Raw genomic sequence first — 57,671 nt, 5'->3', positions numbered from 1 at the left:
CCGGTCTGGCCATCGTGACCCGAACTTTGACCTCTTGGATGGTCACTCTTTCTATGTCCACGCGGGTAAGATGAAAAAAGACCCGTATCTGTTCAGTCTGCAGTCGCGGTTCGTGACGCAGAACGGTCGGGGTGGGGAAATTGAGCATATTATTCCCATTCCTTATCCTGTGATCTCCCTGCCGCGTGTGTTGCCGTCGACACAATCGCTTGTGTTCACGGGGGAACCAACGACGGAACGGAATCACCTGCGAGGCATTGAGCCGTTGGGACACCGTTGGGCAGAGTACTTTATTGATCCAAGTAAATTGACCGGTAAAGGTCCTTACACCGCTAAGGTCATGCTGAAGTCGCAACCCATTCCAGCCAATATCGTCATCGCCATTCAAGATGTCGGTTTTGATTACGGATACAGTGCTGCGGAGTTAGGTGCCAAATTGATTGGTGGCGTCATGACGCTTTGGTCAAAAGAATTAACGTTTAACGTTGATAATGCAAAAAGCGCGTTGTTGAAGGTTAAATAGTTAAAATTTTTAACAAGCGAATTGTTTGGTTCGCATGAAAGTTTAAGAAGGGGGGAATTCGCGAATGAAGTGCGTGCATGAGCGAAAAGACCAGTCGGTTTCATTTGTTAAAGGCGCTATTCTTGCGGCTGCCTTAAGTTTAGGGGCTGCGTCTACGGCGTTCGCTGGCGGAGGATCTGGTAAAAGCCCAAGCGTAGATGGGGCTCCCGATTTTTTCCCAGAGTCAAATACAAGTACGAAAGGCTTAAGAAGCCTGTTCCCCCTTGGAGACAGATTTGAGGTAATCAAACTCTCAACGGAAAAAACACCGTTTCAAGGTGTCGGGGAAATTCCGGCTCGGCCTAAGCTGGCGATTGAACTTGGTGATCCATTTTTAGATACCGGTAATTTGGGTGCTGGATTTGAAATTGGAACTGGTGCCGTTTGGCAACCGCGCCTCTGGGCGTTCATGATCTATCGGACAGCTCTTCAGCATTTCAACAACCGGGCGACGAATAATCAGTCCGAATGGGCGAACAGACTTGATCTATTTGCGAACCTGCAATTGACCGGAACGGAGAAACTTGTATTCGGTATTCGGCCTTTGGATGCAAACAGATTTGGAAAATTTACACGGCAAACTTTTGATGGCCGTGATGAAGGTTTTACGACCGCGCTAAATTTTGATGTTACGACGTTCTTCTTTGAAGGTGATTTTGGAAGCCTGTTCCCGAATGCTGACATAATGGGTACGAAGCCAATTGATTGGGGTTTCACAATCGGTCGCCAGGTCATCAACTTCCAAGAAGGCATCATGATCAACGATACGCTGGACGCGGTTGGTGTCGTTCGAAACAACATTATTTCTATTCCAGGTGTTTCTGGAATGCGCTTGAGCTTTTTGTATGCTTGGGATTCGCTGGATCGCCCGCTTGGGGATTCTGGCGTAGACGCGTCTCTATACGGAATATTCGGCTCCGCAGATACTTACAATACTACGTATAATTTTGATATGGCCTATGCGTATGAGGATAACGATGGTACCGGGGATCAGTTGAATCTCGGATTGGCAGCCATTCAACGCGTTGGCAATTGGTCAACGGCGCTCCGTGCAAACCTTTCGATCGCGCCTGGTGACAACAGTCGGGGGGTAGCTGATGGGTTGCTATTATCTACTGAACTTTCAACGACAGTGCCTGGATCAGATGATATTTTCTACCTCAATCCATTTGTGAGTTTTGGGCAATACAGCCAGTTAGGGCGCGAACCTATTTCTGGAGGCCCTCTCGGCTCCCTAGGAATCATGTTTGCATCGCCAAATATGGGAGCTTATGGCGCAGAAATTAGCCCCTTTACGGATGACAACATTGGTTTTGCAACTGGATACCAGGCATTTTGGGATCATACACGTCGCAATATGATCTTAGAATTGGCAGGCCGCCTTAATTACAACGACCATGAAGATGCGCGGAATTCGGTTGGCATTGGTGTTCAATTGCAACAGGCAATTGGATCTCACTTCCAAGTTCAAGCTGAGTCATTCTACGCATTTCGTACAGGTGGTACTAATAATTCAGGCGTGCGTCTTGAACTCCAGGTTGTCTATTAAGAAATTAACGAGGTTATGTTCGTACTGGTGGATGCTGTCAAAATTTAGACAAAAAGATAGGTCAGTCTTCGCCCAATTATAAAACAAATAACGTCTGGTAAATTGATGACAGGGCTCGTATCTCCAATCGTTATCCAGTTCGTCGGCTTCGTTATTGTTGCCGCCGTTGTTACCCAGGTCTTCCTGATGGTGATCCATTCAGTAAGACGGCTTGAGCATGAGAAAGCTCGACATGATATTCAGTTGGATTTACTAAGAGCACGGGTCCAAACGACGATGGCGCAAGCCGGTGTTGAACGAGACCGGTCCGAGCTATCGTGGAACGGCTTTAGAAAATTTGAAATTCAGAAGAAGGTTCCAGAAGCCCCCGGGGTTCATTCGTTTTATCTGGTCCCTCACGATGGTAAAAAGTTACCGCCTTTCCAGCCTGGTCAGTATCTAACATTTCAACTTAGATTGCCTGATGAACAGAAACCTCTCGTCCGGTGTTATTCGTTATCAGATTCACCCTTAGACCCGGACCACTATCGGGTTTCCATCAAGAAAGTCCCGCCACCGAGAGACAAACCCGAACTTTCACCCGGTCGGTCTTCGACTTTCTTTAATGAGATCCTGAAAGAGGGCGATATTCTCGATGTAAAGGCGCCGAGTGGGCATTTTTACATGGATATGAATAAAACGACCCCTGTCGTCCTCATTGGGGGTGGCATTGGGATCACGCCCGTTATGAGCATGATCAACTCGATCGTCGAATCCGGCGTAAAGCGGGAAGCCTATTTCTTCCTAGGTCTTCGCAATAAAGCCGAACATATGATGAAAGAACATTTGGAACGTTTGGAGCGGGAAAACGAAAATATCCATTTGCACATTTGTTACAGCAACCCTGACGATGACGATATCGAAGGCACAGATTATCAGCATGCGGAGCGAGTCAGCGTAGATTTGTTCAAGCGTGTTCTTCCCTCGAGTAATTTTGATTACTACATGTGTGGCCCGCCGCCCATGATGTCATCCGTAACAACGGATCTAAAGGAATGGGGCGTTCCTGATTCGAGTGTGCATTTTGAAGCCTTTGGCCCGGCCAGTGTTAAGCCGAAAAAGAAAGCAGAAGCTAAACCTGCCGATGCCAACGCGCCGGAAATCAACGTCGAATTCGCCATGTCCGGAAAAACTTTGAAATGGGACGGCAGTGCGGAATCAATCTTGGACTTTGCTGAAGACAACGGCATTAATATGGAATCTGGGTGCCGCGCGGGCAATTGTGGTACCTGTATCACAGCGGTAAAATCCGGCGATGTTTCCTACAGCATCGAGCCCGGTTCGGCCCCTGAAGAAGGGTCCTGTCTGACATGTATCTGTGTTCCAAAAGAGAACTTAGTGTTGGACGCCTAAAAAATTGCGCTAAATTCAGGACAATGGTTGGAAAATCCATCCATTTTCCTTAGACTAAAAAAAACAACGGTTGCATCCCCGGCGCGAAAAGACCACGGGGAGACCAGTATCAATAAGGGAGGTCAAAAATGAAATTCCAAGGAAACGTTCGTCGATCAATTCGGGTTTTGAGCTTACTCGTGTTTTCTTTCTGCTTTGGCCTTGCGGTGCTTGGAGGTTCCAGCACGTCGCAGGCTGCTGCAAAACTGAGGCTTGATCCCGGATCAGTAAAGGGGCCCGATGCCTGTGGTGAGTGCCATAAAACGTCCATCCAAAAATGGAAAGCAACGCACCACGCAACCAGCTTTAAAACGTTGCCGCGTAAGAAATCTGCCAAAAAAATTGCGAAGGCAATGGGGCTGAAACGGATTAAGGCAGGAAGTGATTGCTTAACATGTCACTTCACTTCGGCAAAAAAAGGTAAGCGGGTTAAGCCAATCGCTGGCATCACATGTGAATCGTGTCACGGCGCCGGTAAGGATTGGATTGATGTTCACAGCGAATTCGGTGGCAAAGGCGTTACGGCTGCAACTGAGAAGCCCGAACATAAAGTATCACGTTATAAGAAGTCTGAGGCAGCCGGCATGATCCGTCCGTCTCGACTGTATGACGTTGCTCAAAATTGCTATAGCTGCCACACGGTTCCCAATGAAAAATTGGTCAACGTCGGTGGACATCCGGCGGGTAGTAAATTTGATCTCGTTGCTTGGAGCCAAGGCGAAGTTCGTCACAATGTTTGGTACTCTAAAGCTAACAACGAAGCTTCCAAAAACCGCAAACGGATGATGTATGTCGTCGGTATGGCGTTGGACCTTGAATACGCTCTTCGGGGCGTTGCAAAGGCCACGCAAAAGGCACGCTTTGCCGTTGCAATGGCCACACGGGCGTCTGCTGCGCGAAAAGTGATGGAGAAAATTGCTGGTGCTGTCGCAGCGCCTGAACTCAAGGCCATTCTCGCCGCTGCTAATAGCGCTGGCTTAAAACTGAATAACGAAGGTCCGCTAACCAAAGCGGCTGATGGCGTTCAGAAAGCCGCACGTGCATTTTCGGCGAAGTACGATGGTAGCAAAATGGCCGCGATCGATGCCATGATCCCAACCAAGTATATGGGCGAGGCTATACCATAAGGGGATTGAAGGGCGGTAAAGCAGGAACGGGATAATGGCGGGAGCAACGAGGATACAGCGTCCGCAGCGCTGGGATAATCCGTTTAGTCCCGACATGGGCAATGCTGTTGTTGACAGGATTCTGGATGCGCAGCCATTCGTCAATATGGATGCGGCAAAGTTTCCAGAATCCGCCTCGCTTCACGATATAATCCAAAATGACACTTGCTTGAATACATATCAGCGGGGCGACATTGTTGTGCGCGTCGGTGATTATGGGACATCAGCTTTTCTGGTGATCTCCGGCCAGGTACGTGTTGTCCTTCCACCTGGATTGCCAGCCTCCGTATTGGGTCAAGAAGAAGACGAAGAAAAAAGCTTTTGGGGTGCGTTTTCCCAGCTTTGGGACAATTCCAAGCTGCCAGAATCGCGAGACATTTCCCGTTATGAAAAGGGAGCAGCAAGTTCGTCAACTAAAGACACCGGTACAAATATCTTCTTACAAGGCGTCCCGCAGGTTCTGGATGAAGACAGGACGGTCTTGTTGGGACCTGGCGAAATGTTTGGCGAGATTGCCGCATTGGCGCGGTCTCCTCGAATGACGACCATTTATGCGGATGGCGATGCCGAGGTTCTTGAAATTCGACGGCAAGGCATTCGCGATATCCGCCGTCGGATCGATGAATTTCGGGAGCATATTGATAAACTTTACCGTGAACGAAGCCTTAAGACCCATATTCAACAAACCCCCGTGTTCAGGCACCTGAGCGACGATATTATCGACAAAATTGCTGAAAAGACCTTGTTTGAGACGTTTGGCGATTTCGATTGGCACACGTCTTATAAGCGGTTCGTTACGCAGCCTTCTGCCGAAAGATTGGCGAAGGAACCAATTATTGCCCGCGAGGGGGATTACCCTGATGGGTTGATGATGCTTCGCTCAGGCTTTGCGCGTGTCAGTTCAGAAGTCAATCACGGTCACCAGACGTTGCGCTACATTGGTCGAGGGGCCATTCACGGGTTTGAAGAGATCGTTCACAACTGGCGTAATGATGAACCCGTGGGCCTACAAAATACCATTCGTTCAGTGGGATACACAGACATCCTTAGGGTGCCAACCTCTATTATCGAAGAATTTGTTCTACCGACCATTCCGGAAGACCGCTTGCCAAAGTCTTTTGGTCCCAGTGATGGTGGTGCAAGCCAACCAATTGTGAGCGGTGTTCACCCAGATTCTGTTGGCTCATACAGTATTGAGACGTCCATTAATACCGGGCTTCTGGAATTTCTTGTCGACAATCGTTACATCAACGGCACGGCGACAATGTTGATCGATTTGGACCGCTGCGTGCGCTGTGATTCTTGTGTCGAGGCCTGTACCGTTGGCCATAACAACAATCCCCGATTTAACCGCCATGGTCGCCGACTTGGTAACTTCATGGTCGCCAATGCCTGTATGCATTGTGCTGATCCAGTTTGCATGCTGGGCTGTCCGACCGGTGCTATTCACCGAAGTGCCCTTGGTGGGCAGGTCGTTATCAATGATGATTCGTGTATTGGCTGTACCACGTGTGCGAATAATTGCCCGTACGATAACATCCGGATGGTCGAAATTCGCGACGACAAAGGCGACTTTATTCTGGATGAAGCTGCCGGGACGACAGTTATGAAAGCCACCAAGTGTGACTTGTGCTTGGATCAACCCGGCGGTCCGGCGTGTCAGCGCGCCTGTCCGCATGATGCTTTGATACGAATGAATATGCGCCACCGTGGGACCTTGTCCCGTTGGTTGAACCGATAGGATTCCGATCGTGACGTTTACCGCGCGCCGTAACCGAAATATTTTAATTACCCTGCTGGTTGGGGCGGTGTTGCTTACGACGACGTCAGTCTACGATGTATCCTTATATCAAGGGCCATTTCTGACAGGCTGGTTGCTACTGACGAGCATGCTGTTGCTGAGCCTATATGGGGTGCGTAAGAAACTCACCATGCTGTCTACGATTGGACGCAGTGCGGCCTGGGTTCAATTCCATGTCTATTTGGGCTATTTGTGCATTGGTCTCTTCATCATTCATATTGGATTTAGGGTGCCAGATGGTTGGCTGGAAATAATGTTAGCCTTGCTGTTTGTTTTGGTGGCTGGCAGTGGGGTCCTTGGGATCGTTATATCCCGTGGCCTGCCCCGCCAATTAACCCGCAAGGGTGAAGAGGTGATTTTCGAACGTATCCCTCAATTTATCAGAGACCTTCGAATGGATGCAGAGAACCTTGTGGTCAATTCTGTAACTGAAACAAATTCAACAACGATCCATGATTTTTATGCCTCTAATCTTCGGGCCTATTTTGAACGCCCGCGTCACACTTTGGATCACATAACCGGTTCTACCCATGGCCTGTTCACCTTGTTGACCGAATTCGACAACATGCAGCGCTATTTGAATGATAAGGAAAAAGAGTTCTCCAACCAATTGCGTGATCTTGTTGTTAAGAAGGACGAGCTTGACTTTCATCATGCGCTCCAGGGGCTGCTCAAAGGGTGGTTGTTTGTCCATGTGCCCCTGATTTACAGCTTGCTGTTGGTCGCTGTGGTTCATTTGGTCCTCGTTTATGCATTTAGCGGGGGAATGTAATGGCTCGAACTCTGCAAGAACGGGACTATAAGAACAGTAAGTACGTCCGACCGAACCAGCCGTGGGTCTGCGGATGGGCGTCGGAAGGACACCCCTGCGAAGTCGGACCTGATGGTAGGGGAAGGTGTCGCGCGACGGCTGAATGTCGCCCGGTCATGATTGGTGATCGTTTTGTTTGCACACGTTCAGAATTGCAGGGTGGCAAATGTTCCGATGGTCCATTGCCGGACGGCAGTTGCTGTACAAAAATTGTTAAATGCCACCCGGTGCGAAGCTGGCGCGCAAAACGCAAAGCCATGGGGTATTGGCTGACCGCGTTGACTGTGGGGATCATCCTCTTGTTTGTTGGCGGTGTGAACCCGGCATCCTTCGTTGATCCTGGCCCGCTGACGTTCCAACACAGCCAAGTTAAGGATTGCGCTGGTTGTCATACTGCATTTAAGGATGGAGCCTCTTCGTGGCCGCACAAGGCATTTGCTGAGTCTTCTGAATCCGTAGACAGCAAGCTGTGTGTTGGGTGCCATCAGTTTGGTACGGATAGTTTTGCTCCGCATAGTATAAGCAAGACGCAACTGGCCAGTTTATCGAAGTCAGCTGCCCCTGCTTCTTCTAACAGCATGCCGTGGATTCCGAAATTGGCGTCTGTCACCATGAAGCCAAATGCGGATGGGGCTGAATTATTCTGCATGACCTGTCACCAGGAACATCATGGCGCCGGTAGTGACCTCAAAAAGATGTCTAACCAGCGGTGCCAAGCATGCCATACCTCGGCTTTTAAAAACCTCTCAAACGGCCATCCAAGTTTTGGCAAATATCCGTATGAAAGACGGACTCGTATCCAGTTCGATCACACAAGTCATATCGGCAATCATTTTGTTGAAAAGAAATACAAAGCCATTGCGCCCACGGAATGTAAGACATGCCATGAGCCCGATATCATGGGCGATAGCATGAGTGTGGTCGGTTTTGAAAAACCATGCGCCGCTTGTCACCTGGATCAAATTCAAGGAGAAGGCAGGGCGACAGCTAAGGGAATTGCGATCTTTGCTGTTCCGGGGCTCGATGTCGCCACCTTGCGTGAAAAAAATGTTGGGATTGGCCAATGGCCAGAGGACCCTGATGGTGGTTCTACACCATTTATGGAATTCCTATTGGCGGGGAATTCTGATTACAAGGCGGCTAAAAAAACCTTGGGTGACATCGACTTTATGGACCTTGGAGAAGCAACTAAGCCGCAACTCAAGGCAATCGAAAATTATGCTTGGGCGATTAAGGGGCTGTTGTTTGATTTAGCAACCGAGGGTGTGCCAGCATTCGGGAAAATGTTGGAAGCCTCTATGGGGCGGAAACTTTCGAATACCGAATTAGGGCTTCTGACCGGATTGATCCAGCCAGATGCTGTGTTGGGAGCCCAGCGTGCTTGGTTCCCCAAACTTTTTGCTGATGTCACAAAACACCGCGACGGAGAGGTCGTTCCCGTGCCGGCGGAAGAGGACTCTCCGACAGGCGGATCTGGAAAGGACGACATTTTGGTTGCCGCGAAGGACGACATTCTAAGTGGTGGAAAAGATGACATCTTAAGCGGCAAGAAAGATGATATCCTAAGCGGTGGAAAAGATGACATCTTAAGTGGCAAGAAGGATGACATCTTAAGCGGTGGAAAAGATGACATCCTAAGTGGCAAGAAGGATGACATCTTAAGCGGTGGAAAAGATGACATCCTAAGTGGCAAGAAGGATGACATCTTAAGTGGTGGTAAAGACGATATTCTGAGTGGCGGAAAGAAAGACGATATTCTTGGTGGAAAGAAAGAGGATATTCTTGGCGGCGGCAAGCAAGAAGACATCCTCGGCGGCGGGAAAAAGGAAGATATTCTCGGCGGCGGTAAGCAGGAAGATATCTTAGGCGGCAGTGCCCCAAAAGAAGGGGAATCAAAGGCAGCAAAGGCTGAAAAAGAAGAAGAACCTGATGTTGAAATCGCACCTGGCGAAGAATGGGCCTCTGCAGGGGGATGGTATCGGGACGAATTCACTCTTCGTTATCGTCCGGCGGGTCATGCCGACACCATGATGCGGTCTTGGTTGGACGCAGCAGGCGGGGCGGCGTCTATGGAAGCCAAAGAAAGTGCCGGCCAAATTCTCTCGGCATTAACGAAAAAAGGCGCTCCTGGTTTGTGTGTCAAATGCCATAGCGTAGACGAGGAATCGTCAGGAAAATTCGTATTTAACTGGAAGGGCCATACGCCAAAGTCGAACAGCCACACCTTTACCAAGTATTCTCATACGGCGCATTTCAGTCTGCTGGATGAAAAAGGCTGCTTGGACTGCCATACGCTGAATAAAAAAGCTAAATACAAAGCCTCGTTTAAGGACCGTAACCCTAAATCATTCGAAGGTAATTTTAATGCGATCAAACGTGAAACCTGTGCAGCGTGCCATACGCAAGACCAAGCTGGCAGCGATTGTTTGATTTGCCACAATTATCACGTTGGTAAATTTGGTCCGGCGTTGACGAGTACGCCCATGGCTGAAGGCATGAAGTGATCTAAACCAAACTATGTGTTATATAGATTAGCGTACATGATTCGTGCGTTCGAACCGTCATAATTGGCGGAAAACAAGTGTGAGCGGCAGGTATGGCGAAAAGAAGTCGTAAAGAAGAAGAGCCGAAAACCGGCGTCGGTATGATTATTAAACTGGTTTCCGTTCTTATGTTCGCGGTCGGGGTGTGGTATTTCGTCGTTTATCTACCGGCACAAAAGAAATCTGTTCAAACGTCCGAAGAGTTACAAGGGCAGGTTGTCGGCGAAACGGGTCAAAAAAAGAATGTTGCCGGCCCCGCTGGGGAAAAAGCGCCGGTACCTGAGGCGGAGTTTGGAAAATTCAAGGCATTCTCTTTTGCGCCTCATGAGCAGTATGAACGCGGAGAAATTCTCGTTGTCGACCCCCCGAAGAAATTCGTCTCGATCATTCGTCGCTTAAATTTCACGGTAATAGAGAAAGTTGAGCTTGGGCAACTGGGTATATTGGTTTATCGCTTGCGAACACCTGCGGGTATGACGCTCGCCGACGCCAGGAAAGTACTGGCATCTGCCATTCCAAACCTTAACACCGAAGCCAATCATTTATTTGAGGCACAAGCCGGATACAAAATTAAAAAAACCCATCCCCGTGCAGCAATTGGTTGGAAGGCGGCAACAGCAACCTGTGGTCGAGGTATTCGCATCGGCATGATCGATAGCGCGGTCGACATCTCTCATCCGGCTCTAAAAGGCCAAAGGGTTACGTTTAAATCTTTTCATACCAAGGGCAGGGGACCTGGCCCGGCGACTCATGGCACAGCTGTCGCCAGTATTTTAGTTGGAAAACCTCAATGGGGAGGACTGCTTCCCGGGGCGCAGTTGTTCGCGGGCAATATGTTCGAGGAAAAACGTACGGGTAAGGTCGTTGGCAGCGCCATTGGCCTGCTAAAATCCATCGATTGGCTGGTGAAAGAAAAAGTCCATGTCATTAACCTCAGTGTCGCTGGCGGAGATAACAAAGTCATTCGGCTGGCGTTGAAGAAAAGCCAAGCCAAGGGCATTAACATGGTCGCGGCTGCTGGAAATTGGGGGAAAAAGGGTAGGCCGGCCTATCCTGCTGCTTACGGAAATGTACTGGCCATCACCGCGTTGCGTGGAAATAAATCAGTTTATTCCCATGCCAATCAAGGTTCGTATATAGACTTCGCAGCCCCTGGAGTAAAAATCTGGACCGCTGTGCCGGGAGGGGGGAAATACCAATCCGGTACATCATTCGCGTCTCCCTATATCGCTGTCTTTGTCGCACTATTAACAGCCGGGGGATCCGCCTCATCTACGGACGATATACGTAATGTATTAAAGCGAAAAATAATCGATTTGGGGAGCAAGGGTAAAGATTCTGTCTTCGGGTACGGTTTTGTTAATCTCGAACCCAAATGTCGCTAACTTTTAATTCCTAATTGATGTTTTTCATCCTCTCTAAGGTTTTTTGGTTTGTTGCCAACCCTGCAAATTTTTTACTGATACTTCTCTGCATCGGTGTCGTGCTGATGTTTACTTGGTCGCATAAATGGGGCCGGCGGATCGTTGCTATGGTCGCAGCCATATGGCTGGTTCTCGCGGTTCTGCCGATTGGAACGTGGATGTTTTTGCCGCTTGAGAACAGATTTCCGATCGTCACTCATCTGCCCAAAAAAGTGGATGGTATTATTGCATTAGGGGGTGTGGTTAATCAGTTTGTGACCAAGACTCGGGGGCAAGTCGCTGTTGGCGCCGCCGCTGAACGCCTGATTGAATTTGCAGTCTTAGTTAAACGTTACCCAAACGCGAAAGCCGTATATAGCACTGGCTCAGGAAGCCTTATGCGTCAGGACATCAAGGAAGCCGATGTGGTGGGGCCATTAATGAAAAAACTAGGGCTAGATCCTTCCAAAATTATTTTTGAAAATCAGTCTCGAAACACCCATGAAAACGCCATCCTTTCAAAAGAGTTGGCAAAACCTGAGCCCGGTGAGACTTGGGTTCTCATAACCTCCGCCTTTCATATGCCACGATCTGTTGGTGTATTTCGAAAAGCTGGCTGGACCATTATTCCTTATCCGGTAGATTATTACCTGAAGGGTAATACCCCGGATATACTTAATTTCAACCCAGGCGGCGCATTAGGGCGGTTTAGTACGGCGCTACACGAATGGATCGGACTTTTGGTTTATCGTCTCACCGATAGATCAAACGAGATATTTCCGGGCGAAGGAGGGGTGGGTAAGCAAAAATGATCCAGTTTATTTTTACGATCATTCTTACAGCGTTGATTTTTCAGGGTTCAGCAGCCGCTCAGTCTGACTTGACGGAGAGCTTTAACCGCTGGCTCGTGGAATTCCGTGCTGAAGCCTTATCACTGGGCATTAGCCGACGGACCGTAGATCGGGCCCTCACGGGATTGACACCCAATCCTCGGATTATAAAACTCGACCGAAAGCAGCCAGAATTTACCCAGACGGTTTGGGGATACCTTGATAAACGGGTGACCAAGCGCCGAATTGAGCGGGCGCAAAAGCTTTTACAGCAACATCGCGACCTTCTGGAAAAAGTTCAGCTGCGCTATGGCGTACAGCCCCGGTTTTTAGTCGCATTCTGGGGATTGGAGACCAATTTCGGGGATTATACCGGAAAACTCTCTGTTGTTCGGTCTTTGGCGACCCTCGCCTTTGATCCGCGTCGCAAAGGATATTTTCGGAAAGAACTGATTGCGGTCCTCAGAATTATTGATCAAGGCGATATGACTGCTGATGTACAGGGGTCTTGGGCTGGTGCCATGGGGCAGAGCCAGTTCATGCCATCGACCTTCCAACGTTATGCCGTTGATCTGGACGGAGATGGTCGCCGGAATCTTTGGACGAGCCTCGCTGATGTATTTGGATCGTCAGCGAATTTTTTATCATCCGTCGGGTGGCGGAAGGACCGAACGTGGGGACGTGAAGTCATCCTGCCCAAGGGTTTTAGTGTTGAACTTTCGGGGCTCCATACCCGGAAGCCATTGTCCGAGTGGCAGAATATGGGTGTTCGCAAAGCGGGTGGAGGTAATTTGCCAACTGTTGATATAGAGGCATCATTGCTTCTGCCCGCAGGATACCTTGGCCCGGCATTTTTGGTTTATACCAATTACCGCAAAATTATGATTTGGAACCGATCCATCAACTACGCTCTGGCGGTTGGGTATCTTTCTGACCGGATCGCGGGGTATGGGAAGATCAAGGCAAAGCGGTCCCCAGACCTGGCACCCTTGTCTCGAAACCAAGTGCTGGAAATTCAGCGTGCCCTCAATGCGAGAGGCTTTTCAGTCGGCCCGCCTGATGGTGTCATTGGGCCGATTTCCAGATCAGCGATTAAATCATTTCAAAAATCAGCCAATTTGCCTGCGGACGGATTTGCATCTCACGCACTTTTGAAGGCCTTAAGGCGCTAAACTGTGAATAATAAACCAGGAATATGTTAGGTGCAGTCCTTGCTCCGTGTTGGGTACGGCGGTTACACTACTAAATGTTCGGTTGGTTTTAGGGGGTGCTACAAGATCATGGGGTTCTACCGGTATTTTCGCGTTTGTACGATCATCGTTGCGTCGCTCGCAATGGTCGCGTGCGCTGAAACGCGTCTGGTCGTTCACACCGCAAAACGTATTTCGCAATCATTCGATGAGCCAAAGAAACCCCAAGATAAGAAGGCCAAACACAGTGGTATTTATAAAATAGGTAAGCCGTACCAAATTCAGGGTGTCTGGTATTACCCCGAGGTCAATTATCAGTACGATGAGACCGGTATCGCATCTTGGTATGGGCCTAAATTTCACGCCAAAAAGACAGCCAACGGCGAAGTTTTCAATATGAACGAACTGTCGGCGGCTCACCGTACGTTGCCGCTGCCAAGCGCTGTTCGGGTCACCAATTTAGATAATGGGCGCTCTCTTGTGCTTCGAGTGAATGACCGGGGACCTTTTGCCCATGGCCGAATCATAGACATTTCCAGGCGCGGCTCCCAAATCTTAGGGTTCTTTAAACAGGGAACAGCGCGGGTTCGGGTTCAGATTATGGCACCTGAGAGCCGTGCCCTTGCGGCAGCGATGGAACGTGGTCCAGGTAAGAAAGTAGATACGCCTATTACGGTTGCAAAATTACCGAAGCCTTCTGTCACGGCTCAATCATTGGCACCACCTCCGGGTGCTGCGGTTTCTCCGGCCAGTCAAACCGCCGAAGTAAATGGAGTGCGCCGCCCAGAAACGGTACCTGTTTATCAGCAAAAAGTTGTTGATTCCGGATGGCGCCCAAAACCTGAAAGTGCCGGACAAAATCAAGTTAAACGGACGAATATGTATGTTCAGGCGGGTTCTTACGCCAAGTTTGTTAACGCCAACCGGGTCCGCGCTCGCCTCAGCAGCTTGGGACCCGTAAAGATCAATTCAGTGTTGATTGGTGGTGTTGATTATTTTCGAGTGCGTGTGGGGCCGGTGAACAGCGTTGAAGAAGCGGATGACTATTTAGACGATGTCCTTCGGGCTGGATACAACGATGCCAAAATAGTCATTGACTGTCTTGCCCCTGGGGCTAAACCTGCCCCAAAGAAGCCTGATTCAAGGTCTAGTAGAATTCCCGTTTCCTGCTAAATTAATTTGAGGCGGGTAATTACTAATAGGGCGGAGCGAACGTGCAGTTAACGTATAAGAATTCAAAAGTATTGGGACGGGGGTTGGTGTTTGGAGCTTTTACGCTTTTCGCACTGGCCTCTGCAATAGGTCCTGCCCAGGCGGTTGAAACGATTGCGCGCGAAGCGGTTCTGATCGAAGTCTCAACCGGGAAAGTTTTGTTCGAAAAAAATGCCGACCGGCCGATGCCGCCTGCGTCGATGAGCAAAATGATGACGATCTATATGCTGTTCGAACGCCTGCGCGATGGTCGTTTAAGCCTGGAAGACACCTTCAGGGTTAGCAAAAATGCCTGGCGCAAAGGTGGTGCCAGCAGCGGCAGTTCGACAATGTTCCTACTGCCAGGAAAACGCGTTAAGGTCGAAGACATTATTCGGGGGATCATCATCCAGTCCGGCAACGATGCCTGTATTGTAATCGCCGAGGGTCTTTCCGGCTCAGAAGAAGCATTTGCCGTGGAAATGACCGCCCGTGGCAAGGAAATGGGGATGACCAACTCGACCTTTAGAAATGCGACAGGGTGGCCCCATCCAGAACACTTAACAACCGCTAGGGATTTGGCAATTTTATCCCAGAAATTGATTAAGGATTTTCCAGAATACTACCGTTACTTCTCGGAAAAATCATTTACTTACAACGGTATAAAACAAAATAATCGAAACCCACTCCTCTACAAAGACATGGGGTCTGATGGTCTGAAGACGGGCCACACTAAGGAGTCTGGCTATGGATTGGCGGCCTCTGTAGAACGTCGAGACCGGCGCCTTATTTTGGTTATTAATGGGCTTCCCAGCAGAAAGGCACGCTCCCGCGAACCAGAGCGGATTATTGAATGGGGTTTCCGGGAGTTTGAAAACTACAAGCTGTTTAAGGCGGGGGACGTGGTCGAGACTGCCGGTGTCTGGTTGGGACAGAAGTCGACGGTTCCTCTCATTATTGAGAAAGAACTGGTGCTGACAATGCCACGTAAATCCCGGCGCCAAATGAAAGTGACGGTTTCCTATGAAGGTCCTTTGCCAGCTCCAATTAAGACCGGTGACGTCGTTGCAAGCTTAAAGGTAAGCGCGCCTGGAACAAAAGATTTGATGATGCCGCTGACTGCCGGCGGGGACGTCGGGCGTCTTGGGCTCGTCGGTAGACTAGGTGCGGCTTTTAAATTCATCGTATGGGGTGAGACCGAATAACAGGGAGGACAATCTCGGTTGCCTGACGGAAAATTCATCACGTTCGAAGGCGGTGAGGGGGCTGGTAAATCAACCCAAGTACGCCTGTTGGCCGAAAGCCTTCGTCAGTCTGGGATAAGCGTAACCGAAACCCGCGAACCTGGGGGGTCCCCTGGAGCCGAGGCCATCCGTGAATTACTTGTCACGGGAGGAACGGACCGATGGTCAGGGGCCGCCGAAGCGTTACTAAACTACGCTGCCAGACGCGACCACATGGAGCGAACTATTCTTCCTGCCCTGGAACAAGGTGCGTGGGTCATTTGTGACCGTTTTGCCGATTCCACCATGGCTTATCAAGGCTACGGCCACCAACTTGGCGCAGATTGGGTGACAGAATTGCATCAAACTGTAATGGCAGATTTCAAACCTGATTTAACCTTAGTCTTCGATATTGCTCCGGAGCAGGGGCTCAAACGTGCAAACTCTCGGTCCGATACAGAAGATCGCTACGAGCGCATGGATGCTGAATTTCATGACCGTTTGCGAGATGGTTTTTTAAAGATAGCAGCGGCGGAACCTGAACGATGTGCTGTTCTAGACGCTTCTGGAAGTGTTGAAGACATTCAAGCCGAAATCTTTTTAATCGTGCGGGATCGACTGGGGCTAGATTCATGACCGTCAATTTCGATCCTGACGGTGAAGAAGTTCCGCTCCCCAGGGAAACCTCTGACCTTCTGGGGCACGAACACGCCGAAACCGCCTTGCTCAACGGCTTTAACAGCGGACGCTTAGCCCATGCGTGGCTAATCACCGGACCGCGTGGCATTGGCAAGGCGACTTTGGCCTATCGGTTTGCGCGGTTTATTCTGGCAAATAGCTCGAATATTGGCGGTGGGCCGAGCCTTTTTGGTGATGCCCCGCCAGCGCCGACGTCCCTCAACATTTCCCCAGATAACCCAATTTTTCACCGGGTGGCAGGCGGCGGACACAGCGACCTTTTAGGAATAGAGCGGACCCGAGATCAAAAAACCAACAAACTTCGGACGGTTATCCGAGTTGAAGAGGTCCGGCAAGTCGGTGGTTTCTTTGGCCTGACAGCGTCAGAAGGCGGCTGGCGGGTGGTGGTCATTGATGCCGCCGATGAAATGAACGTCAATGCCGCCAACGCCGTCTTAAAAGTATTGGAAGAACCCCCAGATCGGGCGCTGTTGCTGTTGGTCAGCCATAACCCCGGACGATTGTTGCCGACCATTCGCTCCAGATGTCGGGTCTTACGCCTAAATCCCTTGGCTGATCCAGTGGTGGAAGACTTAATTGCGCGCTATCACCCGGAACTTTCCATGGATGACCGATCAGACTTGGTGCGCCTGAGCGACGGCAGTATCGGTCATGCCTTGGCATTGGCAGACGGGGCAGGGGTTGAGCTTTATCGCGACATGATCAATCTAATCGAGGCCTTGCCGTCGTTAGATACCGAGGCCGTCCATAAGCTTGGTGACAAAGTGGCACGCGTTGGTTCTGAGCAAAAATTCCAGACCCTTGGTAACCTTCTACGATGGTGGCTTGGGCGGCTCGTTGTTGGCGGTGCAGGGAAGGGTGGTCAGACCGAGTTGATGAAGCACGTCTTTGCTCAAGCTGGCCTTGATAACTGGTTGGAGGTATGGGAAAAGGTCAACCGCATACTGGAACGGACGGACGCCGTTAATCTCGACCGCAAACAAACGATTTTAAACATATTCTTGACCCTTGAACGCACTGTCCGCACATAACTGACATAAATCTGCCGCGTTCTTGCGAAAATCTGTTCCCTGCGACAGTAGGTATTGAGGAATTTACAGCGATGGCTGAGCCAAAACGCTATTACGTCACGACGCCGATTTATTATGTTAATGACAGCCCGCACATCGGCCATGCCTACACCACGCTCGCGTGTGATGTTCTGGCGCGCTTCAAGCGGTTGGATGGGTATGACGTTAAGTTTTTAACCGGGACTGACGAGCACGGCCAAAAAGTTGAAAATTCGGCTCAGGATGCGGGGGTCGATCCTCAAGTCTTTACTGACAAGGTCTCGCAAAACTTCCGCGATCTGGCTGATTTTATGAATTTCAGCCATGACGATTTTATCCGCACCACGGAACCGCGCCATCACGCGGCGACGAAAGATCTTTGGAAGCGCCTTAAAGATGCTGGCTTCATCACCCTTGGTAGCTATGCCGGATGGTATGCGGTTCGGGACGAAGCGTTCTATGGGGAAGGGGAATTAACCCAAGGACCAGACGGCAATAAAATCGCGCCATCAGGCGCAGAAGTCGAATGGGTCGAAGAGCCGAGTTATTTCTTTAAGTTATCTGAGATGCAGGATCGCCTGTTGGCGTTCTATGAGGAAAATCCTGACTTTATCGCGCCGCAATCCCGCCGAAATGAAGTCATTAGCTTTGTCAGCGGCGGCTTGCGCGATCTCTCAATCTCTCGCACCACCTTTAAATGGGGCGTGCAGGTGCCGGATGATGAAGATCATATCATGTATGTGTGGCTGGATGCGTTGACCAATTATATGACGGGTGTTGGCTATCCAGAAACCGAAACCGGAGAGTATCCAAAGTATTGGCCTGCCGACTTGCATATGGTGGGCAAAGATATTTTGCGCTTCCATGCCGTCTATTGGCCGGCGTTTTTGATGGCGGCCGGGCTTGAGCTGCCCAAACGCGTGTTTGCGCATGGCTGGTGGACCAACGAGGGCGAAAAGATTTCCAAGTCGCTGGGCAATGTGATCGATCCCCGGGCTTTGGTGGAAAAGTACGGCCTGGATCAGGTCCGGTATTTTCTGCTGCGCGAAGTTCCCTTCGGCAATGATGGTGATTTTTCGAATGCGGCCATGGTCACCCGAATCAACAGCGAACTTGCCAATGATTTCGGTAACTTAGCGCAGAGAGTTCTGTCTATGGTTGCGAAGAATTGTGAAGGTAAAGTGCCGGAACCTGGCAACTTTACCGACGAAGATAACGCGATGTTAGGGGCCGCGTTAGCCGCTGGTGATACCTTGCGAGACTGCATGGACCAGCAGTTGTTCAATGGCGGTCTGGATGCGCTTTGGACCGTCATCCGGCAGGCTAATGCCTACGTTGATCATCAAGCTCCTTGGAAATTGAAGAAAGAAGACCCAGCCCGAATGGCAACTGTGCTTTATGTATTGGCGGAGTGTATTCGTCGGTTGGCGCTGCTTAACCAACCCTTTATGCCGGACACGATGGCCAAAATGCTCGATCAGTTGTCAGTTCCGGAAGACCAGCGTACGATCAACGTTCACCTGTCAAATGAACACAACTTAACGCCAGGCCAAGAACTGCCAAAGCCAGAAGGCCTTTTCCCACGCTTTCAAGAAGAAGAGACTTAAGCGCCCAAAGGTGTCTCTTTATGATTATTCGGCTGGGGAGGCTGTGCTAAAATTTCCTCCCATAGGTGTCCATTAGGATCTCCTGGGACAGGTTCTGGCATGTGTTCGCGACGTTCTTCACCTACATGTTTTACCAGTCGAACCCGCCGTCGATCTGGGCCAAAATAGGCATTATCGCCGGTTGTTTTAAGATAGGGGTGGGGATGCTCGATTAGGGCTTTTAAGTGTTTGTAGACTTGTGTTGCAGAAACCGGTTTAGCCAAAAACTCATTAATACCAGCCTCCTGTGTTTTTACAACGCGATGCATTTCTGTGTGTGCACTGATCATAATGACCGGCATAAAAGGGTTGGGGCTATCTTTGCCATTGCGCAGGTGGTGAACGAAACCAAGGCCATCCATTGGTCCGGTCCCCCAGTCGCAGGTTACGATGTCAGGTGTAAAGTGTTGCATGACGTTCATCGCGGCTTCGCCGTCGCGGGCTTCACGAACCTGGCGAATGCCAAGGCCACGGACAACAGTAGATAACAATGAACGCATGTACCGACTATCGTCGATGATTAGAATATTAATATTTGATAGGTCGTAGGCTTTCACAATGACACCACTACCCGTCTTTTTGAGCCTCAAAAGTGGTTCCAACCTTTGAATTCAACCACTCATTACCAAATTTGTAATTGATCAATGTCAAACAGGGCTTACAAAGCAACTGCTGCCCCGTGACGAGGGCTTTAATATACTTTAAGACAAGTTGTCCTTTAGGGGGCTCAATAGGGATGTGTAATTAAGGTGGGTAATATTCTAGATACCAAGCGTTCAAATGATCCAATTTCATTTGTCGATAGTCATTGTCATCTGGATTACCCGGAACTTTCCGGCGATTTAGACGGCGTTGTCGCGCGTGCTGATGAGGCCGGCATTCGCTGGATGACCACCATCTGTACTCAGTTGAGTAAATTTTCAGGTGTTCTTGATATTGCGGAGCGATACGAAAATATCTTTTGTACGGTTGGCGTTCACCCCCATGAGGCAGGAAACGACGATGACATCACATCAAATCGGTTGGTTGGGCTCTCTGATCATCCCAAGGTCATTGGGCTTGGCGAAACCGGGTTGGATTATTATTACGAACGCAGCCCCCGCGATGCCCAACAAGATTCATTTCAGGCCCACATAGATGCTGCCCGGCAAACGGGCCTGCCGCTGATCGTTCATACCCGAGACGCCGATGATGATACCGCACGTATGCTGCGGGATGAGTATGCGAAGGAACCATTTACGGGCGTCATTCACTGTTTTAGTTCAGGTCCTGAAATGGCCAAGGCTGCTTTGGAAATCGGGTTCTATATTTCGATTTCAGGAATCGTGACATTTAAGAGTGCGCAAGACCTAAGAGACACCGTTGCCAATGTACCGCTGGATCGGTTGTTGGTGGAAACGGACGCACCGTATTTGGCGCCTGTCCCCAAACGTGGGAAGCCGAACGAACCTTCCTTTACCGCGTTTACAGCGCGTCAGTTAGCAGAAATCAAAGGTGTTAGCCTCGAAGATCTCTCCAAATTTACAACCGATAACTTCTTCAAACTATTCAATAAAGCGACGCGGTCGGAGTCTGAGACGTGCGCGTGACCATTCTCGGCAGCGGCAGTTCAGGCGGAACGCCGCAGCCCGGTCGTGGCTGGGGAAGATGCGATCCCACGAACCCAAAAAATAGACGCCGAAGGCCTTCTATTCTTGTAGAGAATCAAGATACCACGGTTCTTGTCGACACATCTCCAGACTTACGCGAACAGCTTTTGGATGCGGATGTTACGCGACTGGACGCTGTGGTTTATACCCATGCCCATGCGGACCATCTTCACGGAATCGATGATCTTCGCGGTATCAATCGTAACATGGGCACGGCGATAGATGCATATGCAGATGAAAATACTTTAGCCATAATTGAGGAACGGTTTGGATATGTCTTAAAACCGCTGCCTCCAACTGCGACCTCGGTTTTTAAGCCAACCTTAGTTCCACATGTTTTGAATGATAGAGGTTCGGTCGATATTGGTAATCTAACATTTACCGGGTTTACTCAGGACCATGGTTTTTCTGAAACCATGGGTTACCGAATTAATAACGTTGGCTATACGACGGACGTTGTCGAATTGCCCGATCATGCGTTTGATATTCTGGCGGGCATTGATGTGTGGATCATTGGCACCTTCATAGATCATCCGCATCTTACTCACGTAGATGTTGATCGCGCACTTGGATGGATCGAAAAGTTGAAACCAAGGAGGGGCATTTTTACACACTTAAGCCAATCCTTAGATCATGAAAAATTGGCGGCGTATTTACCGGAAGGTGTTGAGCCTGCGTATGATGGTATGGTGATTGAAGCACCATAAATAGAAATTATAGTAATTAGAGTTATTGAGTTAAATATGAGCGTTAAGTTGTTGAAGATAAATAATATACATAATTTTCCATAATATAAATTATGCGACAATTATGTTGTGTCTGTGGAGATGGTAGGAGACCACCCCGCACTCTAAAAACCCAATCAAGAGATAACATGACCGACAAAAAATCAATCAACCGCCTTTTAGCCATCATGGCCCAACTCCGTAACCCTAATGGTGGGTGCCCTTGGGACTTGGAGCAGACGTTTGCGACGATTGTGCCGCATACGATTGAGGAAGCGTATGAGGTTGCTGAGGCGATTGAGAATGGTGATCTCTCCGCATTGAAAGATGAACTCGGTGATCTTCTGTTTCAGGTCGTGTTCTATGCTCAGATGGCGGATGAAGAAGGTCTGTACGATTTTTCCGATATTGTTGAAGGTGTCTCCGAAAAGATGGAAAGCCGTCACCCGCATGTGTTCGGTGATCTGAGTATCAAGGACGCGGATGCACAGACTGTTGCATGGGAAGATCATAAGGCGCGGGAACGTGCCGATAAGAATGGTGTATCGGACGTCCCAGAAAGCGTGCTAGATGGGGTGGCGGTGCCCCTTCCCGCTTTGACACGTGCCGTGAAACTGCAAAAACGCGCGGCGCGTGTTGGGTTTGATTGGACCGAAGCCAAGGACGTTCTGGATAAAATTGCCGAAGAAGCCGCCGAACTCAGTCACGAGATAGATGTAAAGGCTGACAAAGCGCGGATCACGGATGAGCTTGGCGACCTTTTATTTGCCGTAACCAACCTGGCGCGAAAGTTGGAGGTTGATCCGGAACAAGCCCTTCGAGGTGGAAATGCTAAGTTTGAACGACGGTTTAAACGAATCGAACAATTATTGCGTGACCAAGGGCGTACCCCGAAGGACGCAGACCTGAGTGAAATGGAAGCGCTTTGGGTCCAGGCTAAGAAGGAAGAGACATAAGGCCCCTTCTCACTTCAACAATTTTTTTGTTGTCCTCGTTTTCGCCCAATTTATGATCTAGGGTGAGTTTAACGCTTCCCAACTGAAAGATCGAAACCGTGCGCAAATTTTTTTCTAGAAGAACAGCAGGCCGACTTATTGGCGCATTGTTTTTGATGCTCGTTCTAAACGGTTGCTATTTCCCGCTTAAATTTGATGTGGAAATAGAGGTCAATCGGCAAGGGTATTACAAGATCACCTTCGATGGGTACGTCGTATATCTACCATTATATCAAGGGCTTAAAGAGGGGAAAATTAACCCTACAGAAGAGGCTAAAAAGGTCGAGTACGTTAAAACCGACATCACCCGCGATTCATCGACCAAGGAATTTGGCTATGTTCAAAAAGGTCGGTTTAAGGTCCATTGGGTGAAAGAAGGCGACATAACCCGCCAGAAAATGGTCACCTTCATGCGCCGGAACGCGGCCTTCCTGACCATCCAATATAGCAAGAAAAGATATCAGATAGAGGTCTTGGGTACGGCTCTCTCATCGGCTCAGAAGGGTCGGTTGCGAGAAATCGGCCTCGATATGGTGGGTGAAATCAGAGTGAAGACCGACGCAAAAGTCGTCAGCCACAACGCCACACAAAAGGGGACGGCAACCAAATTCTATGTTTGGAAGATCAATGGCATGAACAAGCCGTCGCCCAAAATGGTGCTTTCGCTGATTTAGTCTTCGGTGAGCAGTTTCATTAAGCTCGACGTATCCCAGCGGCCGCCCCCCTTGGCTTGAACGTGGGAATAAAACTGATCAACCAATGCTGTCGCTGGCAGCCGGGCCTTGTTACGCTGAGACTCATCGAAGCAAATCCCCAAATCCTTGCGCATCCAATCGACGGCAAAGCCGAATTCATACTCATCTTTCAGCATGGTAGAGCCGCGATTTTCCATCTGCCAAGATTGCGCTGCCCCCTTCGAGATCACGCCAAGAACCTTTTCACCATCAAGCCCTGCCTTGGCCGCGAAGTTTAAGCCTTCTGACAGTCCCTGAACCAATCCAGCGATGCAAATCTGGTTGACCATCTTGGTGAGTTGCCCGGACCCAGCAGCTCCCATCAGCGTCGTTGCCTTGGCATAGCAATCAATAACGGGCTCGACGACAGCGAAATCAGCCTCTTCTCCCCCAACCATCACAGCCAATTGCCCATTTTCAGCACCCGCTTGTCCGCCCGAAACAGGCGCATCCAAAAAATGCAGCCCCTTGGCGCGGGCAGCTTCATCAATTTCACGCGCCAATTGCGCGGACGCGGTGGTGTGGTCGACCAAATACGCGCCGTCCTTCATCCCGGCGAGCGTGCCTGTGTCGCCAAAGGTTACGCTGCGTACGTCGTTGTCGTTACCGACGCACATAAACACGATATCAGCCCCGTCTGCTGCCTTGGCGGGGGTGTCGGCGTGATTTCCGCCATGCTCTGCGGCCCATTTATCGGCTTTGCTGGTGGTGCGGTTATAGACGGTGACGTCATTGCCCGCTTTTGCCAGATACCCAGCCATGGGGTAGCCCATGACGCCCAGTCCAATAAACGCTACTTTTTTTGACATATAAAAGTTCCTCGAACCCCTTAGAGTTCCCCGATTGTTGCGTGAAGTTGCTCCCATGCTGGCGAATTGGGGGCCAAAAGCAAGGAAGAATTATCAATAATTCCGGCTGTTGTTTGGTAGTTTCCGGTGATCCCGCCTGAAAGCTGGCTATAGCCCCCGGCTTCCGTATGAATAAGGATACCGGCGGCATGATCCCAAGGCTTGATCTTCCCCGCGTAGCGCGCGAAATGGAGCACGCCACGGGCCAAATCCAAATATTCCATACCGACACATTTATAACGCATCAGCCGGGTGTCATCTTCTGCATAGCCCCACGTGTGGCACATCCGATGCCGCAGGCGCGGTCCAAGTGATCCTGACATTTGATTTATGGGAATTGCGCTGTCAATTTTAAGACGCTGATTACCGATCCACGCCCCCTCCCCTTTGATCGCCCAGACCGTAACGTCATTGATCGGATCATGAATCCATCCGGCGAGGGTCTCGCCACCGACACAATAGGCAACAATTAGGGCGAAGCACGCCTTGCCGGCCGCGAAGTTCCCGGTGCCATCGACGGGGTCTAATATCCAAACTGGCGATTCATTGTTTAGCGCATTAAGGAGGCCAGGGTTGTCTTCAACTGATTCCTCGCCAATCGCGACACTTCCTGGAATGAGCAGTGTCAGGTCTTGGGCAAGCCTCTTCTCCGCTTCGATATCGGCTGTGGTCACAAAGTTTTTGGGACTTTTTTCGGATATATCTCCGGCATCAAGATTACGGAACCTGGGCATGACCTCTGCCTTCGCAATGGCGCGAATGATTTGGTCTACACGATTGGGGTCAGTCGGAAAGCTAGATGTTACAGGGGTCACATTTGAGCCTAGGCAGAATGGATGTCGCGGTCGCGGAGATAGATATCGGCTAAATCATCCAACATCTTGGCCGTATCATCATTGTAATCCGCACGCTGGATCAACGCACGTGTTACAAAGCACGCAAACGTCACCGCTTCACCCTTGCCGCGCAAATTAAACGACTTCGCAAAGTCCTCTAGGGACTCATGGGTGGCATTTTTTGCCATTACATTGAGTTGTTTTTTAACCAGGCGATTTTTAGCCCGCCATTTTTTCTGTGATGATGGTGCAGCCATTCTCGGCGCCCTTCTTGATACCCGGGTTAAATTCTACTAGTAGAATGGGATGTGCAGAGCCTAATTGCAAGCGAATCGCCGGATTTGTTGGAATTTTTATTACTATTTTCGAGCCTGGGACACCGTCATTTGGTCGTAACGGGCAACATTGGTTGCATCCAGGCGGACTTTTAGGCGGACCGTGGCTTCGTCGTCTTCTCGCTCAATAACTTCACCATGATCGTACAGCCAAGCCAGCATTTTTCCGTCTTGGACCGCCAACGAAGTTTCCAATATTTGAAAATTCTCCATCAGGCGGTCATTGATCACTTGTAGGAATTGCTCACACCCGGCCCCGGTCTTTGCCGATAATGGGACGACTTCTGTGGCGCGTTCGGATTTATTGAGTTCAACTTCTTGCTCATCTTCGCCTAGCAGATCGGTTTTGTTCAAAACTTCGACCATCCCCGAGACCGTGTCTTCATCAAGCCCCAGCCCTTTTAAAACCGTGAGTACATCCTTCTTTTGGGTTTCCGTATTAGGGCTCGCGACATCGCGGACGTGAACAATGATGTCGGCTTCCAAGACTTCTTCAAGGGTGGCATTGAAGGCGCTGACCAGTTCATGGGGCAGGTCTGAAACAAAGCCCACCGTGTCAGACAAGATAACAGTTCGTCCAGACGGCAAATCAAGCCGCCGCATGGTGGGGTCTAATGTGGCAAATAACTGATCCCGCGCCACAACCTCAGCGGCCGTTACGAGGTTGAAGAGGGTCGATTTTCCGGCGTTTGTATAACCAACCAAGGCGACGACTGGATAGGGAATTCGTTTCCGAGCATCACGATGCAGTTTGCGGGTGCGTTTGACTTCGTTTAGGTCCTTTTTTAGTCGCGTGATCCGCTGATCGATCATCCGGCGGTCAGATTCGATTTGTGTTTCTCCAGGCCCCCCCATGAAGCCCGCACCGCCTCTCTGGCGTTCAAGGTGGGTCCAGGATCGGACCAATCGAGACCGTTGGTAGGTTTGCGCCGCCAACTCGACTTGTAATCGACCTTCCCGGGTTTGAGCACGTTCCCCAAAGATTTCTAAAATGAGGCCTGTTCGATCAATGACTTTGGTCTTCCAGGCGGTTTCCAGATTGCGTTGTTGAACCGGCGTTAGGGCCGCATCAACGATGACGATGGCAATATGATTGTTACCAATTGCATCATCGTTGCTTTCTTTAAGCCCCTTGATGAGCGACGTAATCCGTTCGACGGACCCCTGCCCCATTAAGGTCGCAGGGCGCAGTTTATTGAGCGAAACTGCCTCACAGCCAGCGACATTAAGATTAATCGCGGATGCCAGCCCTTCGGCTTCTTCCAGGCGCGCGTCAACGGCTGAGGCAATCCGTTGAGATGCCTTCAGATATGGATGAACAACCAGACAGTTTTCGACGCCGTTTGTGTTGTCGTGACGATGCTTATCCGCCAAACGGGTCAGATCCCCTACTCTCGTTACTCGTCGTCGTCGCCGTCTTTTTCCGGATCAAATAGCTGAACCGGTGTAGACGGCATTATCGTCGAGATAGCATGTTTATATACAAGTTGCGTGTGTCCGTCGCGGCGCAACAGCACCGAAAAATTATCGAACCACGTGACGATCCCCTGTAGTTTCACACCGTTGACCAAAAACACCGTGACCGAGGTTTTATTTTTCCTGATGTGATTTAGGAAGACGTCTTGAACGTTCTGCGTCTTATCCGAGGACATGGGCCGTTTCCCTTTATTGTTATTTAGACCATTGCCGCACATAGGCGGCTATTGTTTTCGTCTTATGAGATCTTCGGAGTTCTTATCCCACCCAGGAAAAGTCTACAGGGTATCAATCAATTTTGAAAGTGCTAGACATCCGGAAACATGAACGCTCGGCGGATGGTCTTTAAATTCAAAGGGTTCGGGTTCTTTTTCTCGCACCAATACGGGTACACAGCTAGCATTTTTAGCGCATTCCATATCGATATTTGAATCTCCTGCAAACCAAACGTGCGTCCCAGTCTCAATGCCACTGCCGTTCAAAGCCATGGTCACAGGCTCAACTGCGGGTTTGTCTTGATCCGCATCCAAGGCGCCGACAATCTGTCCGAAGAATTTATTCCACCCGAGATGGGTTGCTTCCTTGCGGAGGTAATGGCCCTTTTTGTTAGAAACGACGGCCAGATAAATTCCCTGCTCCACCAGCCCACCAAGAGTTGTCTCCACATCTGCGAGGGGTGTCAGGGTTTTGATGTGGATCGCATCGTACTGTTCGTAGAAATACTCCCCGGCTTCTTCCCAGCGATCGCCAAACAATGCCGGAAAACTATCGCGCATGGATTTTTGGACGCGAACTCTCGTTTCATCGAGGGCCCAAGGGGTGAGATCGTAGGCCGTAAATGTCGCGCTTAGGGCTTGATGAATGGTCGTCCATGAATCGATTAGGGTATTATCCCAATCGAAGATGATCGCAGTTGGGCGTTCTTTCGGAAGGATCAAGCGCCCTTACCACTTTGGCCAATATGGCCACTATGGCCACTAAGACCAATGTCTTCATTATAAGCAGCGTAGAGGCCGAATAATTTTTCCGTCAATAACCCTGGCTTGCCATTTCCAATTGTATCTCCATCGAGTTCCGTTACCGGCTTGACGAGAGAAGTCGTACTGGTCACGAAGGCTTCCTTGGCAGCCTTCGCTTCCTCAATCGTGAATGCTCTCTCGATAATGGTGAATCCGGCTTTTTCTGCCAATGCCATGAGCGAGATTCGGGTTATGCCACGCAAGATGGCATGGTCGGTGGGACGGGTGACGAGTTCACCGTCCTTGGTCACGATCCAAGCGTTTGAGGAGGTTCCCTCCGTAACATACCCTTCCTCGTCTACCATCCAGGCTTCATAGGCCCCGGCTTCCTTTGCCAGTTGCTTACCTAAAATATTAGGTAATAACGATATAGACTTGATATCACAGCGTTTCCATCGGATATCAGGTATGCTAATGACCTTTACGCCATCGCTCATTTCATCCGTTAATACAGCCGTCGTATTCCGCGCTGTCATAACAACAGCGGGTTTCAATTCAGTTGAAAATGCGTGATCTCTTACGCGCGTAACGCCGCGGGATATTTGCATATAGATTATACCATTATGGACCCTGTTGCGGCGGATGACTTGATTCATAACGGCGCGCATTGCCGGGTCCGACATCGGCTCCGGAATTCGCAATTCGGCCAAGGACCGCCACAGCCGTTTCATGTGCCATTCCGGGTCCACAAGCTGGCCTTTGGTTATGGCGATAACTTCATAAATCCCGTCGGCAAACACGAACCCCCTGTCGTTTATATTAACAGAGGCTTCGGCGTTGGGAACATACTGACCATTAACGTAAGCGATACGTGACATTCTAAAAATATTCCAATTGGACTGAGAAGAATTTTTCAACTTTGCTGATTGATTCAGCTGAGGCAAAGAGCACAATTCGATCCTTAGCCTGAACCACTGTATTGCCGCCTGGTTTGATAACTTCATCACCCCGCACGACAGCGCCGATGATCACCCCGGCTGGTAGATTAACATCACGCAGCGGCTTGCCGACCAAGGGAGACGTTTCCATGGCTTCGGCTTCAATCAATTCACCAAAGCCTTCACGCAAGCTATGGACTGAATAAATCCGCCCTCGCCTTACGTGCTGAAGGATTGTTGAGACCGTTATGTTGCGCGGGCTGACCACCACATCAATTCCTAAATTCGTAATCAAGGGTTGATAGGTTTCTTTGTTGATCAGGCTGACTGCGCGCTTCGAGCCATGGCGTTTGGCCAGGAGGGCTGAGAGGATATTGGTTTCATCGTCATCGGTGACGGCGACCACGGTATCGGTCTCGGCAACGTTGGCTTCTTCCAAAAGATCAGGGTCGAGCACATCGCCATTCAACACCACGGCTCGGTTCAGTAATTTTGCGATGGTTTCTGCGCGCTCCGGGTTCATCTCAATAACTTTTGCATTGACCCAAGGGTGGTCTGTTTCAATTTGCTGCGCGATAAACAGACCAATATTACCGCCACCGAAGACCAATAAACGTCGGGCTTCTGTTTCCTCATGGCCAAATGCGGCCATGGCGCGCAACAATTGCCCACTGTCGACGACGAAGTAGACTTCATCCTCTTCTATCAAGGTATCTTGGCTGGTCGGAATGATAGATCGCCCGTTGCGAACGATCCCGACGATGACGATATTGAGATCAGGGAACAGCTGGGTCAGTTGCCTAAGCGGCGTATTCAGAAGCGGACACGTGTCTTCGCAACGCACACCAATCAATTTCACCTTATCGTTGACCAGGGGGATCATCTCGAACGCACCCGGCACCTGAAGCCGACGCGTGACGGCGCTTGCAACTTCAAATTCAGGCGAAATGATCACGTCAATGGGTAGGTTGTCTCGCGAAAACAGATTTGACCAGACAGGCTCCAAATAGCTTTGATGACGTACACGGGCAATCTTGGTGGGAAGCCCGAACAGAGAATGGGCGACCTGACAGGCGATCATGTTCACCTCATCAGATAATGTAACTGCGATCAGCATATCGGCATCTGCCGCCCCTGCCCGTTCCAGGGTATCAGGGCGCGAAGCATGCCCCACCACGGCTTGTACATCCAGGGAGTCACCAATGCGCCGGACCAGACTAGCTTCTTGGTCGACGACGGTAACGTCGTTATTTTCCAGCGCCAAGTGACGGGCGATACTGAACCCCACTTGCCCCGCGCCGCATACGATGACTTTCACGGATTAAACACCCTTGGTACTAATTATTCTTCGCTCTTGATCTCGAGTGATTTAAGCTTTCTATGCAGCGCAGAGCGCTCCATACCGATAAAATTAGCTGTTCGCGAGATATTGCCCCCAAACCGGGTTACTTGTGCAAGCAAATAATCTCGTTCGAATATCTTTCTGGCTTCACGAAGCGGCAGACCAATAACCTCTGCACCGTAGTTGCTATCCCTTTCAGATGAACCACCTGAGGTGATTTCGTCAGGTAAACTGTCGGTCCCAATGGCAGTTTCACTTTCTTCAGGGGCCATAATCAGCATGCGTTCGATGACATTTCGAAGCTCCCGAACATTGCCGCCGGACCAATCATATGATTGCAATGCGGCAATTGCGTCCTCACCAATTTCTCGCGATGCTTGGCCGGTGGTTTCTCCTGTCTTTGTCATAAAGTAATCCGCAAGCAGGGGGATATCCTCTCGGCGATCTCTCAAAGATGGAATTTCAATCGGCACAACGCAGAGTCTGTAGTAAAGGTCCTCGCGGAAACGACCTTCTTTGATCTCATCGGCCAAGTCGTAGGTTGAAGACGCAACAACCCTCACATCGACTTCAACTTTTGTCGTGCCACCCACTCGGGTGAAAATCTGCTCTTGTAAAACTCGAACGATTTTACCTTGTGTTTCCGAGGGCATATCGCCGACTTCATCTAAAAATAAAGTCCCGTTATGGGCTTGCTCAAAGGTTCCAACTTTACGCGGCGCATCGCTGCCATCGGTGGGAGTTTCTGTGCCGAAGAGTTCCTCCTCCATGCGGTCAGGTTCCATTGTCGCGCAGTTGACGACCACAAACGGTCCGTCAGCTCGACGCGAGAGATTGTGCAACATTTGTGCGGCGACTTCCTTGCCTGAACCCGACGGCCCAGAAATCAACACCCGACTGTTCGCTGGCGCAACCTTTTCAATGATTTGGCGGACATGATTAACCGCGTTCGATGTCCCGATTAATTCTGACTGAGACCCGACACGAAGTTTGAGTTCTTCATTTTCGCGGCGCAGCAAGGCGGCTTCGATGGAGCGGGTTACAAGATTGATGAGGCGATCAGATTTAAAGGGCTTTTCTATAAAATCATAAGCGCCAAATTTAATTGCCTTAACTGCAGTCTCCACTGTGCCGTGGCCACTCATCATCAACACCGGTAAATTCGCGTGGTCTTTTTTGATTTCCTTTAGAATTCCAAGGCCATCTAAATCGCTACCTTGCAGCCAGATGTCGAGCAAAACCAAATTAGGACGCCTTACCTCGATTGAAGAAAGTGCAGAAGCGCTGTCGGCCGCGGTGCGAACTTGATAGCCCTCGTCCTCAAGAATACCCGCCGTGAGTACACGGATATCTTCCTCATCGTCCACGATCAAAATATCATGTGCCATGGGCGTTCATTTCCGTTTCTTCATTTTCTTGACCAACTGCTGGTAACTGCTGCGGATTTGATCCAGGGCGAAACACCAAAGATATCGACGCCCCCCCAAATCCACGGTCTTCCAATATCAAATCTCCGGTATGATCTTCCATGATCTTTTTAACGATCGCGAGTCCTAGGCCAGTGCCCTTAGTCCGCGTTGTGACATAAGGTTCAGTCAGGCGATCCCGATCTTCTTTTGGTAGGCCTACGCCATTATCTTCAATAACAATTTTGACCTCCCGTGAATTGTTTTCGCCAGAAGCTGCACCAGTTTCTGATAATGTCAGTCCGATATACCCCTTCTCCCCATCTTCGCCTTCGGCGTCAACCCTGGCGCTTACGGATTCAGAAGCATTTTTTAAAACGTTAGTCAAAACTTGGCTGATTTGTTGCGAATCACAAGGGATCAGCACGTCGCCTTCGGGGATATTTATATCATATTCCACGTCAGGATGGCGGTTCAGTTCCAATGAGAACGACTGACGACATATGTTTGATAAATTTTCCGGCTTCATCGTCGGTTCAGGCATCCGCGCGAAGGAAGAAAATTCGGAAACCATTCGACCGATCTCGCCAACTTGGCGAACAATGGTGTCGGTACAGATCGCAAATGTCTCGGGATCGGACGTGATTTCATCTAAGTATTTACGCTTTAGTCGTTCCGCCGATAATTGGATCGGGGTCAGAGGGTTCTTAATTTCATGGGCAATGCGCCGGGCGACATCTGACCACGCCGCCTGACGCTGAGCAGAAAACAATTCCGTAACATCGTCAAAAGTGACGACAAACCCAACAATATCGCCGCCCAAGCGTTCGGAGGCAATTGAAACCAATAAGGTTTTAAACTGCCCCTTAAAGACGAGTTTGACTTCCCCTTGCTGGGGCCGCTCTGGTTGTTCGATAGCTTGAGCGAGCATTTCGGCCATCTCCGGCACGACATCACCAAGGTCCTTACCGATAACCTTTTCCAAATCTACCCCCAGCAAGTCCGAGGCTGAGCGATTTGGCAAACGTATGTGCCCCAAATTGTTCAAGCCAATTACACCTGCTGATACCCCGGAGAGCACGGTCTCGGTAAAGCGTCGTCGTTCGTCGAGTTGGCGGTTGGCATCCATAAGCCCTAGTTGCTGGTTTTCCAACTGACTGGTCATCCGGTTAAAGGATCGGTTCAGCGTTGCGAACTCGTCTTGCGACGGCAAGCTCTCAACACGAACTGTCAGGTCGCCCTTGCGAACTCTTTCGGCGGCTGTGATCAAGTTGCCAATCGGACGAACGAGTTGAGTGGCCAGAGTTAAACCAATCCAGACTGCGGCTAACAGCATTAATAAGGCAATGATCACAAAGATGATCACCGCCGTGATGCTGATGCCTTCTCGTTTCTCTTCTAGCTTTTCATACTGGGTAACGGCCCCCTTGGTTTGTTCGACGTGAGCCAGAACTTTGGGGTCGATCGTGCGTCCCACAAGCAAATACGCATCAATGAGCCGGTTAAGTTTGATCATAGCCCGAACTCGATCATCGTTTTCATTTGTTAAGACAACGACTTCGCCGCGACTTGCCTGCTCAATCGCTTCGTTTGAGGCTAATTCGAAGGTTAAAGACAGGCTTAGGGCTGACTTTGCAATAACTCGCCGTCGGCTGTTCATGACGAGAGTTTCGGGAAGATTTCGAACATTGCCTTGCACCGATAGGAAGTTTTCAAATGCATTTTTATCGCGCGCCAATATGTGTGCGTTGCGATCTATATCAGTTGCGATTGATAGAACATCGGTGCGAATGGTCTGGATATGTTCATGCAAATAGGCGTTGGCGACGGCTCTCGATGCCCCTAATGCTGTCCTGACACGGTCGTTAAACCACGTATCAAGGCCGAACGATAAGAACAATGCAGAGAGGACTGTTACCAGGATCGCCGGCGTGACAGCGACAATACTGAACATCATGACAAGTTTGATATGGAGACCAGACCCAGCGTGACCGCGGCTTCGAGCGGTCCAAAGTTGAGTCAGGCGGCGCGCCACTACGGCCCCTAACATCAACAGTAAGATGGCATCCAGATAAAGAAGGCTAATGACCGTTTTCGTCTCTCTGGGACCAGATTCTACCGTCTGGGTCATCACAGCCCAGGTCATGAAACCCGAGATAACGGCAGCCAAGGCCAAGGCAAACGCCAGCTTTCGGCTGAGGTCTACACGGCGTGACCACAATCGAAACCGGAGATAATATTTTTTCGGACCTTGAGCCGATTTCTTCATTGCCCCCCCGAATTACCCCCTCGAATGACTTGAATATCTAGTTCTCGAATTTTCTTGCGTAAGGTGTTTCGATTAAGTCCAAGAATCTCTGCAGCTTTGATCTGGTTGCCGCGCGTCGCATGAAGCGTCTGAATGATCAACGGACGTTCCACTTCACGAAGAATTCTATCATAAAGACCCGCCGCAGGAAGCCCGTCGCCGTGGGCTGAGAAATAAGTTTTTAAATGCTGTTCAATTGATCCACCCAGACCATCGCCGCTTTCTTCCGTCGTCGTCGGTGATGTATCAACCAATTCAGCTTCGATAACGTCCAACCCGATGTTTTCTTGTGAATAGAGAGCCGCGAGCCTTCTTACGAGATTTTCCAGTTCACGCACATTCCCCGGCCAGCGATAACTTTTAAGCCGATCCAAGGCGGGTTTGTCTATTGTTTTGAGGGGGAGTCCCTCCTCCGCCGCGGCATTCAAAAAATGCCGGACCAGTTCATCTATGTCCTCTGTGCGCTCCCGCAGCGGTGGAAGACGCATGGGAACCACATTAAGGCGGAAATACAGGTCCTCACGAAACAACCCGTGGCGAATTTGTTGACGAAGATCATGATGGGTTGCGGTGATAATTCGCGCATTCGTTCTTATGGGTGTGCGCCCTCCAACCGTAGTGAACTCGCCTTCCTGTAAGACCCGAAGTAATCGCGTCTGCGCTTCTGGCGGCATGTCGCAGATTTCATCCATGAACAGGGTGCCCCCTTCGGCTTGTTCAAAGCGTCCGGCCTTTCGGTTAACTGCCCCTGTAAAGGAGCCTTTTTCATGGCCAAAAAGTTCACTTTCAATGAGTTCACGTGGGATTGCCGCCATATTGATGGCGACAAAAGGACCGTTTCGACGCTTGCCATATTCGTGCAGCGCTCGGGCAACGAGTTCCTTACCTGTGCCCGATTCTCCGTGAATAAGAACCGTTAGATCCGTTCCCATTAATCGTGCAAGCGAGCGATAAATCTCCTGCATAGCAGGGGAACGCCCGATCAAAGGCAAGCTTTCGCCAGCTTCAGACTGTGGAAGGCCGTCGTCGTCTGAAGTTGCTGGGGTCTCTAGTCCCCGCTTAACCACGTGTACCAGTTCATTGAGGTCAAACGGCTTCGGCATATATTCAAAAGCGCCCCGCTCGGTCGCTTGAATGGCCGTTAGGACCGTATTTTGGGCACTCATGACAACGACGCGAAGTTCTGGTCTGATCTTTCGAATTCTGGGAATTAGGTCGAGACCATTTTCATCCGGCATGACCACATCCGTAATCACCAGATCACCGTCGCCATCACTCACCCAACGCCAAAGAGTTGCAGCGTTATCGGTAACGCGCACTTCATATCCGGCCCGGCCCAACGCTTGGTTGAGCACGGTGCGAATTGCACTGTCGTCGTCGGCGACTAGAATCGTGGGCGCAACCATTCAGAAAAATCTCCGTTAATTAACATCGGTCGGAAGCATGACCCGAAAAATTGTACGACGGGGAATGCTGTCAAATTCTATCACTCCACCGTGCTGGCTGATGATTTTGGCGACCAAGGGTAATCCGAGGCCGGTCCCCTTTAATTTGGACGTCACGAAGGGATCGAACAGGTGGTCTTGCAAATCCTCTGGAATCCCATCACCGTTATCCTGAATGTTGACCATCAAAGGCAGATGGACGAGAGAGTCACTCCCCGGCACCGCAAATCGGACACCGTGTTTATAGGCCGTGTTTAGCAACACTTCGCCGCCCGTTTTCGGACACGCCTCGCAAGCATTCTTGACCAAATTAAGAAACGTCTGAACCAATTGATCCCGATTGCCATAGACATGCGGCAATGACGGATCATACGATTCAACGATTTTTACATGCTGTCCAAATCCATTTTCAGCCAGTTGACGAACACGATTTAGGACTTGGTGAATATTCAACGCCTCACGCTCCAGCGGCACGGCGTCCGAAAAGACCTCCATACGGTCTACCAACGCACAGACCCGGTCCGCTTCGTCTCTGATAATTTGGGTCAACGGGCGGTCATCTTCTGACGCGGTTTGCTCTAAGAGTTGCGCCGCCCCGCGGATGCCAGACAAAGGGTTTTTGACCTCATGCGCCAACATGGCCCCCATGGCGCTTAATGAGCGTGCTGCTCCGCGGTGGGTCAGCTGGCGGTCAATTTTATCGGCGATTGAACGTTCCTGGACCGACAACACGACATGACCCTTATTTTCCAGCAGAAGCGTCGCCTGAACATTTATGAAATGCTGACCGATACGGGGATTTTCAATCTGCACACCATATTCATATACGGCATTTCCTGTGGCTTGAACCTGGCTGATTAACGACATCACCGGACTGTCTTCGGGAAGAATCTCTGAAAGCAATGTTCCTTGCAGAGTTGCTGCACTGCCCGCAAAAAATTGTTCGCCCGCCAGATTGACGGACACAATACGCCCCGCGCCGTCTACAACCAGAATCGCTGCCGCCAGCGCATTTAGGACTGAATCTCCGTCAGGCGGGGCCCCCGGAGTCGCTTCATCACTTTTTACGGCATGTTCGGCAGTCATTTAAGCCGCCATCCGGTCGCCAACAAAATCATAGAACTCACAAATTAAGGTGCGAACGTGATCGGGCTCTGAACCCCTCATGACAACACTTCTGAAGTCCGCGGAACCTGGTAGACCCTTGCTGTACCAGCCGATGTGCTTGCGGGCGATGCGAATTCCCCGCTCAACCCCATAATGGGCCAATATATCTTCCAGATGTCCTAGAACAGTTTCCCTTTGCGTTTCTATTGAAGGATCAGGAAGGCGGCGGCCGGATTTAAGGAATTCAATGACTTGGCCTAAAAACCAAGGACGGCCATAAGACCCGCGCCCGACCATAACACCATCGGCACCAGACTGATCCAAAATTTCCTGCGCTTTGTCCAAGGTGGTGACATCGCCGTTGGCAATCACCGGGATGCTAACAGCCTCTTTGACCCGACGGATGAAGGGCCAGTCTGCGTCCCCTCTGTAAAACTGACAACGCGTCCGACCATGCACGGTGATCATTTTGATACCACAGTCTTCGGCAATCTTGGCCAGCCTTGGTGCATTTCGGCTTTCATCGTCCCACCCGGTCCGCATTTTAAGGGTAACGGGTACGCTCACCGCATTCACAGTGGCTTCCAGAATCCGAGCAGCTTTGTCTTCTTCCCGCATTAAGGCGGAGCCTGCTTGTTGACCTGTGGTGACTTTTTTGACTGGGCATCCCATGTTGATGTCGATGATCGCCGCACCGCGATCTACGTTCATGCGCGCGGCTTCTGCCATGATTTCCGGATCACACCCGGCTAATTGCACAGCCATTGGGAATTCTTCGGCGCAGTTCGACGCCATTTTCATGGTTTTTTTGTTGGCGTAAATCATCGCCTTGCTGGCGATCATCTCAGAAATAACCAAGCCGGCACCATTGCGCTTAACCAATCGGCGGTACGGCATATCCGTCACGCCAGACATCGGTGCTAATAAGACAGGGCTATCGAGTAGAATCGGGCCAATTTCAATTGTCATCGTAATCTATATTTTAAAGGTTCAGATATTCTGGGGCGTGCCTATTTATTGTGCATATGCGGCTGGATTGCAACACAGTTGCAGCCAAAATTGCACAAAAACTAAACTTATTCAGGTTGTTTATAGAAGAACGTCGGTGACGAATTTGACCCCCGGGTAGCCGAGGGTGAGCAAAAGATAGGCAAGTAACACAAATCGCGTGACTATCCGACCCCTGACCCCTGTCCGAAAGTGGGCTAACAACAGACCCCCGATAACGACAAACGTCGCAATTGTTAGAATGGTTTTGTGGTCGAGAGATATTGCTGTGTGGGAGCTGCCAATGTTAACCGCGATGCCACTGGCAAGACCCAATGCCAAAACTCCCTCACCAATCACCAGCAACTTGACCAAAAGCCGCTCGCAATCGGTGACCGAAGGCAATATGCGTGTGAGACGCGTCGGTTGCTTCGTTTTAAGCGCGCGTTCTTGCAAAAAAGCGGCGAGTGCAGATACGGCTGCAATGGTGACCAATCCATAAGTCGAAACTGATACGACTATATGAACGGTCGTCCAGATTCCAGGAGCGGATACCCTTTGCGCCGTTTCAGGCGCATGTTGCCAAACGAGAGCAACCACGCCGATTAAGATCAAATACCCACCGACCAGCGGTGCCAACCGCCATGCCTGGTCGGTTAAACCCGCCGTCCCAGCATATATTATAATGCTGGCTGTAATGGTGGCCCACAGGGCCGGGGATAACCCTGTCTGCCACGCGCCTGACATCTGCACGACAAACCAGGCCAGAGGCCCCGCCAAGGCCACAGCAAGGGTAGCCCAAAATAGCGCATCCCGCCCTCCATTAGCCCTAAAACCAACAAGCGTTGCTGGCATCAATGCAAATAAGGCAGAAATTCCAAATAGCAGGCTTTGGCTCATACTTTCTACTCGTTGCAGAAGACCCCTCCTCCTAATAATTAGAAGGAAGCCACTTAAGTTGGCGAACATACATGTGAACCATTGCACTGCACAGTTATTTGTGGGCATGAAGAGACTGAATTTCAAAAGGAGCCCCTATGGGCGAAACCATAGCCATAATTGTAGGTGCTGGCCGAGGACATCGCTTTGGCGGCGATATCCCGAAACAGTATCGGTTGTTGGGTGGGGTTCCTGTGCTTCGGCGGACGGTGAGCGCGTTTCTGTCTCATCCTGATATCGATGCTGTCAGGCCAGTAATTCATCCGGATGATGAAACATTATTTCACAAGGCTGTTGCTGGCCTGGATGTGCTTGATCCAGTCCCCGGCGGTGCAACCCGGCAAGATTCTGTGCGACTCGGGTTAGAAAGCGTTGAAACTCTGGCACCTAGCAAAATTCTTATTCATGACGCAGCCCGGCCCTTTGTCGCGGCACACGTTATTACTGGGGTGTTGGACGGATTGAAATCACATCCCGGTGCCATTCCCTCTCTTCCCGTAACCGATACTTTAAAACGAGGGGCTGATGACCTCATAAAAGAAACCGTTAGCAGAGATGGTCTTTTCCGCGCACAAACACCTCAAGGATTTCGATATGGTGAACTGATGGCCGCCCATCGTAAGGCCGCCGGATTAGCCCTAACAGATGATGGTGCCGTCGCCGAACATGCAGGATTGGATGTGGCCATTACGCCCGGCAGCGAAGATAATTTTAAAATTACCACCCAAGAAGACTTGGATAAGGCAGAACGTATGGTATCGAACGGTGAAACGCGGACTGGGTTGGGTTTCGATGTGCATCAATTTTGTCCCGGTGACGGCGTCACAATTTGTGGTGTGGAAATTCCCTACGATCAATCTCTCTTAGGCCATTCAGACGCTGATGTCGGGCTTCATTCGATTACCGATGCGATCTTGGGGGCGATAGGTGCGGGTGATATAGGCATGCATTTCCCGCCCAGTGATCCGCAATGGAAGGGAGAGCCATCTAACACGTTTTTGAAGCACGCGGGGGATTTGGTTGTCGAGCGCGGCGGCTCAATTTCGAACATCGATGTGACAATCATTTGTGAAAAACCAAAAATTGGGCCTCATCGTGAAACCATGAGAGCTCGAATTTCAGAAATTTTGGGTGTTTCTCTTGAGCGTATTGGAGTAAAAGGAACGACGACCGAACGACTCGGATTTACGGGGCGGGGAGAGGGTGTGGCTGCTCAAGCCATTGCGACGGTAAAATTACCGACAAATGAATGACACGAATATAAATTGGAATAAATTTTATTAACAATTACAAACTAACCCGTGACGACATCCAAATCTAAGCGTTAGGATGATCGTTCGGTAAAGAGGGCTAGATTGTTGAGTGGGCTATTGGTCAAATCATAATGAATGATTTCAAATACGATGATGTGGAAGTCGCGTTGGTTGACGGCGATTTAGGCGCGCGCGAAAGCATCAGAGGGGTCATGCAGTCCAATGGCTTCCGTAAGTTCACCCTTGGTCAAGACATCCCCACTCTGATCGGCATGATTAAATCAGGCACGCCGGACATGGTGATCATGGGGGGTGAGTTTGAAGGCGGCGGCGTTTCTCGATTTGTGCGGTTACTTCGGCACAATGAATTCAAAGGAAATCCTTTCATTCCGGTCATCGTCGTAACTTGGAATCCTACTCCCGAACTCGTGCGTGAACTCGTCGATGCGGGCATCGATGACTTGGTTCCCAAGCCAATTTCAGCCAATCATTTGTTAAAACGCACAGCGAATCTCATCAACAATCGCCAGCCCTTCATTGTCACCACTGATTATGTCGGGCCAGACCGACGCAAAGATTCCGAACGTGGGTCAGAAATCCCCTTGGTTGAAGTGCCCAATACCCTGCGGGCTAAAGCTACTGGCGATAAAACGGCCGCGATCGATGCAAAAAACAAAGTTAATAAAGTGCTGGCCGAGATCAATAATCAAAAAATGGAACGCCATGCGTTTCAAATTGCGTGGTTGGTTGAGCAATCAATGGGCAGCCTCATCATGGGCGGCATGGACGATAAAATTTTGGGTTATATGAATAAGTTGAATTTAGTTTCAAAGGACCTAAGTAAGCGCATGGTTGGAACTGATTACGCCCATATTTCAGAACTCAGTGAGTCCATGGTTCAGGTTTCAAACTCAATCCTTCAAAACAAATCCAACCCACCTGCAAAAGATGTAAAGCTTCTGGCCCCGCTGTCCCAGGCGATCAAGAACAGCTTTGATCCTGAAATGGATCAAGCGGCAGTCGCGAGTGATATTGCTGCGGTCGTGAGTGCAAAAAGCGCTTAATTTTAAATGGTTTATAACGTTTCCTGATTAATCCAATCTAAGAAGTCAGCGTTACCACCCTCAATTGGAAGAGCGACGATGCAGGGGCAATCGTAGGTATGTCTTTGCTTGATCGCTTCCGTCAACGCGGCAATGTTATCTGTTGTCGATTTTAGAATTAAGACTGTTTCGTTTTCTTCTTGGATCGCCCCTTCCCATCGGTATATCGACGTCACACTCTGTAGGATATTGGCACATGCTGCTAACTTTTTATCAACCACGTCACGGGCAATGGTATGGGCCTCTTCTGTTGAGCCAGCGGTTACATAAACAATCATCGGAGCGGACACCATGAGCAGTTCTTTCTAAAATTTCAAACGGTCTACTTGGATTCGACGACGAACTACCGTAGCATAAACCTGACCTGCAATGGAGGGCCTGCAGTGACGGAAGCAACCAAACTTAAGAAAAAAATAGGTAAGCCGACGGTCGGGCAACTAAAGTGGCTCGCCCAAGGGTTAACGCAACCAGGTGGGAAGCTTCCGCTATTTGATGAAAATGGCCAACGGGTCAGCAAACGAACGGTTGAGAGTTGTCTGGAAAAAGGCTGGGTACGGCCTTGGTTCGCCAATCCCATTAAACCAGATTGGCAAGTCTGTAAATTGACACAGCCCGGTCGCGACATCCTCAAAGAGAAGTCTTAACTTCTAGTCCTCATCTTTAGAAAAACTAACGTCGACATACCCCTTCTCGATGGCGTCGGTCAAAGCTTCGAAGCCGGCACGGGTTTCTTCGTACATTTCACGGGCATTCTTGAGATCGGCGACTTCATCTACGCTCAAAGCCGCGCCATGGTCTTCAATAGCCGCGTTAAATGCGGCCGCGAGATATTTAGCCCGCAGCTTCGCTACAGAAACGCCGAGGGTGAGGACTGTCTCATGGTCGATCGACTCAATATGCTTATGAATGATTTCCCGATTGGCAGCACGAATGCCTTGTTCAACGACCCCCATAAACCGTTTCATTTCCATGAGGTCTTGGTAATCGTCTTGTCCGTTTGCCATGTCTTTGTCCCTTCTTAATCCCATGAAACGCCGTCTGGAGGTTATGAGTGTATTAAACGGAAATATTGGGTGTCTGTGCAAGGACTGAGTTTATTTGTGGATTTAAGGGGCGATGTAAGACCCCGCAGAATGTCCTGCAGACAAATCACTTTTTGTAGGGTTTTGATAACAAAATATTGATTCAAATTAAATCCTTCCCATGTGATAGTTTGATAATTGCAAATAACACTCATTATTAAAGTTAGAAGCGGCACCTATTTCGGAATTATCTTGTTAAAAAAAGCGTTTAAACCAGCCAAAATTTTAATACGAATTTTGAATATTTAGAGGAGTAATTGCCATGTTCGCGAACAAGGGCCTTGTTTGGAAACTTACGGTTCCCATCCCCTTTCTATTATTCATCGGAATTGCCTTAATATGGATTATCCTCCCAGGTATGATTTCTGATAACGCGCGAAAAGAGGCCGTCCATTCGGCCTCGGAAACGGTCAGTCAATTCAAGGCATTACGTAAATATTATGTTCAGAACATCATCAAAAAAGTCCTCGCGGACGGCAATCTCAAACCATCGATAAATCACGCGAAAGAGGAAAAATCCATTCCCCTTCCTGCGACGATGATTCATGATTTGAGTGCTGCTCTTTCAAAGCGTGACACCACAGTAAAGCTATACAGCGCCTTTCCATTCCCGAACCGAAAGGACCGTAAGCTAGACCCCTTTCAGACGGAAGCCTGGAAGTATATCAACGCCAATCCAAATAAGATTTTTTCCAGGCAGGCGACGATTAATGGCAAGGAAATTGTTCGTGTCGCTATTGCCGACAAGATGGTCGCCCAAGGATGCGTTAATTGTCACAATGGGCACCCCGATACACCGAAGACAGGTTGGAAGCTAGGAGACGTCAGAGGGATTTTGGAGGTCAACGCCAATATAGATTCCCAGTTGGCAAATGGGACCACCTTGTCCGTAACGATTATCGGGATCATCGCCGCTATCCTGGCCGGCATTATTGCGCTTTGTTTTTACTTGGCGCGAAATATTTCAAAGCCAATCACCGAAATAACCGGGACAATGCATACACTCGCAGATGGAGATTTATCTGTTGAGGTTACAGCGAATGACCGTGGAGACGAGGTCGGACTCATGGCTAAGGCGGTCGAAATTTTTAAACTAAACATGATTAAGGCTAAGCAAATGACGGAGGACCAGCTAACTGCTGAAGCCAGTAAGCTGGAGCGCGCCCAAAAGGTTGAAAACCTAGTTGCTGACTTTCAGATAAAAGCAGACGATTTGATTTTACAGGTCACAAATGCCTCTAATCGTATCAAAGCCGCCGCCACGGGCGCGAGCGATGATACCGGAAAGGCTGGCAGTCGATCCTTTGAAGTCGCTATGGCGGCTGAGCGGACGTCAGGTAGTGTGGAGTCAACCTCAGCAGCGGCGGAGCAGCTGTCTGCGTCCGTATCTGAAATTTCGTCACAAGTTTCACAATCTGCATCGATTTCGGCCTCAGCGGTTGCTGAAGTTGATCAAGCAACGGAAATGGTTCAGGGATTGGATGAAGAAAGCCAAAAAATTGGTGAAGTTGTAGGTATGATCTCTGACATTGCGGATCAGACGAACCTTTTAGCGCTGAACGCAACCATCGAAGCTGCCCGTGCCGGTGATGCCGGAAAAGGTTTTGCAGTCGTGGCTTCGGAGGTCAAAAACCTTGCAAGCCAGACAGCCAAAGCAACAGAACAAATTTCATCAATAATCGGCAATGTTCAGGGGGCCACCGGAAAAACGGTCGAGTCAATTGAGCGCATCAGAAATGTAATTGGCGAAATAAATTCCATGTCGGCCACAATCTCCAGCGCAGTTGAAGAACAAAACTCAACAACCAATGAGATTGCCCGTACCGTATCTACAGTGAGCGTGGATGCAAATATTGTGCTCGATAGCGTCGGTGGTTTGACTCATTCGTCAGCGACTTCTTCTGCTAAATCTATTCGGGTAACCTTCGAGCCGTTCAGCTTCTACTAGGGCATACCAAGGTTGAGAGCACCGTCAGATACTTGGGAATAGAAGTTGATGACGCTTTAGCTATTGCCGAAAAGGTAGACGTCTGATTTTAGGGGGCAGAGCGGACATGTTCTGCCCCATTCTCTTTAGGCTGCTAATAGCCAGATCCGGACATTAGAAAAATAAAATAAAAATTTAACGTTTAGGTTTTCGTTGCCGTAATTTGACATGTCGCGATGCCGTCATGAAGCAACGATGAATTTAACAAGGTTTTAAGTTTCATCGATTTCAATCGCTCTGGCCAACCTATTTCCCCTTGATATCTGCCGGAAAGTAATACGATTCATTTATTGGGGTTCGGGGCACCCGAGAGTAACTAGGTTATGGCGTTGCCAATTATTACCTTATAATCGTACGATATCGAAATAAATTTATTTCAGATCTAAGGCAGTCACCTTGGCTGACCGTGCACACCGAAACCCGATGCCGTGATGGCCTGCCATTGGATTTCTGGAAACAGTTTGACCGCGCCATGTAGAGATTGTTTCGTCGACAGGGCTATCATGAGTAGCACCTCGGGTAACTCGATCGGCGTAATAATTCATTTCTTCACGCCCATCATCGGCCCTATAGGGATAGTGCTCTGACGCACTGGAAGTCCATTCATGCACATTACCTGCTAGACCCAGGACTCCTTCGGGGGTGCCCCCCTTCGGATAGGCGTCGACCGGCGCCATTTTACCCCATGGATGACCGAAATGCGCCCGCGTTTTATCGGGGGCTTCATTGCCCCAAGGATAGGTTCGGCCTTCGGGGCCGCGGGCGGCAAATTCCCATTCTGCCTCAGTTGGCAATCGCTTTCCAAGCCAAGCACAATAGTCTCGTGCGCCAAGCCAACTGACTTCTACGACCGGCATTCGATCATGTCCTTCAAATGGGACGTATTTGCCATCTTTCTGTCGCTTGATGCGGGCGTCGCTGTCATCAAGGTCAAAATATCGCTCGCCTTTGGGACCTTTGTGGCCATGCTTATTTAGGTACTCTGCAAGCTGAGCATTCGTCACTTCAGTTCTGTCCAGAAAGAAGGAATGAACTGCAACTTTATGGCTAGGTTGCTCATCCACAAGACTGTTATCGTTGCCCATCAGAAATGAGCCGCCAGGAATAAATATCATTTTCGTCTCGGCCTGGGTAACCGTGCTGAAACTCAATACGAAGATAGAAAATACAACTGAGGCCCTTAGGACTCGCACTGAAAAGATCATAAGATACCCTCTATTTTCTCTGTATACATCAAAATTTTATCGGTCAATATTTCGGCGTCACGGTTTTCGATTTAGCAGCTAAGATTGTTCTTCTTAGTTGATGCACAAGAATTTTCCAATTTTCAAAATGTCATACATAAACTTGATATTGCACCTTACATTCTTGGCACCGCACAAATCTTCATATTTTCCCATGGCGCTAGGCTTATAGATTTTCTCCTTGCTAAGACCTATGACCATGACCGCCTACTTACTAAATCTCGATACTGATCCAGTGAAAGCCAGGAATTGTATGACCCAGGTTCAACGAATCCTTAGATTTAGTTCAGAATAAAATTGGTAATAATTTTAAAGATAATCTTCAGGACTAATTGGTCCAACTCTAACAACTAAGACCTAATTTTAATGAATCAAGTACTCCACCGACTATCCACAAATCAGATAGCCGGTGGAATTTTTGATTTATTTAATTGAGTCCAAAGCTTGTGCCAAGATTGGCTTAATGCCCTGACTCGCTGCAGTAATCTGAGCAATTTTCTTTTGCTCATCATCCCCATGAGACGGCAAGTGAACTTGCCGTTTCTTTTTTTGTTCAGCAATTAATTCTGGGTCATGAGCAGCCTTCCAAATTGCATCACGCAAAGCTTTAGTTGCTTCTTTATTCATACCTGGAGGGCCGAAAAATCCTCTGTGCATGGTCATCATATTGACAACCGCTTGGACCGCTTCTTTAGATTTTCCGGATACAATTTCCAACGCATTTTGGACATCAGGATGGTCCTTAACACGCTTATCCCAAATCATGACTACGGGGACGAGATCTCCGGTCTTGATCGCTCCCCGGGCGGAGCGATAGGAAACCATGTACGCATCGCTATCGCCTTTGATTGTTGCAAGACTGATGTCGTTCATGCCTTCATATCCGGTTACGAACTTAACTTTGATTCCCAAGGCATTGGCCAAAATGGCAATGATGTAGAAATCCTCATCTGTACCCTGAGACGCAGAAACAAGCGGTCGTTTAAGATTTTTCAAATCAGCGACTGTCTTAATACCTGATTTCTTTCCTGCCAATAAAGTCCGTGGTTCCGTTGCAGCACGGCCGAGATAAACAAATTTAGTGGCGTCAAACTTAACTGCTTTACTGCCTGAAAGTTGGGCCAAAATTAATGTCGGGACACTTGTAAAAGCAATGGTCTTACCATCAGGCTTTTGTGACCACAGATAATTTGTTCCCTTTACGCCGCCGCCGCCTTTTTTATTAACCACACGCACGCTCTTTGCGCCGGTGTATTTTGCGATAAAGGGTGCATAAGTCCGGGCGTACCGAGTCATGCGACCACTTGGGCTGTTGGGCACAATTAAGGTGATGACCTTACCTTTATAATAATCTGCCGCTTGAACAACGGGCGGCGCAGAAATAGCAACAGTGCTTAATACAACGGCGGCCACAGCTAATGTCTTCAATCGAGTTTTCATCTTCGTATCCTCCTCTGTTTGAGTTATGTTGTCTTCGTTTCTTGATCGTCTAACCACGTTAAAAAGTTTCATAGTACCAATCGACGGTGGGCTGAAAAATTCCATGATAAAGCTGAAGTTCCAGCCCAACGACAAATAGCAAATAAACGCTAATCGAAAATATCAAAGCGTATATCAAGCTCATTGGTTTCGTATAGTGCTTACTTAATATAAAATAAGTAGCAGTAAATATGTAAATTGAAGGCATCGGGCCAATCAATAGAATTATACTAACAAAGCCAGCGACCATCCCCAAAGCGTGCGTTACAGGCCGGCCCTGTAAATTCGAAGAACCGCTATCTGAACTAGGCAATGTTTCTTCCGGCAACTGTTCTTGTGCTGCCGGTCCACTGTTCCCCTTAGTAAGGAATTCAAGCAAATCGATATTTAGTTCTTCATCGGACTGAAGATTCTGCCAAATCAATTGCACGACGCCTAAGACAATTCCCAACGTAGCAATCGGAATTGGCACGAGGCGTGCTCGGGGGCTAAAGTCCAAACTGGTCACCAGCACTGCTGTGAAAAATCCGAGAATGATCAATATGACAATATTTTCTTGGGTATGGCGGCTCATGACGCGCCTCCATCTAATCGTGCACTTGCGTCTTGATCTACTTGCGCGCGTTTTTTGCGCCAGTTTCGAATGAAGGGTAATGCGGTAGTCACAATAATAAAAATAAACATGACCAACGCGATCGGCTGAGTGAAGATAAAGTCATTGCCATGCAAGGTAAGTGATATATGCAGATTGCGCTCGATCATGTCAGCCAGCACCATACCGATAACAAAATTAGCTCTCGAATAGTGGTACTTATCCATAAAAAATCCGACGATGCCGAACCCGGCAGCAACGATGACGTCTTCCCATTGTCCGCGTGTTGCAAACGCGCCAACGAAACAAACAGACAAGACCATCGGAATCATTAAATTCGGATTCATACTTGGAAGACGAGCAAGCCAAGGTGAAATCGCCAAACCGAACACGGACGTCACGATGTTTGCTATTACGACAATCCAAACCATGCTAAATACGAGGTCGAGATTATGTGTTAACATTTCGGGCCCTGGTGTAATGCCCATGCCGATAAACGCGACAAGTAAGATTGCCATACTCTCGCCGCCCGGTATCCCAAATGCCAACGTCGGCATAAGACCGCCACCTTCGTTGGCCCCTACTGTTGCATCCGGCGCAATTACCCCTTCAATTGCGCCGCGCCCAAACCGTTCCGGCGTTTTAGAGGTTTGTACGGCCTGAGCGTATGCGGCAATTCCACCCACACTGGCGCCAATACCAGGTAGAACGCCAATCCAAAGCCCAAGTAAGCTGGACCGCATTACCAGTCCCCAATGGCGGAATGCATCCTTTACGCCATCCAAAACTGAACTTGTTTCTCCGCTAATATCTCGGTCAATGATTGAACCTCCTTTTACGTATAGCTTCATCATTTCAGAAACGGCAAAGAGGCCAATCATCGCAACGGGAAATGAGATGCCATCAAGTAAAAATACGGTATCGAATGTAAATCTGGGTGTTCCTGTAATAGGGTCCATACCCGAAAAGGCTATGAGTACACCAAATGCAGCAGCCATAAGCCCCTTAAGCATAGAGCCTTCACTAAATGTCGCGATGATGGTTAAACCCCAGAGCGCCATCATAAGAAATTCTGGTGGGCCGAACGCTAGCATTATTGGGCGTACAACAGGAATACTAACAGCCAAGCAGATTGCGCCGAAGATACCGCCAAGCAACGCTGCCGTCGCCGAAGCACCTAAGGCCCGGCTTGCTTGGCCTTTTTGCGTAAGGGGGTAGCCATCAAATATTGACGCTAAGCTTTTTGCTGCTCCGGGTATTCCGAACAAAATGCCGGTGACAGATGAACCCCATATGGTCGCTATGTGGGCACTTAAAAGAAGCGCCAGCATAGCCGCCACTTCATAGCCATAAGTAAACGGAAGCAAAAGAGCCATGGCAACAATGCCACCAAGTCCCGGCAAAATACCGATTATAATTCCATAGACGACACCAATAATAGTAAACAGAATTGCTTGCGGTGTCAGCACAGCGAAAAGACCAGCAAAGATTGCATCAATCATTTCTGCCGCCCCCCAACAATACTATCCCGCAACTTAGTCATCGACCTTCCCCAACAGGGTCATAACATCTGTCGTGCAGTTTATCATTTCTTCGGGAAAAATCACCGTAATGGCATCTGTTGGGCAAACTTTTTGGCACAAACCGCAATACCAACATTCATCTGGATACATCACGACAGGTAATTTATCGCGGTTTCCATCTTCGTGAAAAATGAGATCACCGGGACATATCCAGTCGCAAAGATCACATTTAACACATGTATCAGGGTTGATCCGAATGGGATTATGTACGTGAGAATAATTTGGATTTACAGTCATAATGCGGTCACCTCACACTGCCGATTGTTCACGAGTAAATGCATCAGATAGGGGGCGGTCCGCATCCAACGTAGATAGGTTTGGACCTTCGTCCCCTTGCTCAACCACAATAAACTTTCGCCAATTGCTATCATCGCTGTCAGGATAATCGAGCCGGTTGTGAACCGTTCCTGTTCGGGTCTCTTGGCGGGCAAGTGATGTCGTCGCCATTAATTCCGAATTAAGCCGAATATTTTGCGACTCGTTTACTCGCATCAAACCGTGCATATCATCGGCCTTAAGCGTTGGTTCTTTCTTTTCGAGTATGGACAATGTCTCGAGCGCCAACTTAAGTCCCTTTTCCGTTCGACGAACGCCTGCATAGTCAGAAACGGTGCGTTGCACTTCTGCTTCAAATTCGCGCCACGGTATGCCATCTGGCTGTTGAAGGTGGCTCCCGGAACTCGCCCGAATAGCATCAGCGGCGTCCTGATCAATCTCGGGTAATGCTGCTCCTTTATCTTTGCGAATACGCTCCACCGCCCCTTGCCCAGCAATGTATCCCAAGACCGCAGCACCCGATACGCCACCGCCGCAAGTTGAACAATCACCAGCTGCGAACAATCCTTCGATCGATGTTTCGCCCTTCGTGTCTACCGCCAGACCACTACCCCGGAAATACAATCCACTTCGGCGGATACTCAGTTCAGAAATTGATACCTCGACGGGCTGAGTCCGGATGTCATGCTTCTTCTGTTCATAGAAAGCTGGCATGGTATAGCGATCAATTCCCAGCGTTTCTTCTAAGAAATCAAGGTCCTTTTCCGATAACACACTGCAATCTACGTAAATGGGTCCATTGCCGTCCAGGTGCTCGGTAATGACGGCATCTGTAATAATTGCACGTCGCGCGTTCTCGCCTCGTTTGTCGTATTTGAACATGAAGCGTTCACCGTGACGGTTTAAGAAGTGCGCCCCCAAACTTACCAAGGCATTGAGTCCCTGTGCAGAGAAACCCTTTGGCACAAGGTTCATTTCAACAAATTCCATATTGGCCAGGGCAGCCCCTGCACGGTACCCCATCGCCTGTGCATCACCCGTATTATAAGGACAATGCCAGCTATCAAATGAGAGCCCCGTCGCATTGGTAGACAGCCGATTAACGTCTCCGGTCGCGAGCATGACAGCCTTGGCACGGATCGCGTACCATTCCCCAGTCCGAAAATTGAAGGCCAAGGCGCCATAGGCTTTATTCTCATGCGTGAGCACTTGGACCCCCATTGTCCGCATAAGCACGGTCGCCTGACCACGTCGAACTTGTTGGCCGATCATTTTCTTAAAATCGGTACCGTCGAAATTAATATGATAGGTTGCTGGTAAGCCAAATGAACGCAGTCGATAATATTCTTTAGTAACCGGGTCTTTAAAATCAACGCCAAAGGATTCAATTTTTTTCAAAACTTTGGGCATTTCTCGAATGACCTTACTAGACACAGCCATATCAACGATGCCGTCGGTCAAATCTTGAAGGTGATTTATAAGAAATTCTGGAGTATCCCACTCGGGGCCTGACTCCATAATTGTAAGGTACTGATCAACGCCACAGCCGACGCTTCCGGTATGATCTAGGACCTTTCCTTTTTCACAGACAACGACATCAAGTCCGGCCTCTTGGGCTTCAATTGCTGCCATGCAACCTGCAACACCGCCGCCAATTAGCAAGAGATCCGTTTCTATCGTTTTCCAGGAATCATTCACTTTCAGTCTCCATCCACGCTACGTTTCTAAACGATAGCAGGAAAAATAAAAATTTTACAAAACAAAATTTCAAATTTTACTAGGTGAAATTTTTTTATTAGAATAGACTGAGTACTTATGTCGAATCAGCCTTTAAAAATTGGTCGATCCATTGAGCGGGGGTTTTCAATCCTTAGCTGTATCTGTCATAGCGGCTCGCCAATTTCTTTATCGGAAATTAGTAAGCGTGCTGGATATGATAAAGCGACATCATTGAGAATTTTGACGACGTTGGTCGCACTCGGGTTTGTTTTAAAAAACGCCAGTAACCGACGCTATAGTCCCGGTCCTGGACTTTATGGGTTAATGCCAAAAGACATTAGAAGCGTTAGTCGCCCGCACTTAGAAACGCTGTTGGAGTCTACGAATGAAACAATTTGCCTTATCAAACCACAGGGGATAATGCGCGAATGCATCGATGTTCTTGAACCGGACCGAGAACTTCGCGTGGTCGCGACCCTAGGTCGGTTTGTGCCAATACAGATTGGTTCATCGGGCAGAGTCTTACTTGCGTTCCGCTCGATCGAAGAAATTAGTCGCATTCTCGAGAAAACAGATTGGACTTCATTTACGCCGCTTACGGAATTGGATCGCAAAAAATATCTCGATCAGTTGATAAAGGTTCGAGAGCTCGGGTATGCCACGACTAATGGAGAGATAACGCTAGGGTCTTCTGCCTTGTCTGCACCTATCTTTGACAGTTTTGGTAACATCGCCGCAGCAATTACAGTTCGGGGCCCAGAATCCCGAATGACTCATAATAAAATCGAACAACTCGCACCAATATTAATAAAAACCACGCGGGATATAAGTTCAGATTTTAGCAAAGAATTTTCCCAAAGTTATCTCTAATTCAACCCATCATTCCTCTCACAAATTCGCTGGTATGGATGCCCGCTTTGGGTCAACAGCAGCCCTATTCACCTACCCAAAATTACTTCTGCTTTACCCCCTAATAGCAGACATCGTGACAAATAATGTCCGCTGTGCGTAGAAAAGCGGTCATAATTGACGGGTGGCTAGGACTTCCGTTTGTAGCCGAGGCTGTTGAAGAACTCTGTTGTCATCAACCCTTGAACGTGATTCCCTTTTCATAGTGAATATGGGGAAGGAACACGGCAATGATGGGACCAGAAGTCGGACAACAAGACCGTCTTTTCTACGAGTTCAATCTTGAAGACCGCATTCCCGCCAATCACCTTTTGCGTCGCATCGATGCGGTTCTAGATTTGAGTTGGCTTCGCTCGGAACTTGCCCCTTTTTACAGTCATACGGGATGCCCTTCGATTGATCCTGAACTGATGATCCGGATGCTACTGGTTGGCTATTGTTATTCGATCCGTTCGGAGCGTCGGCTGTGCCAAGAGGTTGAACTCAACCTGGCATACAGATGGTTTTGTCGGCTTGGCCTTGAGGACGGGGTTCCCAATCATTCGACCTTTTCGGTCAACCGGCATGGTCGCTTCCATGATGGTGATGTATTTCGCCAAGTGTTTGAGCGCATTGTGCGTCAGTGCATGGATGCGGGATTGGTCAAAGGCGAAGGTTTTGCCGTGGATGCCAGCGTGATTGAAGCTGATGCCAGCCGGTTCCAACGGGTCGAAGGATCGGAGATTGAATGGTCGGAACAACAGTTGGCACGTCGGGCAATCCGGGAATATGTGGTTGCCCTTGAAAGGGAGAACACGCCGATCAACCCCCGTCAAAAGCCCAAGGCCATATCACCCACCGATCCAACGGCGGCGTGGACGAGGCGCGGACGTAATAAGGTCATGTTCGGCTATAGCCTAAATTATCTGATTGATATGGAAAATGCCGTGATCGTTGATGTTGAGGCGACGCCGACGCGCATCTCCAAGGAGGTGGATGCGACAGAGACCATGATCGAACGGACCGAAGAACGCTTTGGCCTAAAGCCGGATCATATTGCCGGAGATGTCGCTTACGGTACAGGTAAGATGCTTGGCTGGTTGGTCAAACGTGACATTGATCCGCATGTTCCGGTGTGGGATCGAACCCAGGTTGCGGCGGATGGCAAGTTCATCCGTGCCGATTTTGACTATGACAAAGAACGTGACCTTTATATATGCCCAGGCGGTAAAGAGTTAAAAACGTCGGGTATGGTGCATGATGGCACCACGCTCAAATATATTGCTAAACGCAGTGACTGCGGCCAATGCTCGCTCAAGCCAAAATGTACCACGGGTCGGGAACGCCGGGTCTCTCGCGACATCAACCAAGAAGCTCGTGACTATACCCAAGCCTTGATGGAGACAGATGCCTATATAAATTCGAGAACCCAACGTAAGAAGATCGAGAGATTGTTTGGTGAGGCAAAACATATTCACGCGATGATCAGGCTAAGGCTTCGCGGATTGAGTGGTGCCAAGGACGAATTTCTGCTGACTGCGGCGGTTCAGAACCTGAAGCGTCTCGCAAACCATGCCATCAGACCGCCACCTAAACCAATATTCGCTTGATCAATGTATCAGAACTGCGAAATCACCAAACAAACAAAACCCGCAAAGGCATGGTGCCAAAGCGGGAACAAAAAGACTGCTGCTACTAACAGCAGATATCCGAAATCCTCCCAAAACAGAGTTCTTCAACAGCCTCAGCCAGAAGCGGAAATTACACCGCCAACGGAAAAAGGCGGTGTGCTGCCGTCCTATGCGGCTACAAGCCTGTAGTCAATTGGCAATGCGTTGGAGTTGAAAATAATATTAGAATTTGTTGTAATGAATTATCACTTAATAAGCGCTGCTTAATATGGGGATAATCATCTTGCCAAATTTTATGCGCTACAAAAATTGCTTTAAGTACCTTTGTATTCGCGGGACATTTGCTGGAGCATTGATCGTTTCCGCTGTCCACACATCTGCCGCATCAAACTTCTTTGATGGCCCTTGGGAAGGTGAGGTGTTCTGCGAAGCAGCATCACTCGGTGGTCTCAGCATCGATCATAGCTTTACGAAGGTATTGAAGATTGAAATATCAGGTAACGATATAGAAATTCTTGATTGGGAGGATTACGAGGGAGACGCTGACTCTAGAATATCGGGCCATATTTCTAACAGCGGAAGATATCGAATCTTTTTTGAGTATGAATATTCTGACCCTCGCGGAGCTACTGAAACAAACCAATTTACTTTCGCCGGTAAATTTTGGAGCGGAAAACTTATTCTTTCTGGATTTAGGGATAACGATCCAGATGGAGAAAAGTGTAAGGGGGCGCTTGCTCCAAAAGCACCCATCACGGCGGCGGTCCTGCGTGAAGTTAAAGAGGCGCAGGTACAAGCAACTTCGCTAGAGCTTGCTGGTCTTGAGGCTAAGCAGAAAGCGGCTGAGAGCAGCCTCAATAATTTTAATTCGGGTGGGATAACGAGCGGACAAGGGCAGGACGGAGGCTCACGGCAGGAGCAGGAATTACAAGAGGCTACTCAGCGTCAAGCTGAACGGGCAAAACAAATTGCAGAATTGGAACAGCAGCGCAAAATAAATGAGGAACGTTTAAATGAACTCACCAGACTCCGGGAAGATCAGGCGCGCGAACTCGCCGAAGCACAAAAGCAACAGGCAGCGGAGGCGCATCGCCTTGCCGAATTGAAACGCGGACAGGAGCAAAATTCTCTTAAGCTCGCGGCGCTTGAGCGCCAAAGGAAAGAGGAAAAAAATCAGCAAAAATATGCTGACGTTGACTTTGGGAATTACCATGCGCTGGTGATCGGTAACAACGACTACAAGTACCTAAAGAAATTGAATACAGCTGTCTCCGATGCAACGGCTGTTGCAGGTCTGCTTCGGGATTCTTACGGATACAAGGTGCGACATTTGGAGAATGCGACCCGGTCGCAAATCTTTGATGCTTTGGACGAATATCGCGAAACGCTAACCGACAATGATAATCTGTTGATTTATTATGCCGGGCATGGGTGGCTGGACGATACCACCGAACAAGGGTTTTGGCTGCCCATCAATGCCAAACCCAACCGGCGGACAAACTGGATTCCTAATTCTAGTATTACCGGGACTCTGATGGCGCTGGAAGCCAAGCATGTCATGGTGGTCGCCGATAGCTGTTATTCCGGGACTTTGGTGCGGTCGGCAAAAATTAAGGAAAAATCTTCGGACTATGTTGCTCAAATGGCAGGAAAGCGTGCGCGCTTGGTATTAACATCTGGCGGGGTAGAGCCTGTAGCAGACAGTGACGGCACCGGCCATTCGCCATTTGCCAGTGTTTTCCTTGATGTACTCAAGGGCAATAAAGATGTTATCGACGGCACCCAATTGTTCTCAAAAATGCGCCGTCCTGTAATGCTAAAAGCAGACCAAACACCTGAATATTCGGATGTCCGTAAGGCAGGACATGAAGGTGGAGATTTCTTGTTCGTCAGGCGACGTTGATCCGAACGGTTTTGTCTCCTTTGGGTCAACTTCGGAAGTATTTGCAGGTGTAGTTTTACTTCCGCTTTGCCCCCTAATAGCGGACATCAAATGTAGCAAAACTGTTTTCACAACAAAAATGTCTGCTTCACCCCCCGATAGCGGACGTTATTGGGGTGTTCTGATAGAGTCCGGAAGTAGCCAACAGCGGAGGTTCCCTTTGCCAAATGAACAGTGGGCGAACTGTTGTTGAACAAACGGCATATACTTTTGTCATCCTCCAGGGTTTGCATTCCCCACCCTATATGGCATTCAAAGAAGTAACTAGGAAATGGAGTGCACAATGAGAAAGCTTACTACAATAGTTCAAAATCGGATGGACGTAACAAAATCTAGCTACGTCATTGGTCTGTTAACTCTATTCACAATTACCATCATCGCGTTAGGGAGTCCCTTGCTTTGGTTAGCCGAAGGCGGCGTTGAGGGAGCAAATATGAAGAGCTTCGGCGATGCTTTGTGGCTGTGCATAATGAGTATCACCACAATTGGTTTCGGCGATCACTATCCAGTGACAACAGAAGGTCGAATTATTACTGGCTTAATAGCGTTTGTAGGTGCCACTTTATATTGCACCTTAGTCGGTTATGTTGGCGGACTTGTTATCGCTCATACAGATAAAAGTGTTCAGAACGAGCTTTTACAAGAACAAAACGAGCGAATAGAAGAGATTGGTGCTAACAACGAACAACTCAACGAATTCATCAGAAAAACTGTTGTGGCTAACATGGAACACGATTCCAAAGCAGCTGAGATTGATGAGAAGTTGAACAGAGAAATCTTGGAGAAAGTAAACAAAATCTTAGAACCGAGCTCTGCTGGATAAGTGCGATAAAATTCCGGAAAACCGTTAAGTACCCGCTAATATCAATGAATAAACGTCAGAAGCTATCCTTATCAGCGCCCTCAAATTACGTCCGCTTCACCCCTTAAAAGCTGACGTATTCCGGTGATGATCAGAATCGCCGCTAATAGCACTAGCAGCCCTAATCGTCAGCCTCAAATTCCTTCTGCTTACCAAAAATTCACTAAAGAATAGGCCAACTCAAGTTTAAATAAGACAGTATTGCAAATACGGATGATCCGACTCCAAGACCGACAACAATTTTGCGGCCTGATAGGAAGAAGGCAGTTACACCGAAAGCGACACCGCAAAAACGTGCGAGAAGTGGGGCCTCTGCAAGGACACCACCGGGGACTATGAGAACCTTAATCATGATGCCCGCTGTAATTGCAAAGGCCACACAAGTGACCCACTCCAGGACTTCCGAATCGTCCCTTATTTTTCCAGCAGCGACGACGCCAATGAACTTCCAAAAGAATGTACCGAAAATGACGAGAACCAAAATTAACCAATGAGGTAGATCGGTCATGTCGATTGCCTCCATCGTCGAGCCATGAAATAGGCTATCGTCCCAGCAACAACGCCGCCGATAACGACCCCCCAATCCGCAGAAACAGTTTGTGCATAGGGAACGACCAAGCCACCAACAGCAATAGAAAGAAGGATAGAAGTTCTTCGGGAACTGGTTGCGAGTAACAAAATGTAAAGAGGAGTCACAAAAATAAGGATGCGCAGAATCTCAGGTGACACTGAACCAGCTAGGGTCATCCCGAGGATTAAACCAGCCGCGCCAAGGAACAGTGTCCCAATACAATAAGCAACAAAATATTGTGTTAGTAATCGTCTGTCCTCAATTTCCTGCTTCACAATTAGAAGAGCAAGATAGGCATTAACGGAATTAATTTGAGCATAAAAGAAATGGACAGGTTTTACCTTTTGACTGGTCCGGATCACGGGGATGGTGGCAATTGTTACGGGAAGCACACGCACATTCGCAATCCCTGTCGCGATCACTAAGGCAAGAATGCTAATACCGGTATTATAGAGATCAACATAGGCAATGAGCCCCGGCATGCTCCATAAACCTGCCATAATCATTAAGGCATGGAGCATAGATAGGCTGGCTTCTGATGCCAAAGTGCCGAAACCAACCATGCCTGTGAAGACCCCCCAACCTGGGCCCAATATGCATTCTTTTAAGCCTCGCCAGTAGGTCTGTTTCTCCCTCATGAAATGGAAATTAGCACAGGGCGAGGTCTTCTAAAACTCTAGCCTTCCCGAGTCCTATAAAATTAATGCGTCAAAAGCCTATGTCGAAATGTAACATTATTCCCATAAGCGATAAGTAATCCCGTCATGGCGGGATTAGTTTCTGGGAAATGTCTGCTTCGGGTCAGGAACAGCCCTTTTCATTAACCCCAAATGACTTCCGCTCTGCCTCCTAATAGCGGACATCAAATCTTAAAAATCGGATTTGGCGTTTTTGACTTCCGCTATCCGCAGAAAACCGGACGTTATTATGGCGCTCAGATAGAGTCCGGACGTAGCCAGAAGCGGACGATTAGAAAAATCTAATAATGGCTTAGTTTTCAAGTATTTGTTGCCGTAATCTAGTACATTGCGATACCTTCGGGAAAGAGCCGCCTACTGCATCATAAATGGATATCAGGACGAATCTAAGAAGGCGGAAATCCTCCAAAAGGGCGGTAAGGAAAATTCCTTGAAACCACCTTTATTCGGACAGACGGCACAAGAGATTGTCGAGTGTTCTACATCGGGCGGGAAATTCGTGGTTTGATCGTCACATTCTCTATCTGGTGGTTGAAAACAACTCAATCCGGTGGCGTCACTGGGCGACGTATCCCCCGTCGATCAAAAGATCCGCACCGGTCATGAAAGACGAATCGTCGGATACGAGAAACAGTGCG

The 57,671-nt window shown here is 49.1% G+C and carries 52 protein-coding genes (1 of these 52 running past the window's edge); 27 read left to right on the top strand and 25 right to left on the bottom strand.

The genetic code is table 11. The features are described 5' to 3' along the window. From HOM51_05600 to HOM51_05530, 15 genes are all read left to right on the top strand, one after another. Window positions 1–523 carry the final stretch of a hypothetical protein gene (locus HOM51_05600; protein ID MBT5033977.1) on the top strand. 1,397 nt of this gene lie to the left of the window's left edge, so only the last 523 of its 1,920 coding nucleotides appear in the window; the start codon falls outside the window, past its left edge; the stop codon is at window positions 521–523. A gap of 64 nt (window positions 524–587) precedes the next feature. Further along, on the top strand, window positions 588–2,111 hold the full coding sequence (locus HOM51_05595) for a hypothetical protein (GenBank protein ID MBT5033976.1): 1,524 nt from the start codon (window positions 588–590) through the stop codon (window positions 2,109–2,111). Between the two features lie 105 nt (window positions 2,112–2,216). After that, complete coding sequence (locus HOM51_05590) at window positions 2,217–3,503, top strand: 2Fe-2S iron-sulfur cluster binding domain-containing protein (GenBank protein ID MBT5033975.1); 1,287 nt, start codon at window positions 2,217–2,219, stop codon at window positions 3,501–3,503. Between the two features lie 128 nt (window positions 3,504–3,631). Then, window positions 3,632–4,669 (top strand): hypothetical protein, encoded by a 1,038-nt coding sequence (locus HOM51_05585; protein MBT5033974.1) that lies wholly within the window; start codon window positions 3,632–3,634, stop codon window positions 4,667–4,669. 34 nt (window positions 4,670–4,703) lie between these two features. Continuing rightward, complete coding sequence (locus tag HOM51_05580) at window positions 4,704–6,449, top strand: cyclic nucleotide-binding domain-containing protein (GenBank protein MBT5033973.1); 1,746 nt, start codon at window positions 4,704–4,706, stop codon at window positions 6,447–6,449. A 10-nt stretch (window positions 6,450–6,459) separates the two neighbouring features. Next, window positions 6,460–7,281 carry a hypothetical protein gene (locus tag HOM51_05575; GenBank protein ID MBT5033972.1) on the top strand — a complete coding sequence of 274 codons (822 nt, stop codon included), beginning with the start codon at window positions 6,460–6,462 and terminating at the stop codon, window positions 7,279–7,281. Continuing rightward, the gene (locus tag HOM51_05570; protein MBT5033971.1) at window positions 7,281–9,824 is read left to right on the top strand and encodes a hypothetical protein; all 2,544 of its coding nucleotides are present in this window, start codon (window positions 7,281–7,283) and stop codon (window positions 9,822–9,824) included. The genes HOM51_05575 and HOM51_05570 overlap by 1 nt, the downstream gene beginning before the upstream one ends. 92 nt (window positions 9,825–9,916) lie before the next feature. Then, window positions 9,917–11,248, top strand: a complete 1,332-nt coding sequence (locus HOM51_05565; GenBank protein ID MBT5033970.1) for a S8 family serine peptidase — start codon at window positions 9,917–9,919, stop codon at window positions 11,246–11,248. 197 nt (window positions 11,249–11,445) lie between these two features. After that, a complete protein-coding gene (locus tag HOM51_05560; GenBank protein ID MBT5033969.1) occupies window positions 11,446–12,078 on the top strand; it encodes a YdcF family protein in 633 nt (210 codons plus the stop codon). After that, window positions 12,075–13,268: a lytic murein transglycosylase gene (locus HOM51_05555; GenBank protein ID MBT5033968.1), complete on the top strand. Its 1,194-nt coding sequence runs from the start codon at window positions 12,075–12,077 to the stop codon at window positions 13,266–13,268. Before HOM51_05560 ends, HOM51_05555 begins: the two co-directional genes overlap by 4 nt. 30 nt (window positions 13,269–13,298) lie before the next feature. Further along, entirely contained in the window at window positions 13,299–14,459 is a 1,161-nt protein-coding gene (locus HOM51_05550; protein ID MBT5033967.1) for a septal ring lytic transglycosylase RlpA family protein, read from the top strand. 41 nt (window positions 14,460–14,500) lie between these two features. Beyond that, complete coding sequence (locus HOM51_05545; GenBank protein MBT5033966.1) at window positions 14,501–15,682, top strand: D-alanyl-D-alanine carboxypeptidase; 1,182 nt, start codon at window positions 14,501–14,503, stop codon at window positions 15,680–15,682. Between the two features lie 18 nt (window positions 15,683–15,700). Beyond that, the gene (locus tag HOM51_05540) at window positions 15,701–16,336 is read left to right on the top strand and encodes a dTMP kinase (GenBank protein ID MBT5033965.1); all 636 of its coding nucleotides are present in this window, start codon (window positions 15,701–15,703) and stop codon (window positions 16,334–16,336) included. Further along, complete coding sequence (locus HOM51_05535) at window positions 16,333–17,430, top strand: DNA polymerase III subunit delta' (protein MBT5033964.1); 1,098 nt, start codon at window positions 16,333–16,335, stop codon at window positions 17,428–17,430. The genes HOM51_05540 and HOM51_05535 overlap by 4 nt, the downstream gene beginning before the upstream one ends. 71 nt (window positions 17,431–17,501) lie before the next feature. Beyond that, window positions 17,502–19,055 carry a methionine--tRNA ligase gene (locus tag HOM51_05530; GenBank protein MBT5033963.1) on the top strand — a complete coding sequence of 518 codons (1,554 nt, stop codon included), beginning with the start codon at window positions 17,502–17,504 and terminating at the stop codon, window positions 19,053–19,055. Here the strand turns inward: HOM51_05530 and HOM51_05525 are convergent. After that, window positions 19,052–19,684 carry a response regulator gene (locus HOM51_05525; protein MBT5033962.1) on the bottom strand — a complete coding sequence of 211 codons (633 nt, stop codon included), beginning with the start codon at window positions 19,682–19,684 and terminating at the stop codon, window positions 19,052–19,054. The two genes, HOM51_05530 and HOM51_05525, sit on opposite strands and share 4 nt — an antisense overlap. Before the next feature lie 198 nt (window positions 19,685–19,882). Between HOM51_05525 and HOM51_05520 the strand changes: the two genes are divergently transcribed. The 4 genes from HOM51_05520 (at window position 19,883) to HOM51_05505 (ending at window position 23,137) form a co-directional block, all read left to right on the top strand. Next, a complete protein-coding gene (locus HOM51_05520; GenBank protein MBT5033961.1) occupies window positions 19,883–20,683 on the top strand; it encodes a TatD family hydrolase in 801 nt (266 codons plus the stop codon). Further along, a complete protein-coding gene (locus HOM51_05515) occupies window positions 20,674–21,450 on the top strand; it encodes an MBL fold metallo-hydrolase (GenBank protein MBT5033960.1) in 777 nt (258 codons plus the stop codon). Before HOM51_05520 ends, HOM51_05515 begins: the two co-directional genes overlap by 10 nt. Before the next feature lie 167 nt (window positions 21,451–21,617). After that, window positions 21,618–22,424: a nucleoside triphosphate pyrophosphohydrolase gene (mazG, locus tag HOM51_05510; GenBank protein MBT5033959.1), complete on the top strand. Its 807-nt coding sequence runs from the start codon at window positions 21,618–21,620 to the stop codon at window positions 22,422–22,424. Between the two features lie 98 nt (window positions 22,425–22,522). After that, complete coding sequence (locus HOM51_05505; GenBank protein ID MBT5033958.1) at window positions 22,523–23,137, top strand: hypothetical protein; 615 nt, start codon at window positions 22,523–22,525, stop codon at window positions 23,135–23,137. Here HOM51_05505 and HOM51_05500 read toward each other — a convergent pair. From HOM51_05500 to ccsA, 14 genes are all read right to left on the bottom strand, one after another. Continuing rightward, on the bottom strand, window positions 23,134–24,006 hold the full coding sequence (locus HOM51_05500; GenBank protein ID MBT5033957.1) for an NAD(P)-dependent oxidoreductase: 873 nt from the start codon (window positions 24,004–24,006) through the stop codon (window positions 23,134–23,136). The genes HOM51_05505 and HOM51_05500 overlap by 4 nt on opposite strands. Before the next feature lie 20 nt (window positions 24,007–24,026). Next, complete coding sequence (locus tag HOM51_05495; protein ID MBT5033956.1) at window positions 24,027–24,860, bottom strand: inositol monophosphatase; 834 nt, start codon at window positions 24,858–24,860, stop codon at window positions 24,027–24,029. A gap of 8 nt (window positions 24,861–24,868) precedes the next feature. After that, on the bottom strand, window positions 24,869–25,138 hold the full coding sequence (locus tag HOM51_05490; protein ID MBT5033955.1) for a hypothetical protein: 270 nt from the start codon (window positions 25,136–25,138) through the stop codon (window positions 24,869–24,871). 102 nt (window positions 25,139–25,240) lie between these two features. Beyond that, window positions 25,241–26,542, bottom strand: a complete 1,302-nt coding sequence (hflX, locus tag HOM51_05485) for a GTPase HflX (GenBank protein ID MBT5033954.1) — start codon at window positions 26,540–26,542, stop codon at window positions 25,241–25,243. A gap of 71 nt (window positions 26,543–26,613) precedes the next feature. Beyond that, window positions 26,614–26,868, bottom strand: a complete 255-nt coding sequence (gene hfq, locus HOM51_05480) for an RNA chaperone Hfq (protein MBT5033953.1) — start codon at window positions 26,866–26,868, stop codon at window positions 26,614–26,616. Between the two features lie 102 nt (window positions 26,869–26,970). Continuing rightward, a complete protein-coding gene (locus tag HOM51_05475; protein MBT5033952.1) occupies window positions 26,971–27,630 on the bottom strand; it encodes an HAD family hydrolase in 660 nt (219 codons plus the stop codon). Further along, window positions 27,627–28,529 carry a D-amino-acid transaminase gene (locus HOM51_05470; GenBank protein ID MBT5033951.1) on the bottom strand — a complete coding sequence of 301 codons (903 nt, stop codon included), beginning with the start codon at window positions 28,527–28,529 and terminating at the stop codon, window positions 27,627–27,629. Before HOM51_05470 ends, HOM51_05475 begins: the two co-directional genes overlap by 4 nt. Window position 28,530: 1 nt before the next feature. After that, on the bottom strand, window positions 28,531–29,907 hold the full coding sequence (gene trkA / locus HOM51_05465; protein MBT5033950.1) for a Trk system potassium transporter TrkA: 1,377 nt from the start codon (window positions 29,905–29,907) through the stop codon (window positions 28,531–28,533). A 23-nt stretch (window positions 29,908–29,930) separates the two neighbouring features. Beyond that, entirely contained in the window at window positions 29,931–31,319 is a 1,389-nt protein-coding gene (locus HOM51_05460; protein MBT5033949.1) for a sigma-54-dependent Fis family transcriptional regulator, read from the bottom strand. Beyond that, window positions 31,309–33,606, bottom strand: a complete 2,298-nt coding sequence (locus tag HOM51_05455; protein ID MBT5033948.1) for a PAS domain-containing sensor histidine kinase — start codon at window positions 33,604–33,606, stop codon at window positions 31,309–31,311. The genes HOM51_05460 and HOM51_05455 overlap by 11 nt, the downstream gene beginning before the upstream one ends. After that, window positions 33,603–35,051: a nitrogen regulation protein NR(I) gene (ntrC, locus tag HOM51_05450; protein MBT5033947.1), complete on the bottom strand. Its 1,449-nt coding sequence runs from the start codon at window positions 35,049–35,051 to the stop codon at window positions 33,603–33,605. Before ntrC ends, HOM51_05455 begins: the two co-directional genes overlap by 4 nt. A 15-nt stretch (window positions 35,052–35,066) precedes the next feature. Continuing rightward, entirely contained in the window at window positions 35,067–36,176 is a 1,110-nt protein-coding gene (locus tag HOM51_05445) for a PAS domain-containing protein (protein MBT5033946.1), read from the bottom strand. Next, window positions 36,177–37,166, bottom strand: coding sequence for a tRNA dihydrouridine synthase DusB (gene dusB, locus HOM51_05440; protein MBT5033945.1), 990 nt, complete (start codon window positions 37,164–37,166; stop codon window positions 36,177–36,179). A 120-nt stretch (window positions 37,167–37,286) separates the two neighbouring features. Then, the gene (ccsA, locus tag HOM51_05435) at window positions 37,287–38,084 is read right to left on the bottom strand and encodes a cytochrome c biogenesis protein CcsA (GenBank protein MBT5033944.1); all 798 of its coding nucleotides are present in this window, start codon (window positions 38,082–38,084) and stop codon (window positions 37,287–37,289) included. 137 nt (window positions 38,085–38,221) lie between these two features. Here ccsA and HOM51_05430 point away from each other — a divergent pair, with 137 nt between their 5' ends. After that, window positions 38,222–39,376: a bifunctional 2-C-methyl-D-erythritol 4-phosphate cytidylyltransferase/2-C-methyl-D-erythritol 2,4-cyclodiphosphate synthase gene (locus HOM51_05430; protein MBT5033943.1), complete on the top strand. Its 1,155-nt coding sequence runs from the start codon at window positions 38,222–38,224 to the stop codon at window positions 39,374–39,376. A gap of 131 nt (window positions 39,377–39,507) precedes the next feature. Then, a complete protein-coding gene (locus HOM51_05425; protein ID MBT5033942.1) occupies window positions 39,508–40,440 on the top strand; it encodes a response regulator in 933 nt (310 codons plus the stop codon). 11 nt (window positions 40,441–40,451) lie between these two features. Here the strand turns inward: HOM51_05425 and HOM51_05420 are convergent, their stop codons facing one another. Further along, on the bottom strand, window positions 40,452–40,757 hold the full coding sequence (locus tag HOM51_05420; protein MBT5033941.1) for a divalent-cation tolerance protein CutA: 306 nt from the start codon (window positions 40,755–40,757) through the stop codon (window positions 40,452–40,454). 105 nt (window positions 40,758–40,862) lie between these two features. On the opposite strand from HOM51_05420, the gene HOM51_05415 reads away from it, so the two are divergent. Then, window positions 40,863–41,123, top strand: coding sequence for a hypothetical protein (locus HOM51_05415; GenBank protein MBT5033940.1), 261 nt, complete (start codon window positions 40,863–40,865; stop codon window positions 41,121–41,123). A gap of 3 nt (window positions 41,124–41,126) precedes the next feature. On the opposite strand, the gene HOM51_05410 is transcribed toward HOM51_05415, so the two are convergent. Next, the gene (locus HOM51_05410) at window positions 41,127–41,483 is read right to left on the bottom strand and encodes a hypothetical protein (protein MBT5033939.1); all 357 of its coding nucleotides are present in this window, start codon (window positions 41,481–41,483) and stop codon (window positions 41,127–41,129) included. A 340-nt stretch (window positions 41,484–41,823) separates the two neighbouring features. Between HOM51_05410 and HOM51_05405 the strand changes: the two genes are divergently transcribed. Continuing rightward, window positions 41,824–43,509, top strand: coding sequence for a DUF3365 domain-containing protein (locus HOM51_05405; protein ID MBT5033938.1), 1,686 nt, complete (start codon window positions 41,824–41,826; stop codon window positions 43,507–43,509). A gap of 410 nt (window positions 43,510–43,919) precedes the next feature. Here HOM51_05405 and HOM51_05400 read toward each other — a convergent pair whose 3' ends face one another. The 6 genes from HOM51_05400 to HOM51_05375 form a co-directional block, all read right to left on the bottom strand. Beyond that, on the bottom strand, window positions 43,920–44,753 hold the full coding sequence (locus tag HOM51_05400) for an SUMF1/EgtB/PvdO family nonheme iron enzyme (protein MBT5033937.1): 834 nt from the start codon (window positions 44,751–44,753) through the stop codon (window positions 43,920–43,922). Window positions 44,754–45,215: 462 nt separating this feature from the next. Further along, window positions 45,216–46,232 carry a hypothetical protein gene (locus HOM51_05395; GenBank protein MBT5033936.1) on the bottom strand — a complete coding sequence of 339 codons (1,017 nt, stop codon included), beginning with the start codon at window positions 46,230–46,232 and terminating at the stop codon, window positions 45,216–45,218. Window positions 46,233–46,290: 58 nt separating this feature from the next. Next, window positions 46,291–46,845 carry a tripartite tricarboxylate transporter TctB family protein gene (locus HOM51_05390; protein ID MBT5033935.1) on the bottom strand — a complete coding sequence of 185 codons (555 nt, stop codon included), beginning with the start codon at window positions 46,843–46,845 and terminating at the stop codon, window positions 46,291–46,293. Then, window positions 46,842–48,365, bottom strand: a complete 1,524-nt coding sequence (locus HOM51_05385; protein MBT5033934.1) for a tripartite tricarboxylate transporter permease — start codon at window positions 48,363–48,365, stop codon at window positions 46,842–46,844. Before HOM51_05385 ends, HOM51_05390 begins: the two co-directional genes overlap by 4 nt. A gap of 33 nt (window positions 48,366–48,398) precedes the next feature. Beyond that, the gene (locus HOM51_05380) at window positions 48,399–48,683 is read right to left on the bottom strand and encodes a ferredoxin family protein (protein ID MBT5033933.1); all 285 of its coding nucleotides are present in this window, start codon (window positions 48,681–48,683) and stop codon (window positions 48,399–48,401) included. 12 nt (window positions 48,684–48,695) lie between these two features. Continuing rightward, window positions 48,696–50,420 carry an FAD-binding protein gene (locus HOM51_05375; protein ID MBT5033932.1) on the bottom strand — a complete coding sequence of 575 codons (1,725 nt, stop codon included), beginning with the start codon at window positions 50,418–50,420 and terminating at the stop codon, window positions 48,696–48,698. Between the two features lie 117 nt (window positions 50,421–50,537). Here HOM51_05375 and HOM51_05370 point away from each other — a divergent pair, with 117 nt between their 5' ends. The 4 genes from HOM51_05370 to HOM51_05355 all read left to right on the top strand — a co-directional run bounded on the left by HOM51_05370 (window position 50,538) and on the right by HOM51_05355 (window position 55,725). Then, on the top strand, window positions 50,538–51,311 hold the full coding sequence (locus HOM51_05370; GenBank protein MBT5033931.1) for an IclR family transcriptional regulator: 774 nt from the start codon (window positions 50,538–50,540) through the stop codon (window positions 51,309–51,311). A gap of 269 nt (window positions 51,312–51,580) precedes the next feature. Next, window positions 51,581–52,939, top strand: coding sequence for an IS1182 family transposase (locus HOM51_05365; protein ID MBT5033930.1), 1,359 nt, complete (start codon window positions 51,581–51,583; stop codon window positions 52,937–52,939). Window positions 52,940–53,243: 304 nt separating this feature from the next. Next, window positions 53,244–54,863 (top strand): hypothetical protein, encoded by a 1,620-nt coding sequence (locus HOM51_05360; GenBank protein MBT5033929.1) that lies wholly within the window; start codon window positions 53,244–53,246, stop codon window positions 54,861–54,863. Window positions 54,864–55,185: 322 nt separating this feature from the next. Continuing rightward, entirely contained in the window at window positions 55,186–55,725 is a 540-nt protein-coding gene (locus tag HOM51_05355; protein ID MBT5033928.1) for a two pore domain potassium channel family protein, read from the top strand. 202 nt (window positions 55,726–55,927) lie between these two features. Here HOM51_05355 and HOM51_05350 read toward each other — a convergent pair whose 3' ends face one another. After that, the gene (locus HOM51_05350) at window positions 55,928–56,272 is read right to left on the bottom strand and encodes an AzlD domain-containing protein (protein ID MBT5033927.1); all 345 of its coding nucleotides are present in this window, start codon (window positions 56,270–56,272) and stop codon (window positions 55,928–55,930) included. Then, window positions 56,269–56,898: a hypothetical protein gene (locus HOM51_05345; protein ID MBT5033926.1), complete on the bottom strand. Its 630-nt coding sequence runs from the start codon at window positions 56,896–56,898 to the stop codon at window positions 56,269–56,271. Before HOM51_05345 ends, HOM51_05350 begins: the two co-directional genes overlap by 4 nt. Between the last annotated feature and the right edge of the window lie 773 nt (window positions 56,899–57,671).

The organism is Rhodospirillaceae bacterium, from assembly GCA_018660465.1.
Taxonomy (GTDB): Bacteria; Pseudomonadota; Alphaproteobacteria; order Rhodospirillales; family JABJKH01; genus JABJKH01.
The sequence above is the reverse complement of the archived record's forward strand: the minus strand, read 5'-3'. Positions and strand labels throughout refer to the sequence as shown.

What these genes read in the sequence shown, in the direction of transcription:
- HOM51_05350 (MBT5033927.1), bottom strand. Translation starts at nt 56,272, where the DNA reads ATGACCGATCTACCTCATTGGTTAATTTTGGTTCTCGTCATTTTCGGT.
- HOM51_05460 (MBT5033949.1), bottom strand. Translation starts at nt 31,319, where the DNA reads ATGGCACATGATATTTTGATCGTGGACGATGAGGAAGATATCCGTGTA.
- dusB (MBT5033945.1), bottom strand. Translation starts at nt 37,166, where the DNA reads ATGACAATTGAAATTGGCCCGATTCTACTCGATAGCCCTGTCTTATTA.
- HOM51_05345 (MBT5033926.1), bottom strand. Translation starts at nt 56,898, where the DNA reads ATGGTTGGTTTCGGCACTTTGGCATCAGAAGCCAGCCTATCTATGCTC.
- HOM51_05585 (MBT5033974.1), top strand. Translation starts at nt 3,632, where the DNA reads ATGAAATTCCAAGGAAACGTTCGTCGATCAATTCGGGTTTTGAGCTTA.
- HOM51_05555 (MBT5033968.1), top strand. Translation starts at nt 12,075, where the DNA reads ATGATCCAGTTTATTTTTACGATCATTCTTACAGCGTTGATTTTTCAG.
- HOM51_05390 (MBT5033935.1), bottom strand. Translation starts at nt 46,845, where the DNA reads ATGAGCCGCCATACCCAAGAAAATATTGTCATATTGATCATTCTCGGA.
- HOM51_05385 (MBT5033934.1), bottom strand. Translation starts at nt 48,365, where the DNA reads ATGATTGATGCAATCTTTGCTGGTCTTTTCGCTGTGCTGACACCGCAA.
- HOM51_05410 (MBT5033939.1), bottom strand. Translation starts at nt 41,483, where the DNA reads ATGGCAAACGGACAAGACGATTACCAAGACCTCATGGAAATGAAACGG.
- HOM51_05405 (MBT5033938.1), top strand. Translation starts at nt 41,824, where the DNA reads ATGTTCGCGAACAAGGGCCTTGTTTGGAAACTTACGGTTCCCATCCCC.
- mazG (MBT5033959.1), top strand. Translation starts at nt 21,618, where the DNA reads ATGACCGACAAAAAATCAATCAACCGCCTTTTAGCCATCATGGCCCAA.
- HOM51_05590 (MBT5033975.1), top strand. Translation starts at nt 2,217, where the DNA reads ATGACAGGGCTCGTATCTCCAATCGTTATCCAGTTCGTCGGCTTCGTT.
- HOM51_05570 (MBT5033971.1), top strand. Translation starts at nt 7,281, where the DNA reads ATGGCTCGAACTCTGCAAGAACGGGACTATAAGAACAGTAAGTACGTC.
- HOM51_05500 (MBT5033957.1), bottom strand. Translation starts at nt 24,006, where the DNA reads ATGTCAAAAAAAGTAGCGTTTATTGGACTGGGCGTCATGGGCTACCCC.
- HOM51_05595 (MBT5033976.1), top strand. Translation starts at nt 588, where the DNA reads ATGAAGTGCGTGCATGAGCGAAAAGACCAGTCGGTTTCATTTGTTAAA.
- HOM51_05490 (MBT5033955.1), bottom strand. Translation starts at nt 25,138, where the DNA reads ATGGCTGCACCATCATCACAGAAAAAATGGCGGGCTAAAAATCGCCTG.
- HOM51_05580 (MBT5033973.1), top strand. Translation starts at nt 4,704, where the DNA reads ATGGCGGGAGCAACGAGGATACAGCGTCCGCAGCGCTGGGATAATCCG.
- hfq (MBT5033953.1), bottom strand. Translation starts at nt 26,868, where the DNA reads ATGTCCTCGGATAAGACGCAGAACGTTCAAGACGTCTTCCTAAATCAC.
- HOM51_05430 (MBT5033943.1), top strand. Translation starts at nt 38,222, where the DNA reads ATGGGCGAAACCATAGCCATAATTGTAGGTGCTGGCCGAGGACATCGC.
- HOM51_05470 (MBT5033951.1), bottom strand. Translation starts at nt 28,529, where the DNA reads ATGTCACGTATCGCTTACGTTAATGGTCAGTATGTTCCCAACGCCGAA.
- HOM51_05455 (MBT5033948.1), bottom strand. Translation starts at nt 33,606, where the DNA reads ATGAAGAAATCGGCTCAAGGTCCGAAAAAATATTATCTCCGGTTTCGA.
- HOM51_05565 (MBT5033970.1), top strand. Translation starts at nt 9,917, where the DNA reads ATGGCGAAAAGAAGTCGTAAAGAAGAAGAGCCGAAAACCGGCGTCGGT.
- ntrC (MBT5033947.1), bottom strand. Translation starts at nt 35,051, where the DNA reads ATGGTTGCGCCCACGATTCTAGTCGCCGACGACGACAGTGCAATTCGC.
- HOM51_05370 (MBT5033931.1), top strand. Translation starts at nt 50,538, where the DNA reads ATGTCGAATCAGCCTTTAAAAATTGGTCGATCCATTGAGCGGGGGTTT.
- HOM51_05420 (MBT5033941.1), bottom strand. Translation starts at nt 40,757, where the DNA reads ATGATTGTTTATGTAACCGCTGGCTCAACAGAAGAGGCCCATACCATT.
- ccsA (MBT5033944.1), bottom strand. Translation starts at nt 38,084, where the DNA reads ATGAGCCAAAGCCTGCTATTTGGAATTTCTGCCTTATTTGCATTGATG.
- HOM51_05425 (MBT5033942.1), top strand. Translation starts at nt 39,508, where the DNA reads ATGAATGATTTCAAATACGATGATGTGGAAGTCGCGTTGGTTGACGGC.
- HOM51_05380 (MBT5033933.1), bottom strand. Translation starts at nt 48,683, where the DNA reads ATGACTGTAAATCCAAATTATTCTCACGTACATAATCCCATTCGGATC.
- HOM51_05530 (MBT5033963.1), top strand. Translation starts at nt 17,502, where the DNA reads ATGGCTGAGCCAAAACGCTATTACGTCACGACGCCGATTTATTATGTT.
- HOM51_05395 (MBT5033936.1), bottom strand. Translation starts at nt 46,232, where the DNA reads ATGAAAACTCGATTGAAGACATTAGCTGTGGCCGCCGTTGTATTAAGC.
- HOM51_05560 (MBT5033969.1), top strand. Translation starts at nt 11,446, where the DNA reads ATGTTTTTGCCGCTTGAGAACAGATTTCCGATCGTCACTCATCTGCCC.
- HOM51_05400 (MBT5033937.1), bottom strand. Translation starts at nt 44,753, where the DNA reads ATGATCTTTTCAGTGCGAGTCCTAAGGGCCTCAGTTGTATTTTCTATC.
- HOM51_05445 (MBT5033946.1), bottom strand. Translation starts at nt 36,176, where the DNA reads ATGACTGCCGAACATGCCGTAAAAAGTGATGAAGCGACTCCGGGGGCC.
- HOM51_05365 (MBT5033930.1), top strand. Translation starts at nt 51,581, where the DNA reads ATGATGGGACCAGAAGTCGGACAACAAGACCGTCTTTTCTACGAGTTC.
- HOM51_05355 (MBT5033928.1), top strand. Translation starts at nt 55,186, where the DNA reads ATGAGAAAGCTTACTACAATAGTTCAAAATCGGATGGACGTAACAAAA.
- HOM51_05535 (MBT5033964.1), top strand. Translation starts at nt 16,333, where the DNA reads ATGACCGTCAATTTCGATCCTGACGGTGAAGAAGTTCCGCTCCCCAGG.